Below are 54,320 nucleotides of genomic sequence, written 5' to 3'. Positions count from 1 at the left end.
TCATAGCGCGATCCATTTGCGCCGAGACGGGCCAAACAGCGCGTGCATCGTCTTGGCGGTCACGAGGACGGTGAAATCGAGAACGAGCTTTTGTTCGGGGCCGACGGCGCGCAGATCGAGCTCACGGCAGCGGGAGATCATGTCATCGAGCACGGCATCGAGCGTGAGCTGGTTCTCGCCCGTCCACCGCGCGACCAGTTGCCTGATCTGGGCGCGGTGGCGCCTGATCAGGGCCGAAGCCGGCTTTGAGCGGTGATGCCGTGGATCGGCTGAAAACAGCCTGGAGAGGTCGCGGTCGTAGGTCTTCGGCGGCGTGAAGGCGTAGAACTCCTGCTTCTTCTTGTAATGGTCTTCGAGCGTCTGGCTGAGCCGGCCCAGCGTATCGACACGCTCTCGGGTCGTGATCAGCGGCCGCTTTCCCGCGATCTCGCTCATCAGCTCGTCGACATATTCGAGTTTCTTCAGTGCGGGCCAGCCGGCGTAACGCGTCCGCCAGTTCGAGCGCGGCCGCAGCCACACCGCAAAGGTCTCGGCGAAATCTTCATCCGGATGGCTCTGCGCGTACCACAGCCGGAGATGCTGGACGTAGCGCCTGCTGGCAGGATTGGGCCGGTAGTAGCGCGGGTAGTGTTTCGACGACGGGCCGAACAGCTGCTGCCAGCGCCGGCGGCGCTGTAGCTGATAGCCGTGCTGCATGGCATGGCCGGCCTCGTGACGGAGGATGGCCATGCACTCGCGCCAAGTCCCGCCCTCGACGTCGAACATCATCTTCTTCTCGAGCTTCATCAGACGGGGATGGGCGAGATAGAAGGGGATGGCGATGCCCGGCACATCGCCCGGACTGAACCATTCGCTCGAGATCCATGTGTGCGGCCGCAGCCGGATGCCCCGCTCTTCGAGCTCCTCATGGAGCGTGCTGACGCAGTCCTCGAGCCAGGTGCCTTTGACCGTAACCCTCAGGCTGGAGAGGCGCTGCTTGAGCAACTCGTCATCCGACAGCTTCTCCCAGGCAAATTTCCGGCGCGGCATCAGGAATCCAGGGGGCAGAGATGGTTTGGTATCCGGATGATGTCATGGGCGGCAGCCGGCAACAACCCGTGGGGTCTGTGAGGCGTGCTGCGGCGCGTCAGGGCACAAGATCGTAGGGTGGGCAAAGCGGCTTGTCCGCCGTAGCTCGAAGAGCGAAGGCGGAAGCGTGCCCACCTTCTTCGTGGCAATAAAAAAGGTGGGCATGGCGCTCCGCGCCTTTGCCCACCCTACGAGATCTTCCGGGATCGAAAAAACTAGTCGAACAGGCTCGACACCGACTCTTCCGCCGCGGTGCGCGCGATGGCGTCCGAGATCAGGCTGGCGATCGGAAGCGTGCGGATGTTCGGAGCCTTGGTCACCGCGTCCGTCGGCAGGATCGAGTCGGTGATCACGAGCTCCTTCAGCTTCGAGCCCGCGATGCGGGCGGCCGCGCCGCCGGAGAGCACGCCGTGGGTGATGTAGGCGTAGACGTCCTTGGCGCCCTTGGCGATCAGCGCGTCGGCCGCGTTCACCAGCGTGCCGCCGGAGTCCACGATGTCGTCGATCAGGATGCAGGTGTAGCCGGCGACGTCGCCGATCACGTTCATGACCTCGGACTCGCCCGCCCTCTCGCGGCGCTTGTCGACGATCGCGAGCGGGGTGTTGATGCGCTTGGCAAGGCCACGTGCACGCGCCACGCCGCCGACGTCGGGCGAGATCACCATCGTCTTGGAGAGGTCGAACTTGTCCTTGATGTCGCGCACCATCAGCGGCGCCGCGTAGAGATTGTCGGTCGGGATGTCAAAGAAGCCCTGGATCTGGCCGGCATGCAGGTCGAGCGTCATGACGCGGTCGACGCCGGCCTGCGTGATCAGGTTGGCGACGAGCTTGGCCGAGATCGGCGTGCGCGAACCCGATTTGCGGTCCTGCCGGGCGTAGCCGAAATAGGGCAGCACCGCGGTGATGCGGCGTGCCGAGGAGCGGCGCAGCGCATCGGTGATGATCAGCAGTTCCATCAGATGGTCGTTGGCGGGGAACGAGGTCGACTGGATGACGAAAGCATCCGAGCCGCGGACGTTCTCCTGGATCTCGACGAAGATCTCCATGTCGGCGAAGCGCCGTACCACCGCCTTGGTCAGCGGCAGGTCGAGGCCTTGCGCGATGGCCTGCGCGAGAGCCGGGTTTGAGTTGCCGGCGACAAGCTTGATGGAGCCGTTCTTGGCCGACATGGACGCTTCCTCCCGCGCTTTGCTGGATACGACGTTCAACATCAGAGAATACCCACTGGAAGCACGGTTACGACGGGCGAGGAAATATCAGGCCGGGGCCTGCAATGGCAACCCGGGATGCTACGTTTTCCCTCCGAAATCCTGAGTCGGGCCAACGGTTTGGCCGCAACTTGGGGCCGTGGTTTAGCGGGGGTTATCGCTCGGCATAGCCGAGCGCCGAGGCCGGCATCTCGGCCGCCGGAGCCTCCGGGATCACGCTGGCCACCGCCGGTCCCCGCAAGCCGGGAACAGTGCCCGGCGCGTCCGGCGTGCCGTTGATCATGTTGGAAAGTCCGCTGAATCCGGCCTGGGCGATCTTCCGCAGCACGAGGTCGTCGGCGGCGCCCCAGGGATCGCGGCCCCCCTTGGCGGCGGTCAGTTCCTCGCCGGAGAGGCGCAGAGCCCTCTGCTGGTTGGCGTCGTAGACGTCCCAGACCCAGGCGATCACGGTCTTGCCGCGCACGATTTGGGCGGAGAGGTAACTGCGCACGCGATAGGCAGCCGTCCCCTCGCGGGAGACGACGGATAGGCTGCGCAGCTTGGATTCGCTGTCGAGCACGCCGACCATGCGGTCGAACACCTGCGGGGGCGGCCCGTCGATCGATTCGAAGGCCACCGTCGCCCCGGAGCCGGCACTCGGCGCCATCGCATAGGAGTTGGCGGCACCGCCGCCGCCGGCGCAACCGGCAAGCGCGGTCGCTACCGCCAGCAGCATGACCGCCAGCACGCGCGAACCCGCGCGGCCCAGGATGAATGACGCGTCCCTCATTATGGAGGGCAGCGATATCGTTAAAACGCATTAACGTCTAGGGCGGGAATGCTACATCGGCCCTCTGAAGCGCATCGCGGCCGGGGCCGGTGGGCGACCCGGCCGCGCTGTGCATGCTCGTTCAGGCTGCCAGATGATGTCGCATCGCAGCCTGGATCCACACCCATTCCCGGTTTGGGCTGGCGTCCGGAGACTGCCCTCTCATGATGGCTACCAGTTCCCAATAGCGGTTCGCGCGAGCATCGTGCCGGACATATTTCGTGCGCATCCAGCTACGGAAGCCGGCGTCGGGCTTCTGGTTCATCAGGCGAGCCGAGATCTCCAGCCAATCCCGCGCCAGCTCATTGGCTTGCGCGGATGACGATTCAAGCCCCTGTTCGATGGCTTGCTTCGCCCTGAGCACGATGGCGTCGTTTGCTTCCTGACAGGCCTTCATATCGATGACCTCGCGATCCCAGACATCACCGGCGTTGGCTCGCATATTGGCGATGAAGGAGGGATCGCTCAGGAGCGTTGCAAGCTCGATCCATGCGTCGCATTGCTCAGGCGTTGGCGCGTCGGGCAGTTCCGGGACGGTCGCTTCCACCATCTGGCGGACCCATTCCTGATCGATGTTGATGCCGTCGGACACTCTTTCAAAAAAGCGCTCAACCACGTTGCGTCGTTCCACGCGGGACAGTTGCGTCATGCTCCAAAATCTCCTCAGATCGGCTTCGGTGAGTTGCGGTGAACGCAACGCAGCCCGCAGCGCGGCGGCGACACGGCGCTGAGCGGCGATCTCCGCCTCCAGCACTTCGAGCCGCAGCTTCAGAGCCTCGGCAAGCGATAGCTCCTGGCAGAGGACCTCCCGGATCGCATCCAGGCCAAGGCCGGCATCACGGAGACAGCGGATGAGCTCCAGTCGGACGAGTTCGCTATCCGTGAAGACGCGGTAGCCGCTCGCAGTTCGGTCTGCCGGCGGCAACAATCCCTCGTCCGAATAAAAGCGAAGCTTGCGGACCGAGATGCCGCAGAGCCGTGCCGCTTCGCCGATGCTGTAGGTGCGTTGCTTCATTCCGCTTTTCTGCGGTTTCCAGCAGGTGGAGAGTCAAGGCCGTTTTGAAGCAGGAACGAAGCGACGGCCAGCTTACCCCTCGAGCGCGATCGCGTGGATGTGGCGGCCGTAATCCGGCTCCTTGCGATGCACCGAGCGGCGATAGCTGAAGAAGCGCTCGTCGGCGTAAGTATCCAGGCCAAGATCGTCGATCATCAGGATGCCGGCGGCTTCGAGCCGCTTCCGGATGAAGCCGGCGAGGTCGAACATCGCGTGTCCGGCGCGCACCGACGGGATGAAGAACATGGCGTTGTCCGCGTCCGCTTCGATGAAGCGCGCCACGAACTCGTTGCCGACCTCGTAGCTGTCCTGGCGGATCAAGGGGCCGATCGCGGCGATGATGCCGCTGCGCGTGGCGCCGAGCTTCTCCATCGCCGAGATCGTCTGTTCCAGCACGCCGGTCAGCGCGCCCTTCCAGCCGGCATGGGCGCCGCCGATCACGCGCGCGTTGGGGTCGACGAACAGCACCGGCCCGCAATCGGCGGTGGAGACGCCGAGCGCGATGCCGGGTGTTTTCGTGACCAGCGCATCGCCCTTCGGCCGCGGTCCGCTCGGCCACGGCGCTTCGGCAACGAGGACATCGGGCGAATGGATCTGGTGCAGGCTGATGAAGCGCTCCGGGGCGACGCCGACATGCTCGGCCATGCGGCGGCGGTTCTCCGCGACATGCGCCGGATCGTCGTTGGAGCCGAGCCCGCCATTGAGCGCCGAATAAATCCCGCCCGAGACACCGCCCTCGCGGGTGAAGAAGGCGTGGCGCAGGCCGGGCACGGCCGACAGCAGCGACGAAGCAAGCGTCATGAGGCGCCTCCGGCCCGTTCGAGATCGCTGAGGCCGGCGATGCCGGTCAGCCGCGGCTCGGAGATGCCGAGCACCTTGAACATCGAGCCCATGCCGCTGCGCCCGGTATCGGTCAGGCGCTTGAGCGCCACCGAAATGTCGGTGGCGACGTCAGGCGTCGCCTTCTGCATCAGGGCGGCCGCGCGGGTATCGATGCCGACGCGCTTGAGGAAATCGCCCTGCGTCACCGGGCCGTGCACCCGGGCGCCGACATCCTCGGCCGCGCGCGCCAGCGCCTGGAAGTCGACATGGGCGGTGACGTCGGCCTGGCCCGGCGCCTTCAGGGGATCGGTGAAGGTGTGGCGCGCGATCGCCTGGAAGGTGTCGCCGGCATCGCTGCGCAGATGGCCGTAGTCGATGATCAGCGCCGCGCCGTCCTGGTCGCGCACGCGCGTGGCGAGCTTCATGATCTCGCCGTCGGGCCGCCATTCGAACACGGCGCCGACGGGAGCGGCGCGCACCAGAGGCGGCAGCAGTACGTCGAAGCGCGGCGTCGGGTCGGCGGCGGCGCCGAATTGAAGCTTGCCGTTGGGATCGATCTCGATCACGCGCTCGTGCCAGCCGTTCTCGCGCTTCACCATCTGGTGGATCGGCAGCACGTCGAAATATTCGTTGGCGAGGATGATGCTCGGACCTTCCGGCACGTCGTCGATGCTGTCGTGCCAGGCGATGTTGCGCACGCCTGCCAGCGTCGCACTCTGCCGCTCGCGCAGCACGGGATTGACCTCGACCATGTGGACGTGAAGCGCCTGGTAGAGCGGCGGCAGCACGCGCAACGCCCGCAGCGCATCCGCCATCATGGTGCCGCGGCCGGGGCCGAGCTCGATCAGCCGCAGGAATTGCGGCGAGCCCATCTGCTTCCACACCGAGGCGGTCCACAGCCCCAGGAGCTCGCCGAACATCTGGCTGACCTCGGGCGCGGTGGTGAAGTCGCCTTCGCGCCCGAGCGGATCGCGCGAGACGTAATACCCATAGCGCGGATGCATCAGGCACAGTTCCATGTACCGCCAGACCGGCATGGGCCCTGAGGATTTGATCAGCGCCCTGATCTCGTTGAGTAGCGGCTGTTCGGTCACGGTCTGTCTTCTCGAAAGGAATTAACTGATGGCCTCGGCGGGCTTCGGCGCGCCGCGCCTGATAGCCCATACAATAAGCATGAGGCCCACAATAAGCATCGGGATCGACAACAGCATGCCCATGGTTAATCCGCCCCAGAGGAAGCCGAGCTGGACGTCCGGCTCGCGAAAATGCTCGCCGGCGATGCGGGTCAGGCCATAGATCAGGATGAAGGCGCCGAGGATCATGCCGGGCCGCTTCAGGGCGCCGAAACGGATCATCACCGCGAGCACGGTGAACAGCAGGATGCCCTCCATGCCGGCCTCATAGAGCTGGCTCGGATGGCGCGGCAGCTGCGTCGGATCGTTGGGGAAGATCATCGCCCAGGGCAGGCTGGGGTCGGTGGCGCGGCCCCACAATTCGCCATTGATGAAATTGGCAATGCGCCCGAGCAGCAGCCCGACCGGGGCGACTGCCGTGGTGATGTCGCCGAGCGACAGGATCGAGATGCGGTTGCGATAGGCAAACCACATCACCGCGACGACGCAGCCGAGGAAGCCGCCATGGAAGGACATGCCGCCCTCCCACAATTTGAAGATCGCGGCGGGGTGATCGATGAAGAAGGGCAGATTGTAGAACAGCACGTAGCCGGTGCGGCCGCCGAGGATGATGCCGAGCGTGACCCACAGGATGAAGTCGTCGATCTGCACCAGCGACATCGGCGCGGGGCCGCTCCACAGCCGCTCCTTCTTCAGCAGCGAGCGCGCATAGAGCCAGCCGAACACGATGCCGCAGATATAGGCCAGCGCATACCAGCGGATCGCGAACGGACCGATCTCGATCGCGATCGGCTTGAAGGCGGGAAAGTCGATGAGCAGAAAGGGCATCAGTCCTTCTAGACTTAAACGAGATTGCGGCGATAGAGCGCCAGCAGACGCTCCCAATGCCGTTCGGCGGCGTCGCGGTCGTAGACCGGGCGCTTGGGGAAGGCGAAGCCGTGATGCGTGCCGGGATAGATCTCGACCTCGGCTTTCGCTCCGCTCATGCCCTGCTTGACCTTCGCGATGACCTCGGCGGGCGCGTAGATGTCGGTCTCGGCGCAGGCGAAATAGAGCTCGGCCTTGGTCTTGCCGGCGGCGAGATGCGGGCTGTTGGCTTCGTCGGTCGCCAGATGCGTTCCGTAGATCGAGGCGGCGGCCTTGACGCGGTCGGCAAAGTGCGTGGCCGCGTTGACGGCGTAACGGCCGCTCATGCAATAGCCGACGGTGCCGACGATTTTCGTATTGGCGGCGGCCTGGCCCTCGGCATAGGTGAGCAGGGCCCTGGTGTCCTCCATGATCATGGGAATGTTGAGCGAGGCCATGAGCTGGAACATGCGCTTGCGCTCGGGTGCATTCGGATCGGCCGGCAGCGCGCCGAGCTCCATCACGCCGGAGCGGTAATAGAGGTTCGGCAGCATCACGTAATAGCCCGAGGTGGCGAGGCGGCGCGCCATGTCGCGCAGCTCCTCGCGGATCGCCGGCGCATCCATGTAGAACAGGATGACCGGAAACGGCCCGCCGCGTTCGGGATGGGTGATGAAGGTTGCGGTGTGGCCGTCCTTGGTGGGAATCGCGATCTGCTGATCGATCATCTCGTGCGCCTTCTGATTCTTGTTATGCAGGGACGTTGAATACGATTGCAAGGAAACCGGGGCGTGACAAGGATACCGCCGATCGGCTCTTGAACCGTTTCGCCCGGATTGCCATTGTCTTTCCGCGCGTTCGCGCAAAGTTTATCTGAGGCGGCCAGGAGACCGACATGACCCAGACCAACAACCGGTTTTTCGACGAGATCGGCCGCCTGATGAACGACGCCGCCGGTGCCGCCCAGGGCGTCAAGCGCGAGTTCGACACCGTGATGCGCACCCAGGCCGAGAAATTCCTGCGCGACATGGACCTGGTCAAGCGCGAGGAGTTCGAGGCGGTCAAGGACATGGCCCGCCTCGCCCGCGAGGAGAACGAGGCCCTGAAGGCACGGATTACAGCGCTGGAGGCGAAGCTGGGCGGGTAGGGCCGGCGTAAGGCGCTCTTCCCCCTCCAAGGGAGGGTGGGAACCCTGCCGGGCGGGCCCATTCTCCTTGTCATTTCCGCGTCTTCCGGGTAAAAGCCCGCCACGTCCGCGGCCCCCGCACCCCTGGAGGCTTGCTGCGGCGTACACCATGGGCCGCCTTGCGGCCCATTAACTTTTGCAAAAACAAGGACTTAACGTTATGGCGACCGTCAAGGAATTGAAGGCGACCGCACGTCCGAAGAGCGGCAAGGGGGCCGCCCGGGCAGAGCGTCGCGCCGGGAGAGTGCCCGGAGTGATCTACGGCAACAACCAGCCCCCGGTGACGATCTCGATTGAAGATCGCGAACTGCGCCAGCGCATCCTTGCCGGCCGGTTCCTGACCACGCTGGTCGACATCGACCTCGAGGGCAAGAAGCACCGCGTGATTCCGCGCGACTACCACCTCGATCCGGTCAAGGATTTCCCGATCCATGTCGACTTCATGCGGCTCGGCGAAGGCGCCACCATCCGCATCAGCGTTCCCTTGCACGTGGTGAAGGCGGAAGCGTCCCCGGGCGTGAAGCGCGGCGGCACCGTCAACATCGTCGCCCACGCGATCGAGCTCGAATGCGGTGTCGAGAGCATCCCGCAGTACATCGAGGCCGATGTCGGCACGCTTGAAATCGGTCACTCGCTCCATCTGTCGGACGTCAAGCTGCCGGCCGGCGTGAAGGCGCTGACCCGCGAGGACGCGACCCTCGTCACCATCGTGCCGCCGTCCGGCTACGCCGAAGAGCAGAAGGCCGCGGCTGCGGCTGCAGCTCCGGGCGCTGCTGCGGCTGCTCCGGCGGCTGGCGCTGCGGCTCCGGCTGCGGGTGCTGCTGCTCCGGCTGCGGCTGCCAAGGCTCCCGCCGGCGGCGACAAGAAGAAGTAATCTCTCAAAGAGCTGGGCGCGCGGTCCTTGATCGCGCGCCGAGCGAGGGGCGCGCCGCGTCATGCGACTCTTTGTTGGGCTCGGCAATCCCGGCGCGAAATACGCACGTAACCGGCACAATATCGGCTTCATGGCCGTCGACGAGATCGCGCGGCGTCATGGTTTCTCACCATGGCGCCGCAGGTTTCAGGGCGAGACCTCGGAAGGTGCGCTCGGCACCGAGCGGATCATCCTGCTCAAGCCGACGACCTACATGAATGACTCCGGCCGCAGCGTTCAGGAGGCGGCAAGCTTCTTCAAGATCGCGCCCGGCGACGTCACCGTGTTCCACGACGAGCTCGAACTGCCGCCGGGCAAGGTGCGGGTGAAGATCGGCGGCGGCATCGCCGGCCATAACGGCCTGCGCTCGATCTCCGCGCACATCGGCAACGACTATCGCCGGGTCCGGCTCGGCATCGGTCATCCCGGCGTCAAGGAACTGGTGCACGGCCACGTGCTGTCGGACTTCGCCAAGGCCGACAACGACTGGGTGGCGACGTTGTGCGAGGCGGTGGCCGAGCACGCGGCACTGGTTGCCAAAGGCACGGACGCGACCTTCGCCAACAGGGTGCATCTCGCCATGCAGGCGAAGGGCTTTTTGACCAAGGACGAGAACGGCAAGGAATAGGGCGCCGTTTTCTCCGTCAAGCCCGGCCATGACGAATACGGATAGAGGACGACCATGGGATTTAAATGCGGGATCGTCGGGTTGCCGAATGTCGGCAAGTCGACCTTGTTCAATGCGCTGACCGAGACGGCGGCGGCACAGGCCGCGAACTATCCGTTCTGCACCATCGAGCCGAATGTCGGCGAAGTCGCCGTGCCCGATCCGCGGCTCGACAAACTCTCGGCCATCGCCAAATCGGCGCAGATCATCCCGACCCGGCTGACCTTCGTCGACATCGCCGGCCTCGTGCGCGGCGCCTCCAAGGGTGAAGGCCTCGGCAACCAGTTCCTCGCCAACATCCGCGAGGTCGACGCCATCGCGCATGTCGTGCGCTGCTTCGAGGATTCCGACATCACGCATGTCGAGGGCAAGATCGCCCCGCTCGCCGACATCGAGACCATCGAAACCGAGCTGATGCTCGCCGACCTCGACAGCCTCGAGAAGCGCGTCGACAACCTTACGAAGAAAGCCAAGGGCAACGACAAGGACGCCAAGGAGCAGCTCGACCTCGTCAACCGCACGCTGGTGCTGCTGCGCGAGGGCAAGCCCGCCCGCCTCGTCGAGCGCAAGGCGGAGGAGGAGCGCGCCTTCGGGATGCTCGGCCTGCTGTCGTCCAAGCCCGTGCTCTACGTCTGCAACGTCGAGGAAGGCTCGGCCGCCACGGGCAATTCGTTCTCCAAGGCGGTGGAGGAGCAGGCGGCCAAGGAAGGCGCCGTTGCCGTCGTCATCTCCGCCAAGATCGAATCCGAGATCGCCACCATTTCGCGCGAGGAGCGCGCCGACTTCCTGGAGACGCTGGGGCTCGAAGAAGCCGGCCTCGATCGCCTGATCCGCGCCGGCTACACCCTGCTCGACCTCATCACCTATTTCACGGTGGGCCCGAAGGAAGCGCGCGCCTGGACCATCTATCGCGGCACCAAGGCCCCGGGCGCGGCCGGCGTGATCCACACCGACTTCGAAAAAGGCTTCATCCGCGCCGAGACGATTGCGTACGAGGACTATGTCGCGCTGAACGGCGAGGCCGGCGCCCGCGATGCCGGCAAGCTGCGTCTCGAAGGCAAGGAATACGTTGTCGCCGACGGCGACGTGATGCATTTTAGGTTCAATACGTAAGACGCGAAAGAGCACTCTCGTAGGGTAGGCAAAGGCGCGTCGCGCCCACCATCTATCCAATATGGCGACAGAAGACGTGGGCACGCTTCCCTTTGCCCACCCTACGGCACCTACGACCGCGTCCCGCCGCCCTGGTCTCTTATCGCGCCGAGATGCTCGTTGATGCGGAAGATGATCAGGATCAGCTCCGCGGCGATGCGCGAGAACACGATGCCGACGACGATGCTCGCGATCGACGACAGCAGCACCAGGAAGCCGCCGAACGGGCTGATCGCCATCGTCGCGAGACCGGAGAAGATTCCGGAGAGGCCGAACAGGCAGATCAACGCGATCACCAGCCAGTAGAAGGTCTTGATGATCGTCGGCGTGATGAAGCGGTCCCATTGAAACAGGTCGCTGAATGAAAACATTGCTCCCCCCAAGACAAATCGAGCCTTCAAATCGGGCCTTGCACGTGGAGCCTGGCCCTCGTCTGACCCGACTCAAGACCAACGCCGGCGCCTCGAATGTAGCACGAGCCATGCGGGCCGGCGGGTTGAGATTGCCACAAAGTGCGGCCACAATCTGTCATTCCCTCGAAGCTTTCCCAAGATGACCCTGACCTTCGAAGATTTCCCGCCCGGCCGGTTCGGAACATTCGGCCCGCGCCATGTCACCCGCGACGAGATTTTGGCTTTTGCCGCCGAGTTCGATCCGCAGCCGATGCACCTCGATGAGGAGGCCGCGGCCAAGAGCATGCTGCGCGGCCTGTCCGGCTCGGGCTGGCACCTCTGCTCGCTGATGATGCGGATGATGGCCGATGGCTTCATCACACGCGCCGCTTCGCTCGGCTCGCCCGGCGTCGACGAGGTGCGCTGGCTGTCCCCCTTGCGGCCCGGCGACGATCTCATGCTCGACGTCGACGTGCTGGAGGCGCGCACCTCGAAGAGCCGCCCCGAGCTCGGCATCGTCAAGTTCAAATGCACCGTGCGCAACGCCAGGGGCGAAGCGCTGTGCGAGATGACCTCGCCGATCCTGATCAAGCGCCGCGAGGGAGCAGTCTGATGCCCTTCTTCGAGGAGATCGAGATCGGCCACCGCCGCGAGATCGGCGCCTATACGTTCACCGCGGAGTCCATCAAGACTTTCGCCGCAAAGTTCGATCCGCAGCGCTTCCATCTCGACGAGGAGGAAGGCAAGAACTCGCTGTTCGGCGGTCTTGCGGCCTCGGGCTGGCATGTCGGCTCGGCCTGCATGAGCCTGCTTGTCGCGGATGGCCAGCGTCTGGCGCGTGAGGCCGCTTCGCGCGGCGAGGAGGTCGCGGTGTGGGGGCCGTCGCCGGGCTTTCGCGACCTGCGCTGGATCAGGCCGGTGCTCGCCGGCGACACCGTCGCCTACGTCAACGAAGTCATCGACAAGCGCAGCTCCGCCTCGCGCCCCGGCTGGGGCATTGTGACGGCCCGCACCACCGGCACCAACCAGCGCGACGAGGAGGTCTATTCCATCACCGCCAGCGCCTTCGTGCCGATGCGGAAAAGCGGTTAGACCTGTTCCAAGATGAACGGTCCAAATGTGTGCGCGAGTGTTGCCCCCGCGCTATGGACGCGATTCCGGGCGGCTGCCATAAGCCTGCTCAACGTGATGACCCGCGAAGCAGTTGGCGGAACCATCGAGTTGCTAACCAATTATGAACCTGTCGCTGTCTAATTGAAACGAATTGGGCAGAGAACAGGGGACGAGGACCATGGCAGACCGCGGCGCACTCAAGCTGGTGGGATTTATCTTTGCGACCGCGACGCTGGCAGTGATGCTGGTCGCCGGCATGGTGGTGAAGGGCTACGCCGATGGCGCCTACACCCTGGAAGCCTCGGCGATCGACGCGAGCCGTTAAGGGCTTGTTAACTCTTCGGGGCCGGACGCCCGGCCTCCGCCGTCAGCGGCTATAGACGAACGCCAGCACCGCGATCGCCACCGCCAGCAATCCGACGAAGCGCAGCATGATCGTGCCGAACTGGTTCGGCGCGGGCCGCAGCGGGATAGGGTCCGTGTTGTCGGGCCGAATGCTTTCCATCTGAAATGTCCCCAGGCCCGGCCTCAAGGCTGCGGGCGCTTGGCATTGGTCGGCGCTGGGGCGCGGTGGGTTCAAAGGGGATGTTGTCGCCCGCGCGGCGCTCACCAAACCCCCGTTGTCATGCCCCGCCTAGTGCGCAATTGCGCACGGGGGGCGGGGCAACCGGTACGCCGCGGCTTCTCGGCTCAATCACTGTCGTCTCTGGAATACTGGATCGACCGCTTTCGCGGGCGATGACACCTGTACAGGAGAGACGGAGTACCGCTTCACGCCCACGAATCAAAACCGCCGCGCCCCTTTGCGGAACGCGGCGGCCGGTAGATGCGAGACGTGAGTGATCAGCTGTTGCGCAGGCCGTCGGCGGCGCGCTTCCACTGCGCGACGTTGTCGGCGATCATGCGGGTCGACTTCATCGCGGCCTGGCTGAGCTGGGCATAGCCGGAGATCTCGCGCTGGACGCGCTGGCCTTCGGCATGGAGCAGGTCGCGCAGGCTCTCGAGCTCGGAGATCAGGTTCTCGATTTCGGCGAGCGAGGTGCCGGCGACGCGCTGGATCAGCGAGTTGACGTTGGTGACGGTGGCTTCCGCGCTCGGATCGAGCGGCGGCGTGTCGGTGGTTCCCGATGCCGGCCGGCGCAGATAGGCGATATCGTTGCGAACGAAGTCGCGGATGCCGGCTTCGACTTCCGTCACTGCGGCGAGGTTGGTGTCGACCGTCTCGGTCTCGGTGGATTCGGTCTTTTCCGGACGCATGGCGTTCATCGTTATTCCCCTGTTCGCGTTGAGCGCAGCGCGAGGGTCCCCCGCACGACGAGTTCGGTCACCCGACTAGGGCGTCGGATTTTGACCGCAACTTGGCCGAGATACGGCAAGGGCGGACGATTCGGGGGCTTTGCCGTGGCGTATGGTTACGAGAGTCTGAATGGCTGGGAAAACGAACCTATCCCGGGATGTCGGGAGAGGGTAGGCGCGGGACTTGCTACCAGCTCTTCTTGAAGCCCGCCGTCAGGCTCTTGTTGATCGCGCCCTGCGAGGTCTCGCCGACCGAGCCGGAGACGGTGACGTTGTCGAACAGCTTTTGCTCGGCGCCGACCTTGCGCAGCCATTTGTCGTCGGTGGTCGAAAGCGACTGGCCGGCGGTGATGCTGGTGCCGGTGTCGGTGAGGGTGACCTTGGCGGTCTGATCGGTCTCGTAGTTGCGCGTGACGTGCCCACCGATGCCGGGCACCGCAGTGGTGCCCTGCTGGTTGACGCTGTAGCCGTTCTGGAGCGTCAGCGACGTGTCGCTCGAGAGCGGCACCGACTTGGTCAGCGATGCTCCGATCTTGCTCTGCTCGGCGCCGGGATCGACGCGGGCTTCCACCGCGGTCTTGTCCCAGATCGAGCCCGCGCCCGGCGCGGTCGCCGCCGCCCAGGCGCTGCCGGATGATTGCGGCAGGCTGCCGCCATTGGTGGCCTTCTGCGCCAGCAGCTCGGACATCGTCCGCGGCTCGCTCGTCACCGTCATGTCGGCGCCGATGCGGGCGTCCCAGAACGAGGAGACCGACTGCTTCACGGCCACCGCCGAGGAGCCGTTGGCGTTTGCGTTCGACGACCAGTTCAGGCCGTCCTTGGCGGCGGCCTGGGCGCGCTTCTTGGCGGCCATGACGTCGTTGCCGGTGCCGGCGTCGACCGCGAGCTGGCTCCAGTCGAGCTTGTCGACGTCGATGCCCTTTAAAATGTCGGGGTCGTTGACGTCGGGGGTTGCGGCGGTCTCTGTGGCTTCGGTCTCGGCCTCGTCGTCAGGCGCAGCCGCCGAGAAGGGCGGGATGATCTGCGCCGAGACCGTCAGAACCGAGCCAAAAATGAATGCGGCCGCCAGCACCGGCAGCCTCGTCCAGCCAAAACCTGTCGAGAATTCCATCGTCCTGCCCGCCAGCCCAGCGCATGCTTGCCGCCACTATAATGCGGCCTTCGGTGATGACCATGCGCCATTCCGTCCGCTCAACACATGGTGATCTATCGTTGCGAAATTGTGGCGGCTCGCCTTGGCCAGAGCATGATCCGGACCCGAAGGGCCGCGCCAGCGCAAAGTGTGCAGCGGTTTTCCCTCGCGACAAACGCGGAACGCGTTTGCGCGGAGATCATGCTCAAACCACTGGAATTGCGAACCAACGGGCCGCGCGAAGGGCGCGCGCCCGATGACGAGCTTCGCCACGACGGCATCCGGCGGGGCTGGAGGCCAGGACGCGGGTCGGGCGAGCATCAATCATCGGTCCCGGCAAGCGGGGCCCGTTGGCGTCCCCCTCAGCCGACGCGGGTCATCTTCGGCAGATGAATGGCGCGGCCGAGTGCCTGTTCAACCAGATCGAAGGTGTCGACCAGCACGCGCATGCTGATCAGCTTGCCCGCCCTGAACTGGGCGAACTGTGCGACCCGCAAGCTGATAGGCTTGTCGGAATCCAGCGCGGTCAGCGAATATCGCAGCATCGAGGCCGCGGAATCCACGCCGAGCATGATGCTCTCGCGGTCGAAGCGGCGGACGCGGAAATTGTCGGCGAGCTGGCGGATGACGTCGAGCACGGCATCCCGGCCCTGGCGCGCGCCGAGGAACGGAAACATGTCGATCGGGCCATAGATCGCCCACTCGACGTCCTCGTCGATCAGGGACTCGACGTCACTGAAATCCCGGTCGTTCACCGCGCGGTGCAACGCGCGCGAGAAACGCCAGAGGCTGTGCTCTGTCATTTGGGGACGTCCTGAAGCTGGCTTGCAGAAAAAACGGAAAACAGCCCCATGCACCGAAAATGTGCCGGAGACCCGCTTAACTCATTCGTATACAAATAAAATAGGTCATTTCGGCCAAAACGCAATTCACGTTTTCGCAATGCACAATTGATGCGGGTTTGTGAGATTTACAACAGACCCCCGTAATCTTCCGGTCTCTGCTTCACCTCTGCCCATCAGATCGGGGCGAGGGAGAAGGGTCATCCCCCGTCCGCCAGCGCGCCCACGATCAGCGGCCCGATCTCCCGCTCCAGCACCTGCTGCACCAGATCGTAGGAATCGATGATCTCGCGGATCTGCGCCACCAGTCCGCCGCGGAAGCTGTAGAACACCGCCATGTCGAACTGCACGATGCGATCGTTGCTGCGCTTCTTGAAGTAGGCGTGCATGTATGTCGCGACCTCGTCGCCCTCGGCGAGGATGTGCGGCGCCTTGTAGCGGATTTCGGAATAGCGCGACCACACCGTCTGCCACAGCTCGCGCAGCTCCTGCTTGCCGTGGCGGGGCACCATGTGCGGCAGCACGTCGATCGGCGCGTGGGTGAGAAAGTCGACGTCGTCGGTGCAGCACGCCAGCGCGGCCTCGATATCGCCGCGTGCAAAGCTGTCCAGCAGATGCAGCACGCGTTGCCTGTTCAGCGATTCAACCGTCATGCCGCTCCCGCCCTCGTGGGGTGTCGATTGCAAACACCAATGCGCGCTCTGCGGGTCCATCAGTCCGCAAAGACAAAGGTGTTCGGATCATATGACGCGCCGACACAAGGCCGGGTTCATGAACTGCAATCACAGATTGCATTTGTGGTCGCCTGCTCGAATTCAAGCGGATTTCCTGACCCGTGATGACGCCGCATGCAAATCGGCGGGCGCGTCCCGCCACGCACGGCGCATGGGAACCCGCGCCCGTCGGCGCTCGTTGAGACACGGAAACCGATCCGGAGACATCGATCATGAAATCCCCGCTTCTCACCGTCGCCGCAGCACTGCTGATGCTGGGCGCGACCTCGGGCGCCAACGCCAAGGGCTGCATCAAGGGCGCGGTCGTCGGCGGCGTCGCCGGCCACTATGCCGGCCATCACGGCGTCCTGGGCGCCGCCGCCGGCTGCCTCTACGGCAGGCATCACGCCAAGGAGCAGGAAAAGCAGCAGCAACAGCAGGGCCAGATGAACGGGCAGGGCAAGCTGTAGAGGGACGGGAACCCCTTCTGTCCCCCGGATGGTAAGTTCCAGCTGCAAACGCTGGGGTTGAGTCGGGCGAGGGGACGATGGACGTCGGGAAGTTCTTGTGGGGCGTCGTCCTCGCAATCCTGTTCCTGTATTTCCTCGTTCGTTTTGTGATCAGCGCCTTCCGTACGCGAGGCGTCAAATACAATTGGCTCGGCGTCCTGCTGTCGTTCACGACGGTCGGATTGGCGATTTACCTCATCTTCTTCCGTCAGCTCTGAGGTCGTTGATTGGCCCGCTGCCGCGGCAGACGGGACCCTCAACAGGGCGTGACCCATCTCACATCGCCCCGTCGCCGCCGCAGCTACCGTCGTCCGCATGTCATCAGCGAGACGTGCCATGGCCGCCACGGTCGCCGCGAGAAAGTCCCACCTCCACAACGCGACCGAAGGCCTCGCGCTGACCGCGACGCTCCAGAGCTTCCCGACCTTCGCCGTCGCCGCCTTCCTGCTCAAGCTCTGCGGCAACCACGACCTCGTCGGCGACCCCGGCGTCGCCATCTTCGTCGCAGTCGCTTCGCTGATGCACGCGCTGTTAACCCTCGGCCCGAGCTTCCCCGCAATCTTCAAGGCCGTCTACGAACCAAAGTTCTTCGAAGCCCATCTGTCGCTCATCGACAAGATCACCGCATGGCGCACCCAGCCGGTCGCCTCGCTCCAGTTCGTGACCATCGTGCTGCTGCTGTCGGTGATGGCGGTGGTGACGGCGAGCGTGGGGTGAGAATCAACGCATTACACGAAGTAGTTCTTAGATAGGTGGGTTGGAGAGCAGTTTGGTTGTCTCTTCCAGATCCAGGCGACACTCTTGGACTAATCTGTAACGCATAACATGCCGAGTGCCCTTGTCGATCTGAGCTATCATCTGCCCGACCGCGCCCTTGATGACAGATATTTGCTCGGGCACTAAGCGGTCTAAGTTTTGCTCCACATACTCCTTGTAAAATCGAGCGACTTTAAACGGGTAATAGGCATTGGGTTCAGTCCGCGTCTGCTTCATCAGTAATCCGTGTGCCTCAGTGAACGCTCTAAAGAAATCCTCGTATGACCGGTCATGAGTTCTGCTGACGAGTAGATAGCGGGCGTAGTGGTTGTCTATCTGGAACGGATTATATCCGTTTCGGGATTTTGCATGGCTGTATGCCGTTCGGAAGAGTGTCTCCGCGCTACGAAATTCCGAGTGCTCAAGGCGTGCAATGGCATATTGAAGCCAGAATTGAGGGTTGCGCGACATTGATGGTAACGTCTTAAGCGAGTCATAGAAGCCAATGTAATGCCTCGAGTCTCTGGTTCGCGCGAAAATCCGATCGACGAAGCTGAATTTCATTAGTTCTTTTTGAACGTCACTGAAAAAATCGTTCTGCGATTTCGCTACTTCGCATGTGCGAATGGCCTTGATCAAAAAGCGCAGAGAGGTGTCGTAGTCGAAAATCTCCCTCAGAATGAATTGAGCCAGAATGGCTGACTTCACTCGAACTTTTCCAGACGAAAATTCCAGATACTCTCGGGCGACGGTATCTTTCTTTAGTCGAGAAGCCTTTAAGAAGTCGACGCCTGACAGCTGCGAGACAATGAATAGATCGGGGTCGAAGTTAGCTACGTCTAAAAATAGTATTAGTGCGATACCGATCATAATATCTTCGTCGGTGGTGGAATAGAAAGATGATCGGATCTTCTCCTTAAAACTGGGTGTGTCGAGCAGGTGGATCAAGAATGAACGAAGCTCATTTCCGCACTTCCTTAGAATGAAGTCATTCTTTATTTCTTGCGACTTCGCGCTGAGGTCACCCCAAAGCCCATTCTCTGTTGCCAGTTGAGTAAGCTCTTGGCGTTCAGTGCCAGTAAGCACATTGATCGCGTGTTCGAAAAACTCTCCATCAAAAATCTCTTCCACCTCGTTGTTTCGGAGGTCAAAGATGCTGCTTCTGGCGGTAGCAATAACGATCGCATTGGGGGCGGCGAAGCATATTTTTCTGACGGTGTCGCTGTTACGGTAGATGTCCTCTACGATGATGACGTCGGGCTTTTGAGCTTCGGCAATCAGATGGATGTCCGGGTCGACGATGTCGAAGCTCTGCTTCAATTCGAGAACCGTGAATTGTTCCAGCGCAAGCCGAAGCTTCAAAAGATGAAGTAAGGTTGTTTTGCCGTTGCCGAGATCCGAGTGGATAAGAAATCTCTTCGCCCCGCTCTTAATCTTCGTCAGAATGTCATCTATTGCGGTCCGGTTGATAAGATATTTGGGTCCTGTTGCTGCGGCTGGAATGAGTTCATCGCGTACCTCGCCTCGGATAAGGAGAGAGAGGACGTCGTCGCCTTTGATCTGGTCAGTGTTCGAAGGCTTTGCATAAAGCTGGAAAGCGGTGAATGGTCGCAACTGTGCAGGAGGTGGTTTGTGCTCGATGCACGCTCCCGCGAAGGCGTCAAGTCCGATAGGAAATACCGTGCCGAATTGACCTAGTTCCCGTTGCATCACCGGATCCAAGTCGCTCGCGTCGACAAAGAACGTCTTTTCCTTGAGCATTGGATCTTCGTAGACGATGCGAGCAACGTCGATATCGTACATACTATAGCCAATGAAGAATACGGAGTTGGCTAGTGTGAGGTCATTTCGAAATGTAGTTAGCCAGCCAGTATTAAGGAAGGTATCAGTTAGATAAGACGCTCTCGTGAGCTTTATCTCCTGCAAAAAGCTGTCCAGAGAAACAGATGGGAGCCGACCATTGAGGTGAACGCACTGGGTGATGCGCCGATCATGATCTGCCTTGTCTCGCAGCGTTGCTGGGGCAATCTTCTTGCCAACGCTCTTCGCGCACAGGTCCAAAACATTGTCGTAGTTTGTCGTGTAAATGCGGCGCCAAGGCAACGTCAAAACGAGTTCTTGGCTTCCTGAAACGGATGTGGCTGTTAGCTTCGTCTGGAGAAGCTGAAGCAAGCCATGCTCGCCAAATCGCTCAACATATTCACGCGAAAGAATATCGAGGGGGTAATTGGAAGTAATTCCCGTGGCCGATTTTAGCAGCGCTAGAAGTGTTCCACCTGTAGGAAGGGAGTCATTGTCTCCATTCCTAGCGTAAGCAGAGAATCCAGAACCGACGAACAAAATAGAGTATCCACCGTATATCCGATCGAGAGCGTTGCTTAATTCTAGGCCGTGTACCCATAAACCCGGCGGTGTGATGCGACTAAAGCAATGTCTGCTTTGCCCCTATAGCGACCGACTTCGGGCGGCAGCGCAATATGTCGCTATGGGCCAACAGGCGACTGAGGCGGCACTTACTCGGCTGGTGGGATCGCGTTGAGAAGCTGAGAAATGGCAGTGACAAGCTGCGCGGGCGCGAACGGCTTCGCCAACATGATGCTGTGAGGTACGCCCTTTGATGCCCAATCGTCTGCTTCGATGCCGCTCATGTAAACGACGGGAAAGTGGGGGGCGATCTCTCTGATGTGTCGCGCGACCTCCCACCCGTCGATCTCACCGGGCTTCAGATTGATGTCCGTGACGAGCGCCCGGTATTTGCCCTCGGCCACATCAAGTAGCTCAATGGCCTTTTCGCCGGACGGAGTTGCTACAGTCTCGAACCCGCCCTCGCTCAGGCAGTCTTCGACAAGGTCCTGAACAAGCTGGTCGTCTTCAACGACCAGGATAAAAAGCTGTTGGTTTTCCACTCGGGGACCTCAGTGCGCCGCAATAGGAGCGCAAGGGTACACGCGGGGAACAGACTATCGTTCCGGGGAAAGTGAGCAATATTGCTCACAATGAAACTGGGGCCACTTGGGGTTAAAACCCATCTTGAGAGAACAGACGGGAAAGTGGAACAAAGCCCGGACGCGACTGCCTCTCTGGGCCTCGCAGTTTCCCATGGTCTGCTTGAGGCCCCCTATTCGGCAGCCTATTCGGAACAATGCTGTCTGGAAGCACTTGGCGCAGTAGAGGTTGCCGATGCCCCGCTACTTTTTTGATGTTGAGGATGGCCACAGGCTTTTTGATTCATCGGGCTTTGTTTGCGACGACGATATCGCTGCAATCATCAGGGCGACGGTGCTGGCCATCGGCGTTTCACTTGATAAGCCCGAAGATGATCCTAAGCGTCGCATCGCCATAATCAGCGATGACGGACGTGAGATCGGCACCGTGCCCGTGTATTCAAGGCCCTCATACGAAAACCCGGCCCAATAAGGTGCAGCCGCTACGTCGGCGCTTGCAGTTGACCGTGAAGCCAGCCGGTTGTTCGCGGGGATTTCATCGGATCAACCAGATCGGCCACAAGCTGGTGGACGTCCTTGCACGCGGGGCACTCAAACGTCCGGATATCGAAGCCAAAGCGGCCGGGCGTAATCCGAGCCAGCACCGCTTCTGTTCGGCACGCTGGACATAGCGTTCGGGGATGGCGGAACATGTTGCACGCCTTGATCAGGCGGGAGCGTTACAGAACTCTCAGTCACCGGTAGTTGCCGTGGTGGGCGGTGATGGGACCCACTGTGGAACCGCCGCTGGGCTCGGCGCTGGTCAGTAGTGCTCACATGCCAAAAGAAATTAACGTGTCGTTAGTGAGTTAGGTCGCCGCTAGATATCTACAGGCCGACTTCTTCAACACAATCGCCCAGAAGTGGACAGCCTGAGATCATCATTGGCGGGCGTCCCTGAGACGACGCCAAACCCCGTCAGCCATCGTCCGGGGCCAGCGTTCATTCCTGCAAGCACCCGGTCGCGCAAGACTGTGGGGCAACGTTCGCCGCGCTGGGCCAGCTCGATGACTCTCGTGGCGATGGTCTCGCGAGCCCGCGTGTCGCCGTTGATATGAAGGTAATGGCAGACTTCCTCACAAGCCAGGGACATCGCCTCAATATCGTTCGGCTCGAACACGCCCGCTGATAAGAACGGAAGGATGACACCCATAATTCAGCTCCTCTGTTACTGGGACGCCTCTTGGTTCGGCATCTCCATAACGAACGAGTCTGCGCACATTTGGAGCCGAAATCTGAGCTTTAGTGCTCACCTGGCCGCCGGGGACACGTGCCACTACACTGCCACCGACATCCGGGCCGGGTTTTCCTGATGTTCGGTTTGCCCTAGAATGTAAGCCAGTTGATAATTAAAGGCGGGAAGCGTGGCCAAGGCAACGAAGAAGCAGCCCTTCGACGTCCAGGAGTTCCTCCACACCGTGGCCTCGGGGAGGACCGTTTCAAACTATCGGAAGAATCGGAAGGTCTTCTCTCAGGGAGACCCCGGTGATGCGGTCTTCTACATTCAGGAGGGCAAGGTCAAGGTCTGCGTCGTCTCCGAGCAGGGCAAGGAGGCGGTCGTCGCGCTCCACGGAAATGGGGACTTCTTCGGTGAGAGCTGCCTAAATGGGCATCCGCTGCGGGTGGCGACGGTCGTAACGGTGACGGAGTGCGTCATCATGCGGCTCGAAAAGGCAGCTATCGTGCGTGTGCTCCATGACGAGCCGAAATTCTCTGAGATGTTCATGGCTCACCTGTTGTCTAGGAACGCCCGAGTCGAGGAGGACTTGGTCGACCAACTTTTTAATTCCAGTGAGAAGCGTCTGGCGAGGGTGCTCCTCTTGATGGCGAACTTCGGCAAGGAGAGTAAGCCCGAGCCGGTCATAGCGAAGATAAGCCAGGAGACACTCGCGGAGATGGTCGGGACCACCAGGTCGCGCGTCAGCATGTTCATGAACAAGTTCCGCAAGCTTGGGTTCATCAAATACAACGGATCACTGGAGGTCCATAATTCCCTGCTGAACGTGGTCTTGCATGACAGTCCTCACCTAAGAAAGCGTGCCGAAAAGGAAAAATGAATTGAACCTGCTCGGACGTTGCCCCTCTGGTCTAGCTGCCGCACCAGCGTGGGGTCATCTAGCCGGCTTGTGAACCTGACAGCCTCACGACCGCTCTGGGTCATTTTCGACGCATTTGGCAGGGATTGAGGACTGGTTGATGTCCGCTCCTGTCCGTAAGCGCCGTACCAAGAGCGGGCCAGGAGAGTTGCGTTTGGCCGGACTGCCGTGATTCAAGCTCCCGAACTGGGGACTCGAATCATGCGCTACGAACTCGCCGACCATGAATGGACCGCCATCAAGCCGATGCTGCCGAACAAGCCGCGTGGCGTTCCTCGGGTGAACGACAGACGGGTCCTGAATGGCATCTTCTGGGTCCTCCGATCAGGAGCACCCTGGCGTGATCTGCCGACGGCGTTTGGCCCATACACCACTTGCTACAACCGTTTCGTTAGGTGGCGGCGGGCAGGTGTTTGGGGCCGCATCATAGAAGCGCTTGCCACTGCCCATGATGCCGCTGTCCAAATGATCGACACCTCCATTGTCCGCGTGCATCAGCATGGAGCCTGCATCACAAGGAACCAGCGCCAATCGATGGGAAGGTCCCGCGGCGGCTTGACGAGCAAAATCCATGCGGTGGTCGATGGCAATGGTCTGCCGGTACGGCTGGCGCTGAGCCCGGGTGAGGCCCATGACGTTCGACTCGCCGGAAAACTGCTGTCTCGTCTGAAATCCGGGTCGATGCTGCTTGCTGACCGTGGCTATGATGCGGACTGGATCAGGGAGCTTGCCATGAAGAAGGGCGCGTGGGCCAACATCCCGCCGAAAAGCAATCGAAGCGATCCGATCTGCTTCAGCCCCTATCTCTATCGTGCTCGCAACCAGGTCGAGCGGTTCTTCAACAGGATCAAACAATGTCGTCGGGTGGCGACGCGCTACGATAGGCTCGCTGCCAACTACCTCGCATTCGTTCAACTCGCGTCAATCAGACTATGGCTGCGCCTTAATGAGTCCGCGTCCTAAACCCATTGCACAATCTCTGGTAGCCGAAAAGGATTAGCTACCACTGTTTCCACAGGTGGAAAACCAATACTTGCGTAGCATCGCCACCTGCACTTCGGTCTACCTCTTCTTCCACCCACCCCGTCGCCCCGGCTGCCCACCGGTCGACTTCGGCGCCGGCCCAAACTCCGGCCCCGATTGCCTTGAGTCCGTCGGCTGGATGATGCGGCTCGTGCTGCCGAACGGCTTTGACGGCAGGCTCGGGTTCTCGCGGTAGGGCAACGACTCCGGCCCGTGCATCTCGTCGAGATGCGGCTTATGGACCTTCGAGCCGCTGCCGCCACCGCTGGCTTTCAGCGCGGAGCTCACGGTCTTTTTCTTCATCGCGCTGACGGGCAGGTTGGCGGCATCGCCGTACTTCTTGGTGCCGGCATAGGCACCGGCCTTGCCCTGCACCGTGCGCTGCTTGGCGGTGGGATCGTCGACGACCGCGAGCTCGGTGGCGCGCAGGCGCTTGACTTCGTCGCGGAGGCGGGCGGCTTCCTCGAAGTTCAGATCGGCTGCGGCCTCGCGCATGCGGGTTTCGAGATCGGCGAGCACGGCTTCGAAATTGTGGCCGATCGAGATGACGTCGTCGGTCATGTCGTGGCCGCCGACCTCGACCAGCACGTGGTCGCGCTCGTAGACGGAGTTGAGGATGTCGCCGATCTGCTTCTTCACGCTCTCCGGCGTGATGCCGTTGGCGGTGTTGTACTCGACCTGTTTTTCGCGGCGCCGGTTGGTTTCCGCGATGGCGCGCTCCATCGAGCCCGTCATCTGGTCGGCATAGAGGATCACCTTGCCGTCGACGTTGCGCGCGGCGCGGCCGATGGTCTGGATCAGCGAGGTCTCGCTGCGCAGAAAACCTTCCTTGTCGGCGTCCAAAATCGCGACCAGTGCGCATTCGGGAATGTCGAGGCCTTCGCGCAAGAGGTTGATGCCGACCAGCGCGTCGAACGCGCCGAGGCGGAGATCCCGGATGATCTCGATGCGCTCGATGGTGTCGATATCGGAGTGCATGTAGCGAACCCGAATGCCCTGCTCATGCAGATATTCGGTGAGGTCCTCCGCCATGCGCTTGGTCAGCACGGTGATCAGCGAGCGATAGCCGGCCTGGGCGGTGGCGCGGACCTCGCCGACGAGATCGTCGACCTGGGTGCGGGCGGGGCGGATATGAACGGGAGGATCAATGAGCCCCGTCGGGCGGATCACCTGCTCGACGAACACGCCGCCGCTCTCGTTCAGCTCCCAGCCACCTGGCGTCGCCGACACCGCAACCGTCTGTGGCCGCATCATGTCCCATTCCTCGAAGCGGAGCGGGCGGTTGTCCATGCAGGAGGGCAGACGAAAACCGTATTCGGCCAGCGTCGCCTTGCGGCGGAAGTCGCCGCGGAACATGCCGCCGATCTGTGGCACGGTGACGTGGCTCTCGTCGGCGAACACCAGCGCGTTGTCGGGGACGTATTCGAACAGCGTCGGCGGCGGCTCGCCGGGCAGGCGCCCGGTGAGATAGCGCGAATAGTTCTCGATGCCGGCGCAGCTTCCCGTCGCCTCCATCATCTCGAGATCGAAGGTGGTGCGCTGCTCCAGCCGCTGCGCTTCCAAGAGGCGACCCTGGTCGTGCAGTTGGTCGAGCCGCTGCTTCAGCTCCGATTTGATCGACTTGATCGCCTGCACCAGCGTCGGGCGCGGCGTCACGTAGTGCGAGTTCGCATACATCTTGATGAATTCGAGCTCGTCCTGCTTGTGGCCGGTGAGCGGATCGAACTCCTCGATGGTCTCGATGGTGTCGCCGAACAGGTTCACGCGCCAGGCCCGGTCCTCATAGTGCGCCGGGAAGATGTCGATGACATCGCCTCTGACCCGGAAAGTGCCGCGGGTAAAATCGGCCTGGGTGCGCTTGTACTGGAGGGCGACGAGGTCGGCGATGAGCTGGCGCTGGTCGATGCGCTCGCCCTTCTTCAGCGCGAAGGTCATCGCGGTGTAGGTCTCGACCGAGCCGATACCGTAGATGCAGGACACCGACGCCACGATGATGACGTCGTCGCGTTCGAGCAACGCGCGCGTCGCCGAGTGGCGCATGCGGTCGATCTGCTCGTTGATCGAAGAATCCTTTTCGATGTAGGTGTCGGTGCGCGGGACGTAGGCTTCCGGCTGGTAGTAGTCGTAATAGCTGACGAAATATTCGACCGCGTTGTCGGGAAAGAAGCTCTTGAACTCGCCGTAGAGCTGGGCGGCGAGCGTCTTGTTCGGCGCCAGGATGATGGCGGGCCGCTGCGTCGCCTCGATCACCTTGGCCATGGTGTAGGTCTTGCCGGAGCCGGTGACGCCGAGCAGCACTTGGCTGCGGTCGTTACGCTGGATGCCTTCGACGAGTTCGGCGATCGCGGTCGGCTGGTCGCCGCGCGGCTGGTAGGGGGATTTGATCTCGAAGCGCACGCCGCCTTCGGACTTCTCCGGACGCGGCGGCCGGTGCGGGGTCCACACCTTGGTGGAGCCATCGTCCTTGCGGAATTCCGGCCGGCCCTCGCGGATCAGCGATTCCAGCGCGTCGGCGGTCGCCTTGACGCCGAGCGCCTCCATCTTGGTGCGCGGCGGCCGGGCCAGCGCCTCGGCATCGTCCTCTTCGGTGGGAAGTCCGAGCTGTCGCGCCAATTCCGGATCGAGCGTCGGGATCGTGGCGGCGGTGCCGTAATTGGCCTGCGGCGCCTCGTCGAAACCGCCGCTCTCCGAAGCGCGCGCCCCCGCTGGCTGCGGATTGGGCCGCAGCGGCATCGGCCGCGTCGTATCCTGCGGAAACTCCTTCGGCGTCGAGGCGCGTGCGCGATGGGCGGCAGCCTCGCCCCCGGCGCGGCGGTCGCGCGAATTGTCCGGCGGCGGCTGCAGTCCGGTGCCCGATCCCAGCCCGGCATCGCCGCGATTGATCGCGGGATTGAGCAACTCGGCCAGCGCCGGCCCGATCGGTTGCACGTCAGGCCGATGCGCCTTGGAGTTCGGGGCCTTGGATTTGGGGGATTTCGGGGGAGCAGGTTTCTTCGCCATGCTCCGAATATGGGACGAGTCAGCCCTTCAGAAAAGAGCGAAGGTACGTCCGTGCTCAGGCTGCTGACAGCAGGTTGGCAGCAGCCTCTTTAAGCCGCCGGCGGCGGGGCCTCGTCGTCGTTGGTCGCGCGGCGCGGCTCGAGGATGTCGAGATGGATCCCGCCGCAATCGGTGCAGCGCATGGTCCAGTACTCACAGCCGGCGCGGCCGCCAATCACGCGAAGCACCGCGAGTTCGCCGTCGCATTCGGGACATTTCGACAGCACATTGCGAGCGTAGATCCTCGGCCGCGGCGTGTCTTCGAATTCGATGACTGACATGACCGGTTCCCCCTTTATGCTGCGCCGTCCCCTGGTTCGCTTGGAGTCCCGCGCCTATTCGTCGTCGTGGTCGTCGGCCCGCCGGCGGAAGCGGTCGATGTGGTGCTTGGCGTCGGCGATCGCCGCGCTCTGGTCGGGCCAGGCGAAACCGACTTCCATGGCCGGAAACAGCACGCCATCGATGGCGAGGGGGCTGAGATCGGCGCGGCGGATGCGGGCATGCCAAAGGCCCTTGCCGGCCTCGAAGGATTCGATGTCAAAACCGTCGTAGAGGGTCGTCATTGTAGTCCCCAAATGTTCCGTAAGTGTCTTGTTGGAGGGGCAAGGGGACCACGTTTGGCGCGTTCAGTATGTGAAGCCATTCACAAGCGGCCGGCTTTTTTGCCCAGGGCCTCGTGGAACGGGCGTCAGTTCCGTGGCGCGGCGCGGCCGATCCGCCTCGCGGGGCGTGCGGCGGGCTCCGAGGCCGCGCGCATGATCCAGCGCCGGAACGCGGCGAAGTCGCGCTGCTCGGTCTGAAAACTCCGATACAGCAGGTACCAGCGCATGCCCTTGGGAACCGAGAGATCGAACGGCGCGACCAGCCGGCCAGCGGCGAGATCGTCGTCGATATAGGGCCGGATGCCCATGGCGATGCCGAGCCCGTCGGCGGCGGCCTGCAGCGCCTGGCCGTAGAACTGGAATTCCGGTCCGCGCGCGTTGATGCGGGTGAGGTTCGCGGCCTTGAGCCAGATCGGCCAATCCTCCGGCGAATGCGTGACGCGGATCAGGCCCGGCCCTTTGAGGTCGGCGGGCCGCTTCAGGCCGGTGGCGAGGCGAGGCACGCAGACCGGCGTGAGGTCGCCGGCGAATAGCGGCTCGGCGACCAGGCCGGGCCAGTCGCCGGTGCCGAGCTTGATGCCGCAGCTCCAGTCCTCGCCGAATGGGACCTCGGCGCCGCCGGTGGTGAAGCGCACCTCGATGTCGGGCTCCTCGCTGCGAAATTCCGACAGGCGCGGGATCAGCCAGCGCATCGCAAAGGTGTGGCCGACACCGATGGTGAGCACGCGGACGCTGGAGGGCGCCGTCACCTGCGCGGTGAGGCTTGCCAGCGCGTCGAAGATCGGCGTCAGCCCGCTTTGATAGGCGCGGCCTGCCTGCGTCAGCACGAGCTTGTTGGCCTTGCGCTCGAACAGCGCGACGCCGAGACGTTCCTCCAGCAGATGCACCATGCGGCTGACGGCCGCCGCCGACACGCTGAGCTCGAGCCCGGCCGCGGCGAAGCTGCCGGTCCGCGCCGCCGCCTCGAATGCCTTGATGCCGTTGAGAAACAGCAGCCGCCGCAAATGACCGACCCTCAGGAAAGCTGATGCAAGGCCAAGATAACTCAGTTTGCGCGAGTGGGGCAAGCGAGGCACAAGAATGAGAGTCATTCCAAGTTGTGTTTGGGGCCGCCGCCGCGTTCTTCGCCTCTCCCCGCGAGCGGGGCGAGGGAGTGATGCAGCCTTCGTCCCTTACGCGCTTGCAGGAGAATCTCTCGTGACGCCCATCATGATCGCTGCCCTCGGATTGCTGATGGTCGCCACCGCGTTCCTGTCGGGACTGTTCGGCATGGCGGGCGGGCTGATCCTGATCGGCGTGCTGCTGGCCCTGATGCCGCTGCCGACCGCAATGGTGCTGCATGCGATCACGCAGATGGCCTCGAACGGCTGGCGCGCGTTTTTGTGGCGGGCGCATATCCGCTGGCGGCCGGTCGCGAACTACATGGTCGGCGCGGCCGTCGCGCTCGCGGCCTGGTCGCTCACCCGCTATGTGCCGGACAAGCCGATGGCGCTGCTGCTGCTCGGCGTCACCCCGTTCATGGCGCGGCTGCTGCCGTCGAACATCAAGCCGGATCCCGACCGTCTCTGGCAGGGCACGGTCTATGGCACGATCTGCATGGGCTTGATGCTGATGACCGGCGTGTCCGGCCCGTTGCTCGACACCTTCTTCCTCGGCGGCGATTTCGGCCGGCGCGAGAAGGTGGCGACGAAGGCGATGTGCCAGCTCGTCAGCCATTTCACCAAGCTCGTCTATTTCGGCGGCATCATCGACCAGGCCGCGAGCCTCGATCCCGTGCTCGCCGGCGTCGCGATTCTCGCCTCGATGCTCGGCACCACGCTGGCGCGGCGCATCCTCGAAGCCATGACCGACCAGCAATTCGTGATCTGGTCGAACAAGCTGATCACCACCATCGCCTGCTACTATATGGCCTATGGCGGCTGGCTCCTGGTTCGCACGCCGGTGCTGGCGGCCTTCGACAAGGGAGGTTTGCAATGAGCGAGATTGCCGATCCGCTGGTGCTGGACTTCGTCGAATGGGTCGCACGCGAGCCGCGCCCCTATGCCGAGGTGATCGCGACCTGGAAGACCTCGTGCCCACGCCTCACCATCTGGGAAGACGCCGCCGAGCGGGGCTACGTCACCCGCGAAACCCTGCCTGGCATCGGGCTGATCATCGCGGTGACGACGGACGGCGAGAAGTTGCTGCGCACGAACGGGCGGTAGTTTCTTCGCCTCTCCCCGCGCCCTCACGGTCGTCATCCGCGAAGGCGGATGATCCGGTATACACCAGCCGTCATGTGTCTCACGACCTCCGCAGTGTACTGGATGCCCCGCCTGTGCGGGGCATAGTGCGCATCTCTCACCACATCGTCATTGCGAGCGCCGGCGAAGCAATCCAGAATGTCTCCGCGGCGGTAGTCTGGATTGCTCCGCCGCGCTCGCAATGATGGAACACCAGCCATGTCGCTCAAGCTCTTCGAACTCGTCGGTACCGATGCCGCGCGCCCGTTCAGCCCGTATTGCTGGCGCACACGGATGGCGCTGGCGCACAAGGGCCTGTCGGCGGAATCGCTGCCCTGGCGCTTCACCGAGAAGAGCGCGATTTCGCCGCACGGCTCGGAGAAGGTCCCGGTGCTCCTGCATCATGAAAAGCCCGTGATCGATTCCTGGGCGATCGCGAACTATCTCGAGGACAATTTTCCAGACCAGCCGTCTCTGTTCGGCGGGGAAGGCGGCCGCGCGATGGCGCGCATGCTCAATGCCTGGGGCGACATCGCCATCGTCGGCGGCATCTTCCCGCTGATCATCGCCGACATCCCGAACAACCTCGCGGAGGTCGATGCCACCTATTTCCGCCAGTCGCGCGAGGCGCGCTTTGGCGGCAAAACGCTGGAGGACGTGATGGCGAGCCGCGACACCGGCGTGGTCGCGTTCCGCAAATCGCTCGAGGTGATGCGGCAGACCCTGAAGAGGCAGCCCTTCATCGGCGGCAGCGCGCCGAACTATGCCGACTACATCGTGTTCGGCGGTTTCCAGTGGGCGCGCGTGACGAGCCCGTTCAGGCTGCTGGAAGCGGATGACCCCGTCTACGCGTGGCGCGAGAAGCTGCTCGACGCGTTCGACGGCATGGCGCGGAAGTCGCCGGGTCATCCAGTCTAGCTTCGTAGCCCGGATGGAGCGCAGCGCAATCCGGGGCCGGCGCCTGCGGAACGAATCCCGGATTACGCTTGCGCTCCATCCGGGCTACGCGCCTCCGCTGCCAGTTTCCGCAAACACTCCCGGCACAGACAATCCTCGCCCTTGACCGGCATCGGCAGCCGCGCCGTTTCCTCGGCGCACCAGCAATTTCCCGAGAGATCGCAGCCGAACTCGGTGCCGCAACGGGAGCAGGCGAGACGGCGCGGTTCCGGCAAGGGAAATTCGAAGGGAAATTCTTTCGGATTTGTCATGATTTGCCCAAAGGCTTCGCCGTCATTTTCATGCCGGGTTCATCTCCCGCTACGGTATATTAGGCGCTGCACTCAGACTCGGAAAGCGGTTGGCAACGCGCGAAGGACACATCGATGGCCCGCGATTCGCAAGCTGCCCTCGTCGCGCTGAACCGTTTCGGTTTCGGAGCGCGCGGTGGGGCGTCCGGCGATCTCATCAACGCGGCGTCCGATCCGCGCGGCTTCGTGAAGGCGGAACTCGCGCGCCCCAACGGCGTGCTGTTGGAGGCGCCGGGGCTGCAATCGACGCCGCAACTCGGGCAGGCCGTGTTCGCCTATCAGGATCAGGTCAAGCAGGCGCGCGAGGCCGCGAAGGCCGCTGCGCCCGCTGAAGGAGCGCAGCAGGCACCGGCTGATCAGAAGCCGGGGCTGCGCCGCAATCTCTCGCTGAACGCGGTCGCGACCGAGATCGCCGGCCAGATGGCCGAGACCAAGCCCGCCGATAATGCGGCGAAGCCGGATACGATGCAGCCCAACGCTGCCGCGCTCCCTGCCGCCAAGCCCGCGCCGCAGCCGCTCAACGTGATCCAGAAAACCTTTCGCGCCGAGGCGTTGGCGCGCTTGCAACGCGCGACGCTGGTCGAGTGCGGCTTCACCGAGCGGCTCGTGGTGTTCTGGTCCAACCATTTCTGCATCTCCGCGAGCAAGGGCGAGCTGGCGCGGATATGGGCAGGCGCGTTCGAGCGCGAGGCGATCCGGCCGCATGTGCTCGGGCGCTTCGCCGACATGCTGAGGGCGGTCGAGCAGCATCCGGCGATGCTGTTCTTCCTCGACAACCAGCAATCGCTCGGGCCGGACTCGCGCGCCGGGCAAAACCGCAAGCGCGGGCTGAACGAAAATCTCGCGCGCGAGATCATGGAGCTGCATACGCTCGGCGTCGGCGGCGGCTACACGCAGGACGACGTCACCTCGCTTGCGCGCATCATCACCGGCTGGACCTTTGCCGGACGGCAGGGGCAGCTGGGCACGCCCGGCTCCTTCGTGTTCAACGCCAATGCGCACCAGCCCGGGCCGCAGATGCTGCTCGGCAAGTCCTACGGGCCGACCGGCCTTGCGCAGGGCGAGGCCGCACTCGCCGACATCGCGCGGCATCCCTCGACCGCCAATTTCATCGCCACCAAATTCGTCCGCCATTTCGTTGCCGACGATCCGCCGCCGGCGCTCGTGGCGCGATTGCGCGACGTTTTCGTCAAGACCGACGGTGATCTCAAGGCGCTGGCGACGGCGCTCGTCGATTCCGACGAAGCGTGGAAGGCGCCATTGACCAAGATGCGCTCGCCCTACGACTTCGTGGTCGCGAGCGGCCGGCTGCTCGCGCGCGTGCCGGAGGATCCCGGCGGCTATCTCAATAATCTGAACCTGCTCGGCCAGCCGCTGTGGTCGCCGGCCGGGCCGAACGGTTTTCCGGATACCAGCGCGGCCTGGGCCGCACCCGAAGGCATCAAGCTCCGGCTCGACATCGCGGCGCAAATGGGCGCGCGGCTCGGCAACAACATCGATCCGCTCGACCTGCTGGAGTTCGCGGCTGCGGATGCGGCCTCGATCGAGACGCGCAAAACCATCGAGCGCGCGGAGTCGCGGCAGCAGGCGCTGGCACTGCTGTTGATGTCGCCGGAAATGCAGAGGAGATGACGATGATCGACTGCGTCGAGAACCGGCTCCTCACCTCGCGCCGCGGCCTGCTGCTCGGCGGCGCGTCCTTCGCGGCCTGGGCCTATTTGCCGAAATTCGCCCGCGCGGCCGGCGGCCGCGATCCGCGATTGATCGTGGTGATCCTGCGCGGCGCGCTCGACGGGCTCTCGACCGTCGCGCCGCTCGGTGACCCCGATTATGCCGGCCTGCACGGCTCGATCGCGCTTGCCGCCGACGGCGCGCATCCGGCGATCATGCTCGATACTTTTTTCGCGCTGCATCCGGCGATGCCGGAATTCGCGCGCATGTATCGCGACATGCATGCCGCGGTGATCCATGCGGTGGCGACGCCCTATCGCGACCGCTCGCATTTCGATGGCCAGGACGTGCTCGAAAGCGGCTACGCCGGCCCCGGCCGCGTACAATCCGGCTGGCTCAATCGCGCGCTCGAAGCGCTGCCGCGCGGCGAGCGTGTGTCGAGCGGGCTCGCGGTCGGTCCGACCACGCCGCTGGTATTGCGCGGCAATGCGCCGACCGTCGGGTGGGCGCCGGTGGCGCTGCCGCAAGCCGACGATGACACCGCGATGCGGCTGGTCGATCTCTATCGCCACCGCGATCCCGCGCTGGCCTCCGCGCTGTCGCAGGGCCTCCAGTTGGAGAAGGCCGCGAGCGGCGACGACATGAAGCCGAAGCCCGGCAACCAGGTCGCGCAGATGCGCCAGGTCGCGCGCGGCGCCGCAAAACTGATGGCGGCCGATGACGGCCCACGCATCGCCGCGCTTGCTTTCGACGGCTGGGATACGCATGCCAATGAAGGCGGTCCGGTCGGGCGTCTGGCCTTCCTGCTCGGCGGCCTCGATGGCGCGCTTGCCGAGTTCGAAAGCGGCCTCGGCGAGCGCTGGCGCGACACCGCGATCGTCGTCGCCACCGAGTTCGGCCGCACCGCGCGCATCAACGGCACCGACGGCACCGATCACGGCACGGGAACGATCGCGCTGCTCGCCGGCGGCGCGGTGAAAGGCGGCCGCGTCATCTCCGACTGGCCCGGCCTCAAGCTCGCCAACCTCCACGAAGGCCGCGACCTCAAGCCGACCACGGACCTTCGCTCGGTCATCAAGGGCGTGCTGCAGGGACAGTTCGGCCTGTCCGATCGCGTGCTGGCGGAGACGGTGTTCCCGGACAGCGCCGCAGCGCGGCCGATGAAGGGATTGGTGGCGTAATAACAGCCACCGTCATTCCAGGCCCGCTCCTTGCGGTATGTCCCGGAATGACGACATGATGAGCCGAGCATCAGGAGATCACCCGCATGTACATCGCCATGAACCGCTTCCGCGTCACCAAGGGCTCTGAATCCGATTTCGAACAGGTCTGGCTGAAGCGCGACACGTTTCTCGACGGGGTGCCGGGCTTCGTCGAATTCCATCTGCTGCGCGGCCCCGAGCTCGAGGACCACACGCTCTATGCGTCGCACACGATCTGGGCGAACCACGCCGCGTTCGAGGCGTGGACCAAGTCGGAGGCGTTTCGCGCGGCGCATCAGCGCGCCGGCGATAACAAGCCGCTCTATCTCGGCCATCCCCAATTCGAAGGCTTCGAGGTGATGCAGACGGTGGGACGCGGCGCGAAGTAGCGCGCCGCGCTTTAAACATCAGCCCCGGGTGATCTTGTCGATTTCCGCAAGCTCATCCGCGCGGAGCTTCCACGCGATCGCCTTGACGTTCTGCTCGATCTGCTCGACGCGGGTGGCGCCCGCGATGACGCTCGAGACCTGCGGGCGGCCGGCGAGCCAGGAGAAAGCGAGCTCGAGCATCGAGTGTCCGCGCGCTTGCGCAAAGGCCTGCAGCTTCTCGACGATCGCCTCGTTGCGCGGGGTGACGTAGCGGTCGCGCAGTCGCGGAGTCTGGCCGAAGCGGGTGTCGCCGGGCGCGGCCTCGCCCTTCCTGTATTTGCCGGTCAGAAGTCCACTTGCGAGCGGGAAGAACGGCAACAGGCCAAGCTTGTATTCCGTTGCCGCCGGCAGCAGGTCCTTCTCGATGTCGCGCACCACCAGGGAGTATTCGTCCTGGCAGGAGACGAAGCGGCTGACATTCATCGCGCGTGCGACGTATTCCGCTTCCGCGATCCGCCACGCCGGAAAGTTGGAATTGCCGATGTAGCGGACCTTGCCCTGGCGGACGAGATCGTCGAGCGCGCGAAGACTCTCCTCGATCGGCGTCAGCGGGTCGTAATCGTGCTGCTGGTAGAGATCGATGTAATCGGTCTTCAGCCGCTTCAGGCTCGCGTCCACGGCCTCCATGATGTAGCGGCGCGAGGCGCCCTGCTTGGTTCCGTCCTCCGCCATCGGCTTGGAGTATTTCGTCGCCAGCACGATGTCCTTGCGGCGATCGCCCAGCACGGCGCCGAGCACATTTTCCGAGCCGCCCATGTTCGAATAGATGTCGGCGGTGTCGAACAGCGTGATGCCGAGATCGAGCGCGCGATGGATCACCTTGCGGGAGGCCTCGAGGTCGATGCGCTGGCCGAAATTGTTGCAGCCGAGTCCAACCGCGGACACGCGCAGGCCGGAGGCGCCGAGATTACGAATTTCCATGGGAGATCCTGTCAGGAGAGAGCAGAGATCCATTGTGACCGCGGTGCGCCGCAGCAGCAAGACGGGCGCAGCGATGCTGCCATGCGGACAAAAAAATGCGGCCCCTGTCAGACGCGGCGACTGACGGGGACCGCTTTGGGGCGCTTGATCGGTGACGGGGGGCCTGATCAGACGCAGGCGCAGCGTAGTCCCGCTATGTTACGCGCGGGTGACAGGCAGAGTTATCCACAGGGACGCTGAGGCCGCCGCGATCAGAAGATCTTGCGATAGACGATGAAGCCGGAGCGCTCGGCGACCTTGTCGTACAGGCTCTGCGCCGTGACGTTGGTCTCGTGCGTCTGCCAGTAGACCCGCGGGGACCCTGCGAGCTTTGCGCGCTCGTAGACGCCGTAGATCAGCGCCGAGGCGACGCCCTTGCCGCGCGAGGCCTCCAGCGTGAACAGGTCCTGCAGATAGCAGGACGGTTCGATCGCCGTGGTGCTGCGGTGAAACAGATAGTTCGTCATGCCGAGCAGCTTGCCGTCGCTCTCGGCGACCAGCCCATGCACCGGCTCATAGCCATCGAAGAAGCGCTGCCACGTCATCCGCGTGATTTCGGGCGCCAGCGCGGTCGGGCCCGAGCGGCCGTAGAAAGCGTTATAGCCATCCCACAACGGCAGCCATTGATCGTAGTCCTGTTTCGTGACGGAGCGAATGGTGAGCGACATGTGGGTTTCCGCGATCTCGGAGGACGCAAGGCGGTGAAGCGTCCTTCATACGTGATGATCGCACTGCCGATCAATCGCGCCGTCGCATCACTCCGCGACGCGCAAGTACCGCATCAGCCCGCGGCCCGCGGGATCGCGTAGTGAGCGGTAGTACTCGGCGCGCGCGGGCCGGTCGGTGTGGCGCACGAGGTCGGTCACGGGCGTGTAGCTCAGCATGCGCCCGCCATCGGGCAGGACGGCGCAGACGAAGCGCAGCACCTCGCCATTGCGCAAGGCGATGTTGATCGGCGTGGCGTCGCCGATCCGCACCATTTCCATCCGCTGCGCGATGAAGGTGCCGAGCTCGTCCTCGGGCAGCTCGAACGCGCCGGTGTCGCGGCCGTGATACATCAGCGCAATGAAGGGCGGCTTGCCGTCGGCCACTTCGTCCGGCAGCGCAAAATAGTCGCGAAATGCGCGGTTGATGAATTCGGCACGCGTCTCGGCGTCGAGCAGCACGATGCCGATATCGAACTGGTCGAGCGCGGCCGACAGCCGCGCGGCGGTGGCGTGGCTCTGGCGCTCGGCGGCGAATGTGCCGAGCAGCCGCTCGCGCATCAGGCCGGTGATTGCGGCCGTGCCGGCAGTCGTCACGGCGAGGAGGCCGAGCCGGACCAGATCCGCCGCCGCATAGCCCGGCAGAGCCCGATGGGCCAGAAAGAACAACGCCGCGCCGATCACCGCGACGGCAGCGCTGGTCATGGCGGAAGCGAGACCCGACAGCGAGCCGGCGAGCGCCACGATGCAGACGAACAGCGGCGCAGGCGAGGGAACATGGATATGGCGATCGAGCAGGATCGCCAGCAGCGCAATTGCCGCTGTCAGCGCCGGACCGGAGATCGCACGCCATCCGAACCGCATGGGCCAGTCTCGCTCCTCCCGAACGAGGTAAGGCCGCAACACTGGCCGATCGTTGCGTCCATGCGATGCGATTTCATGCGGTGCGCTTAAGGGGCACTTGCCGGCGAGGGCAAAGCTTTCGGATGATTTTAGGCCAAATGCGCGTGCCTGAGGCGCTGCTGCTGCGCCGGCGCATTCAGCGTCGACGTCCCCGGGCTCTTGCGCATGCCGGTGAAAATCAACAGCGATGCCGCGACCAGGATGGCCGCGGTCAGGGTGATTGCAACGACTACCACAGGCGATTTCATCGGTGTCCTGTCGCGATGCCGGTCGGCGCGGGCCGCGCGGCACCTTGAAGGCGGGTCCGGGATGAAACGGGGATCAGACCGGCAGGCCCATCGCCATGGTCGCCTTGGTCGACAGCACAGTCAGGGTGACGATCAGGCACAGCGAGAGCGCGGCGACGGCGAGCGAGGCCACGACCGCGTTGGTCAGCCGGGAAGACGAAACGGTAACGGTTGGGCCCTGAAAGCCTGCCGTGCCGGACGCCCGAATCATGGTCTAAATCCTTCAACGTGCGAGCGAATCACCCGCGACTCGAACAATTTCCCTGTTTCAACCGGCAATATTGGGGCGGCGATAGCGTCGAAAATGGCGAGAATGCGGCATGGGCTGCCCTTATACCCGCTATTCCCGCAGCCAGCGCGCCGTCAGGCGCCCGCTGCGATGCTGGCGGGGTCGTCGACATCGGTCGGCCGCCAGTCCATCGCCACGAAGCCGGGTGCAGCCTCCACGCGTTTCAGCCAGTCCCGGATCGCCGGGAAGGTCGAGAGGTCGAAGTCGCAGCGCTCGGCGAGGTGGGTATAGCCGTACAGCGCGATGTCGGCGACCGTGAGCTGGCGGGCGGCGAAATAGGAATTGGTCTTGAGATGGTTCTCCATCACCTGGAGCGCGCCATAGCCGCGCTCCATCCAGTCTTCCAGGGAGTGGGTCTGGAGATCGCGGCCGCCCTTGACCAGCGACAGCCAGAAATAGGCAGCGCCGATGTTCGGCTCGAGCGCGTGCTGCTCGAAGAACATCCATTGCAGCGCCTCGGCGCGGTCGATGCGGTTCTCGGGCGCAAGCGGCGTGCCGACCGCGACGTACCAGAGGATGGCGTTGGACTCGGCGAGATAGCGGTCGTCGCCGACCTCGAGCAGCGGCACCTGCCCCGACGGGTTCTTGGTCAGAAAGTCCGGCGTGCGACTCTCGCCGCGCAGAATGTCTACCTCGACCGCTTCGTAAGGCACGTTCAACAGGGCCAGCGCAAGGCGGACCTTGTAGCTGTTGCCGGAGCGTTGCATCGAATAGAGCTTGTACATTCTGGAGTTCGTTCCGAGGACGGGAAGGCGCGGTGTTCGTTGTCCCGCATCGCGGCTAAACAATGATGCCGTTGCGAATCCGCCGCAAGACCCGCGCCATAGAAAAACTCGAAAACCCTACCGCACCGCAATGCCGCGAAAGATCATTTTCGTGCGACGCTGCAAATCAGATCACGCTTGCGTTAGCGCGCGGCCGCACGTTCGTGCCTCGCGAGAACGGTTAGGACACAGAAGCTTCCGCCTCGTCATGGCCGGGCATAGCCGTCCGAAGGACGGCGTCGCTTCCGCTCGCCTATGTCCCGGCCATCCTCGCCTCGACACACGGCACAAAGAACGTGGATGCCCGGGACAAGCCCGGGCATGACGACAGTCAGATTTCATGGCGATCAACGCGCAAAATTGCTCCGAGGACAGGCCTTGCCGGATATGAGGGATTCCGGCGGGAAAGTTACGGAAAATTGCGGGAAAACGCGCCTAGAAGCGCTCCAGATCCGTAAACTTTTTCGAGATCGGGCCGAAGTTTCTTGCGGCGCAGCGGCACACGTTTTAGGGTGGCTCATTCCCACAATCGGAGTCGTGAGGCCAAAGGGTTCACGACGCTTGTCAGGAGATGACGATGTCCTTCCTTGCCGCTGCGCTCGACCGTGTGAAGCCGTCCGCGACCATCGCGGTCACGGATAAAGCACGTGCGCTGAAAGCGGCGGGCCGCAACGTCATCGGCCTCGGTGCCGGCGAGCCCGACTTCGACACGCCCGCCAACATCAAGCTGGCTGCGATCCATGCCATCGAAGCCGGCAAGACCAAGTACACCGCCGTCGACGGCATTCCCGAGCTGAAGGAAGCCATCATCGGCAAGTTTCAGCGCGAGAACGGCGTGGCTTACAAGCCGAACCAGATCATCGTCGGCACCGGCGGCAAGCAGGTGCTGTACAACGCGCTGATGGCGACCATCAATCCGGGCGACGAGGTGATCATCCCCGCGCCGTACTGGGTCAGCTATCCCGAGATGGTGGCGCTCGCCGGCGGCGAGCCGGTGCCGGTGGTCTGCACCGCCGCGACCGGCTTCAAGCTCCAGGCCGAGGCGCTCGAGCGTGCGATCACGCCGAAGACGAAATGGGTGATCCTGTGCTCGCCGTCGAACCCGACCGGCGCGGCCTACACCAGGACCGAGCTGAAGGCGCTCACCGATGTGCTGGTCCGGCATCCGCATGTGTGGGTGATGACCGACGACATGTACGAGCACCTCGTCTATGACGACTTCCAGTTCACCACGGTCGCGCAGGTCGAGCCGAAACTCTACGACCGCACGCTCACCGTGAACGGCGTGTCGAAGGCCTATTGCATGACCGGCTGGCGCATCGGCTACGCCGGCGGTCCGGCGCAGCTGATCAAGGCGATGTCGACGATCCAGTCGCAGTCGACCTCGAACCCGTCGTCGATTGCACAATGGGCCGCGGTGGAAGCGCTGAACGGTCCGCAGGACTTCATCCCCGCCAACAACAAGGTGTTCAAGGAGCGCCGCGACCTCGTGGTCTCCATGCTCAACCAGGCCAAGGGCATCGAGTGCCCGCGTCCGGAAGGCGCGTTCTACGTCTATCCCTCCTGCGCCGGCACCATCGGCAAGACCGCGCCGTCGGGCAAGGTGATCGACAATGACGAGACCTTCGTGACCGAGTTGCTCGAGACCGAAGGCGTCGCCGTCGTGCAGGGTTCGGCGTTCGGCCTCGGCCCGGCATTCCGCATCTCCTACGCGACCAAGACCTCGGACCTCGAAGATGCCTGCAAGCGCATCCAGCGCTTCTGCGGCAATCTCCGCTGAGCCTGTCGCAAATGCCGAACGAAAAGGCCCGCCTCCGGCGGGCCTTTTAATGTTTGCACGCTTATCGTCACGCGTGATCTGGCACCACCACGGCTGTTGTGGCATAGAACGTCGCGCCTCGCTTGCAGGTGCGCCTCTCTGCTCGCATCACATTCATCGCCGGAGACTTTCATGCGCCGTTCGTTCATCCTCGCCGGGCTCGCCGCGGCCAGCCTCGTTGCCTCCGTTGCAAACAGCCGTGCTCAGCAGCAGCGGATGGTTCGGGTCGGCGTGCTCGAATGCCGCGGCGGCGCCAGCGTCGGCTTCATCGTGGGATCGGTGACCAATCTCGGCTGCGTCCTGCGTGCCGACGGTTTGCCGGAGGATCGCTACGTCGCGACCATCCGCAAAGTGGGTCTCGACGTCGGCATCACCCAGGAGACCACGCTTGCTTGGGGCGTGTTCGCGCCGGTCGATCGGCTCGGCCCCGGCGATCTCTCCGGCAATTATGCCGGCGCGCAGGGCAGCGCCTCGGTCGGCGTCGGTGTCGGTGGCAACGCGCTGGTCGGTGGCTCGAACAATTCGATCGCGCTCCAGCCGCTCAGCGTGCAGGGCCAGGTCGGCCTCAACGTCGCCGCCGGCCTCGAGAGCCTGGAACTCCGTCCGGGTCGTTGACAATTTCGCGTGTGCAGATCGCGTCGGTCCGACGCGATTTCGGCAACGACGCACCGCAGCGATTTTTGATGCTTGCCAAATCTCGGGGACGGGCAGAGCATCGGCGTTTGCCGACCCAATCATGGGCCGAGCTCCACACCAAGGAGGCGGCGAATGGGACAAGACGTCAGAAGTCCCCGAGGTCCACGGTGCATCGCACTGGTGGGCCCATTCCAAAGCGGTAAAACCACACTTCTCGAAGCAATACTGGCGCGAACGGGCGCAATCCCCCGCGCCGGCAGCGTCGACGCCGGAACATCCGTCGGCGACGCCTCTGCGGAGGCCCGTCATCACAAGATGACCGTCGGCCTGACTGCCGCCACCACGAGTTTCATGGGCGACAGCTACACCTTCCTCGATTGTCCCGGTTCCGTTGAGTTCGCCCACGACATGCGCGCAGCGCTTCCCGCTGTCGACGCCGCGGTCGTGGTCTGCGAGGCCGACGAGAAGAAGCTGCCGCAGCTTCAGATCATCCTGCGCGAGCTGGAGGAGCTGAAGATCCCGCGTTTCCTGTTCCTCAACAAGATCGACCGCGCCAACAAGCGCATCCGCGAGACGCTGGCAACACTCCAGCCCGCCTCGCGCGTGCCGCTGGTGCTGCGCCAGATCCCGATCTGGAAGGGCGAGCTGATCGAGGGCTTCGTCGATCTCGCGCTGGAACGTGCGTTCATCTACCGCGAGCACAAGGCCTCCGAGGTGGTCGCGCTCGAAGGCGGAGATCTCGATCGCGAGAAGGAGGCCCGCTTCTCGATGCTGGAGAAGCTCGCCGATCACGACGACGCGCTGATGGAGCAACTGCTCGAGGACATCCAGCCGCCGCGCGATGCCGTGTTCGACGATCTCGCCCGCGAATTGCGCGAGGGGCAGATCTGCCCCGTGCTGCTGGGTGCCGCCGCGCGCGAAAACGGCGTGCTGCGCCTGATGAAGGCCCTGCGCCACGAGGCGCCCGGCATCGAGGAGACTGCAAAGCGTCTCGGTGTGCCGGCCGGCAAGGAGGCGCTCGGCTACGTCTTCAAGACGCTGCATTCGCAGCATGGTGGAAAGCTGTCGCTGACGCGATTGCTCGCCGGCCATCTCGACGACGGAGCCACGCTGCAATCCGCCTCCGGCGCGAGCGGCCGCATCTCCGGCATCCTCGCCGTCAACGGCGCCTACGATACCAAGCGTGCCGCGGCCGATGCCGGCGACACGGTCGCGCTCGCCAAGGTCGACCCGATCAAGACCGGCGACACGGTTTCGAGCGGCAAGTCCCCGCCGGCTGCGCTGTTCGCCCCGGAGCCGACGCCGCCGGTGCTCGCGATCTCGGTCGCCGCCACCGACCGCAAGGACGACGTCAAGCTCGGCCAGGCCCTTGCCCGGCTGCACGAGGAGGATCCTTCGCTCGGCATCGTGATGAACGCCCAGACCCACGACACCGTGCTGTGGGGCCAGGGCGAGATGCATCTGCGCGTGGCGAGCGAGCGGCTGCGCGACCGCTTCGGTGTCAAGATCACCTCGCATCCACCCGCGATCGGCTACCAGGAAACCATCCGCAAGCCGATCGTCCAGCGCGGCCGGCACAAGAAGCAGTCCGGTGGCCACGGGCAGTTCGGCGACGTCGTGCTCGACATCAAGCCGCTGCCGCGCGGCGAGGGGTTCAAGTTCGCCGAAAAGGTCGTGGGCGGCGCGGTGCCGCGCAACTATATCGGCGCGGTGGAAGAGGGCGTCGTCGACGGACTGACGCGCGGCCCGCTCGGTTTCCCCGTCACCGATGTGCAAGTGACGCTGACCGACGGCTCCTATCACAGCGTCGACTCCTCCGACCTTGCCTTCCGCACGGCGGCGCGGGTCGGACTCAATGAAGGCCTGCCGCAATGCCAGTCGGTTCTGCTGGAGCCGATTCACGTGGTCGAGATCGTCTGCCCGACCGACGCCACCGCCAAGATCAACGCGATCCTGTCGGCACGGCGCGGCCAGATCCTCGGCTTCGACACCCGTGACGGCTGGAGCGGATGGGACTGCGTCCGCGCCATGATGCCGGAGGCGGAGATCGGCGAGCTCATCGTCGAGCTGCGTTCGGCCACGGCCGGAGCCGGCAGCTTCACCCGTCAGTTCGACCACATGGCCGAGGTGACCGGCCGCGCCGCCGACCAGATCATCGCCGCGCATCAGCACGCGGCGTGATCCGTCTCGCGCGGTAAGGAGTGCACTGCTTTCGCCTCTCCTCGCCCTCGCGGGGAGAGGCGAAGTAAGGCTGCGCTCTCTCAATGCGTCATTGCGAGCGCAGCGAAGCAATCCAGAGTCTTTCCGCGGAGGGATTCTGGATTGCTTCGTCGCTTCGCTCCTCGCAATGACGGCGGAGATAGGCGGGCTCGTAAGCGCCCCTTGCGCTCACCTTATAATGATGTATTTTACATCATTGTGCATGCTCCAAATATCACTTATAAGCTCTGATACGTGAGGCCACGGTGATCACGTCGTTCCAGATGCGGGCAGCCCGCGCGCTGCTTGGCATTGACCAGAAAGCCCTGGCCGAGCTCGCCGGCGTTTCGCTGCCGACCATCCAGCGGATGGAGGCCAGCACCGGCAATGTGCGCGGCGTGGTCGAGACCTTGATCAAGGTGGTCGAGGCGTTCGACCGGGCCGGCGTCGAGCTGATCGGCGAGCAGGCCCGCAGCGACAGCGGCGGGCGGGGCGTTCGCCTGAAGGAGCCGGGACCGCCGCGCCGCGTGGGAGCATGATCGCGTTGATCGTGCTCGGGATGAGCTAGCGCATCGTCGCACGCGCGCGCTGCACGATGCACCGGAGCATTGTCGGCAGCGGAGCACTCTGCGGAAATGAGCATCACAGGCGAACACGCAGGCAAGCTGCATCAGCTGCGTCGACCGACCTTTGCCGAACTCTATCTCCCCAAGCTCGTCACCGTCTGGCGCGAAGGCTACGGCCTCGCGGATCTCCGCGCGGATGTGTTCGCGGGCCTGACGGTTGCAATCGTCGCGCTGCCGCTGTCGATGGCGATCGCAATCGCCTCGGGCGTGACGCCGGACCGCGGGCTCTACACCGCCGTCGTCGGCGGTTTCATCGTGTCGCTGCTCGGCGGCAGTCGCTTCCAGATCGGCGGGCCCGCCGGCGCCTTCATCGTACTGGTCGCGGTCACCGCGGAGCGGCACGGCGTCGACGGCGTCATCCTCGCCACCCTGATGGCGGGTATGGTCCTGGTCGCCGCGGGCCTGTTGCGGATCGGCACCTACATCAAGTTCATTCCCTACCCCGTCACGGTCGGCTTCACCGCGGGCATCGCCGTGATCATTTTCGCCAGCCAGCTCCGCGATCTCGGCGGGATCACGCTGGCCGGGAAAGAGCCCAGCGAATTCGTGCCGAAACTTGTTGCGCTCGCAGGGGGCTTGCACACGATCAATCCCTCTGCCGTCGCGGTCGCGATCGTCAGCATTGCCGTCATCGCGGCCTTGCGGCGCTGGCGGCCGTCCTGGCCCGGCATCCTGATCGCCGTCGTGCTCGCCGCGGTGGCGACTGCCGTGCTGTCGCTGCCGGTCGAAACCATCGGCAGCCGGTTCGGCGGCATTCCGCGCGAATTGCCGTCGCCGGCGCTGCCTGCGTTCTCGCTTGCGAAGGCGACGGCCGTGCTGCCGGATGCGATCTCGTTCGCGCTGCTGGCCGCGATCGAATCGCTGCTGTCGGCGGTGGTGGCGGACGGCATGACCGGTCGCCGTCACCGCTCCAATTGCGAGCTGGTGGCGCAAGGCGCGGCCAACATCGGTTCGGCGCTGTTCGGCGGCATCTGCGTCACCGGCCTGATCGCGCGCACCGCCACCAACATCCGCGCCGGCGCGCGCGGGCCGCTTGCGGGCATGCTGCACTCGATCTTCCTGCTGCTGTTCATGCTGATCGCAGCGCCGCTCGCGAGCTACATCCCGCTGGCCGCGCTCGCCGCCGTGCTCGTCGTCGTCGCCTGGACCATGGCGGAGAAGCACGAATTCGCGACGCTGCTGCGCTCGTCCTGGGGCGATGCCGTCGTGCTGCTCGCGACCTTCCTGCTCACCATCTTCCGCGACCTGACCGAAGGCATCCTGGTCGGCTTCGCGCTCGGCGCAGTGCTGTTCATCCACCGCATGGCGGAGATGACCGGCATCGAGGAGCGCTCCCCGCTGGTGGCCGCCGATCGTCCCGATGACGGCAATGGCGAGCGCGTGCCTTACGATCCCGCGCTCGCCATCGATCGCGACGTGCTGGTCTACCGCATCACCGGCGCGTTCTTCTTCGGTGCCGCCTCGGCAATCGGAAACGTGCTCGACGGCATCGCCGAGCAGCGCAAGGGTCTTGTGGTCGATTTCGCCGCGGTGCCGTTCCTGGATTCGACGGCCGCCAACGTGCTCGGCCGCGTCGCCGCCAAGGCGCACCGCCACGGCATCCGGCTGTTCATCACCGGGGCGTCGCCCCCGGTTCGCCGTGCACTGCTCACCCATGGCGTGACGCCGCCGCGTGCGCGCTATCGCGAGACCATCGCGCGTGCCGTCGCCGACATCAAGGCCGGCGCGGCGCGGCCCGTGGCCGATGACGCCGCCGCGATCTGACGGCAGCGCACTTCTCAAGCCGGCCGATTTGATCGACACTGCCGCGTCACGGCGGTGGTGCAGGGAATGCTGGATTCGCGTCGCAATATCGCGCTGGCCTGCGCGCTCAGCATGCTGGCGGGCTATGTCGACGGCATCGGCTTCCTGCATCTCGGCGGCCTGTTCGTCTCGTTCATGAGCGGCAACTCCACGCGTCTCGGCGTCAGCCTGGCGGAAGCGCAATGGTGGCACGCCGCCGGTGCCCTCGGCCTGATCGCGCTGTTCGTGGCCGGTGCTGCGGCCGGCAGCCTCGTCGTGCTCGGCGGCGGGGCCGAGCGGCAGCCCTGGCTGCTTCTCATTGAAACCGGGCTGCTTGCGGGTGCCGGACTTTGCCATGCCTACGGCCTGCCGAACCTCGCGATCGCGGCCATCGTGCTCGCGATGGGCCTGGAGAACGCCGTGTTCCAGATCGACGGCGGCGCGGGCCTCGGCCTCACCTATGTCACGGGCGCGCTGGTCAAGGTCGGCCAGTTCCTCGCGGTGAGCCTCACCGGCGGGCCGCGCTGGAATTGGGCGCCGAACCTGCTGTTGTGGGCGGCGCTCGTTGCGGGTTCGGCGGGCGGGGCGCTCGGCTATGCCCGGATCAACCTCGCCGCGATCTGGCTCGCCGCTGCCGCGGCGCTGGCTTTGGCTGCGATCGTGGCTGCGGCGATGCGACGGCCGCGCGCTTGACAGAGCCGGCGGGACGCGAAATGGATCGCCTCGAACACGACCCGAGGGAAAGATGACCGCGCCCAGGACTCCCGCAGCCTGTTTGATCGGATGGCCGGCTGCGCATTCGCGCTCGCCCCTGATCCATCGCTACTGGCTGCGCACGCTCGGGATCGAGGGTGGTTACGTCATCGAGGCGGTCCCGCCCGAGGATCTGCGCGACTTCGTGCTGCGGCTGTCGCTGCGCGGCTTCGTCGGCGCCAACGTCACCATCCCGCACAAGGAAGACGTGCTGGCGCTGTCCACGCCCGATGCGCGCGCCAGGGCCGTCGGCGCCGCGAACACGCTGTGGTTTGCCGACGGCGAGCTGCGCTCGACCAATACCGACGTCGAAGGCTTCATCGGCAATCTCGATGCCGAAGCGGCCGGTTGGGACGGGGCGGAAGAGGCATTGGTGCTCGGGGCTGGCGGTTCCTCGCGCGCGGTCGTGTTCGGCCTGCTCGAACGCGGCATCAAGCGCATCCACCTCGCCAACCGCACCATCGCGCGCGCCGAGACGCTGGCAAGGCAGTTCGGGCCGAACGTGCATCCGCTTCCCTGGGACGGCATCAACGACGTGCTGCCGCGCGCGAGACTTCTCGTCAACACGACCTCGCTCGGCATGCATGGCCAGCCTTCACTCGATGTCGACGTGGCGCGCCTGCCGGAGGGGGCGGTCGTCGCCGACCTCGTCTACGTTCCGCTGGTGACGCCGCTGCTGGCGGCTGCGAAGGCGCGCGGCCTGAACACCGCCGACGGTCTCGGCATGCTGCTGCACCAGGCGGTGCGCGGCTTCGCGCTGTGGTTCGGCCAAAGACCTGAGGTCACGGCCGAGCTGCGCGCGCTGGTCGAGGCCGATCTCACAAAGACTTGAAAGGGTAACGGCGAATAGCACCCCACCTCCGGAGTTCTATCCCCGTGGGGACAATCCGGAGACCTTCATGCCTGTTCAACGTGCAACTTTCACACGTCCGCTCATCGCCATTGCGATGGTGGCCGCTTCCACCCTCTATGCCGTCGCGCAGAGGGCGCCGGTGCCGACGCGCGTGCGCGGCACGATCGAGAGCGTCAATGGCGACACCATGCAGGTCAAGTCGCGCAGCGGCGAGGACGTCAAGCTTCGCATCGCCCCTGACGTGAACGTGTCGGGCGTTACCAAGATTTCACTCGCCGACATCAAGGTCGGCTCCTTCGTCGGCGCCACCACGGTGCCGGGTCCGGACGGCGGCCAGAACGCGGTCGAGGTCCACGTGTTTCCGGAGAGCATGCGCGGCACCGGCGAGGGCTCGCGGCCCTATGACCTCAAGCCGAACTCCACCATGACCAACGCCACGGTGTCGGAGAGCGTGGTCGGCAATGACGGCCATACGCTGCTGGTGAAGTACAAGGACGGCGAGAAGAAGGTGTTCGTCGCCGACAACACGCCGGTCGTGACCTTCGTGCCCGGTGACAAATCCGAGCTGAAGACCGGCGCGAAAGTAATCGCCTTCATGAAGCAGCTGCCGGACGGTTCGTTCGAAACCAACCGCGTCAGTGTCGGCCGCGACGGCCTGACACCGCCGATGTAATGGGGAATCGCAACATGTCGAAATCAAGCTGGATGCCACATCTGTTCGTGGCGGCGTTCGCCGTCACTTCGATGTTCTCCGCCTCGGCGCAGCAGGTGCCTACGGTCCGCATCCGCGGCACCATCGAGAGCGTCGACGGCAACGCGCTCGACATCAAGACGCGCGAAGGCAGCGACGTGAAGGTGCGAATGACCGACAACGTCGCGGTCTTCGCCGTGGTCAAGACCTCACTGTCGGAGATCAAGGACGGCTCCTATATCGGCGTCACCGGCATGCCCGAGCCCGACGGCACGCAGAAAGCGATCGCCGTGCACATCTTCCCGGAAAACCAGCGCGGCGCGGCCGAAGGTTTTCGTCCCTGGGATGCGCGCGCCAACTCGACCATGACCAATGCCACCGTGGCGCAGACGGTCAAAGGCACCGACGGCCAGAACATCACCGTCAAGTACAAGGACGGCGAGAAGAAGGTGGTGGTGCCGCCGGATACGCCGATCGTGACCTTCGTCGCCAGCGACAAATCCGAGATCAAGCCCGGCGCGAAGCTGATCATCTTCGGCGCGGCGAAGAAGGAGGACGGCTCGCTGGAAGCCAACCGGGTCAATGTCGGTCGCGACGGGATCACGCCGCCGATGTGAGGGACTGGCGCTGCAAAGGCGCACTTGCGACGTGCCCACCACTTTCCCGCGTTTCGCGAAATTGGTGGGCACGCTTCGCTTTGCCCACCCTACGGCGCCGCCGCTTTGCTCACACCGCAATGATGTGATCGTCGATTTCGTCGATGCTGTTGACGCCGCACAGGCCCATGGTCGTGAGCAGCTCTTTCTGGATGATGTCGATCGCCTTGGCGACGCCGGCCTGGCCGCCGGCACCGAGGCCATGGGCGTAGGCGCGGCCGATCATGCAGGACTTTGCGCCGAGCGCGAGCGCGCGCATCACGTCCTGGCCGGAGCGGACGCCGCCGTCGAACATGATCTCCATCTGCGAGCCGACCGCGTCGACGATCTCCGGGAGCGCCTCGATCGAGGACGGCGCGCCGTCGAGCTGCCGGCCGCCATGGTTGGAGACGACCAGCGCCTGGGCGCCCGTCTTCGCGGCGAGCTCGGCGTCCTCGACGTCGAGGATGCCCTTCAGGATCAGCTTGCCCGGCCAGATGCTGCGGATCCACTCGATGTCGTTCCAGTTCAGCGAGGTGTCGAACTGCGAGTTGATCCAGGTCGACAGCGATGTGATGTCGTCGCTGACCTTCAAATGACCGGCGAGATTGCCGAAGGTGCGGCGCTTGCCCTGCAGCACGCCCGACACCCAGGCCGGCTTGGTGGCGAAATCGATCAGCTTCGACAGCGACCATTCCGGCGGCACCGTCATGCCGTTCTTGATGTCCTGGTGGCGCTGGCCGATCACCTGGAGATCGACGGTCAGCACGAGCGCGCTGCATTTCGCCGCCATCGCCCGCTGGATCAATTCCTTGATGAAGCCGCGGTCCTTCATCACGTAGAGCTGGAACCAGAACGGCTTCTCGACATTGGCGGCGATGTCCTCGATCGAGCAGATCGACATCGTCGACTGCGTGAACGGGATGCCGGCGGCCTGCGCGGCGCGGCAGGCGTGAATCTCGCCGTCGCCATGCTGCATGCCCAGGAGGCCGACAGGCGCCAAGATCAACGGCATGGTCGAGGACTCGCCGAGGATCATGGTCGAGGTGTCGCGCCTGGAGACGTCGACCAGGACGCGCTGGCGGAACTTGATCGCCTGCATGTCCTCGCGGTTGGCGCGCAGCGTTTCCTCGGCATAGGAGCCGCGGTCGCAATAGTCGAAGAACGCCTTCGGCACGCGGCGCTGATGCAGCGTGCGCAGGTCGTCGATACAGGTGATGTGCTTCATGAACGTTTCCCCGGCCCGTCTTGCATCAGAAGTCTTGCATCGGAAGATCGAGGGGTCATCTAGCATGGTTGGATGCACAGCCAAATCGTTTGGGAGGAGGGCGCCATGAGCAAACCGCACGGCCAGCCGACACCGGAAGAGATCAAGGAGAAGCAGGATCTCGACGACGCGCTGGCGGAGGGCCTGGAAGAGACCTTCCCGGGGTCCGATCCCGTCAACGTCACCCAGCCGGCGCCGAGCCGCCAGGACAGCCATGTGAAGCGCTCCGACTAGGGGCGGGTTCCGCCCCGTTTCGCCCTGTCGGCCGGAAATATAGTGCTAACAATAAGTTACCGGGGCGCCTTGGGCCCTGTCCCGTAATGATTAATCACATTTTTTGAAGCCAAGTTAGCCGCGAAGGCATTATAACGTCTCAGCAAATCAGGGATGCGGGTCCCTTTCGGGCATCCCGTAGTTGTAGAGGGGTTCCTGGTTGTTGCGTGGGGGACGATATGAGCCGCAAATATTTCGGGACGGACGGGATTCGGGGCCGCGCCAACGGACTGATCACGCCGGAGCTCGCGCTCAAGGTCGGCCAGGCCGCAGGCCTTGCGTTTCAGCGCGGTGACCATCGCCACCGGGTCGTGATCGGCAAGGACACGCGTCTGTCCGGCTACATGATCGAATATGCGATGGTCGCGGGCTTCACTTCGGTCGGCATGGACGTGCTGCTGGTCGGTCCGATGCCGACGCCGGCGGTGGCGATGCTGACCAAGTCGATGCGCGCCGATCTCGGCGTGATGATCTCGGCCTCGCACAACCTGTTCGAGGACAACGGCATCAAGCTGTTCGGCCCGCAGGGCTTCAAGCTGTCCGACGACGTCGAGAAGCAGATCGAGCAGCTGCTCGACGAATCCCTCGACAAGCGGCTCGCACAGAGCGCGAGCCTCGGCCGCGCCCGCCGTATCGACGGCGTGCACGACCGCTACATCGAATTCGCGAAGCGCACGCTGCCGCGCGATCTCTCGCTCGACGGCCTGCGCGTCGTGGTCGATTGCGCCAACGGCGCCGCCTACAAGGTGGTGCCGGAAGCGCTGTGGGAATTGGGCGCCGACGTCGTGCCGATCGGCGTCGAGCCCGACGGTTTCAACATCAACAAGGAATGCGGCTCGACCTCGCCGGAAACGCTGTCGAAGAAGGTGCGCGAGATGCGCGCCGACATCGGTATCGCGCTCGACGGCGACGCCGATCGCGTCATCCTGGTCGACGAGCGCGGCCACACCGTCGACGGCGACCAGCTGCTCGCGGTGATCGCGCAGAGCTGGAAGGAAGACGGCCGGCTGTCGCGGCCGGGCATCGTCGCCACCGTGATGTCCAATCTCGGCCTCGAACGCTTCCTCAAGGGGCATGGGCTCGATCTCGTGCGCACGCCGGTCGGCGACCGCTACGTGCTCGAGCAGATGCTGAACGGCGGCTACAATCTCGGCGGCGAGCAGTCCGGCCACATCATCCTGTCCGACTATGCCACCACCGGCGACGGCTTCGTTGCGGCGCTCCAGGTGCTGGCCGTGGTGCAGAGGCTGCGCCGGCCGGTGTCGGAGGTCTGCCACCGTTTCGACCCGCTGCCGCAGATCCTGAAGAACGTCCGCTACAAGAGCGGCAAGCCGCTCGAGGATTCCGACGTCAAATCGGCGATCTCCGACGGCGAGAAGCGGCTCAACGGCCACGGTCGCCTTCTGATCCGCTCGTCCGGCACCGAGCCCGTGATCCGCGTCATGGGCGAGGGCGAGGACCGCCTGCTGGTCGAGGACGTTGTCGACACCATCGTCTCCGCGCTCGGACAGGCCGCGGCCTGAGGTCTTCCTTACCCTCCCCTGAGGGGGAGGGTCGATCGCGCGAAGCGCGAGCGGGGTGGGGTGATCTCTCCACGCGGGCACTGTTCGACGCGGAGAGACTGTCACCCCACCCCGTCTCACATTTTCGCTGCGTTCAATGTGAGCCGACCCACGGGCGAGCTACGCTCGTCCCGGACCTCTCCAGGGGAGGGTAAGCGACGAGAGCACCCGTGCATTCCAGCCATTTGCAATTGGCGGTGGTTCCACCTTTGCTTGCATCGTAATGAGCGAGTGCGGCGGTTCGCCGCGCCGGGATGCTCCATTGAACAAGCCTGTCGTCGTCTCCGAGGAAACGCTGACCGAGCCGGTCGTCGTCAGCGACGTGGCGCCCGCCGCCCGGGCTGCCGCGGGGCCGGCCTATGTCGTGCTCGCCGGCATCAGCTTCTCGCACTTCCTCAACGACACCATGCAGTCGCTGATCGCCTCGGTGTATCCGATCCTGAAGGACACCTACGCGCTCGACTTCGCGCAGATCGGCATGATCACGCTGGCCTTCCAGTTCACGGCCTCGCTGCTCCAGCCGGTGGTCGGGCATTACACCGACAAGAAGGCGCAGCCCTATTCGCTCGCGATCGGCATGGCCTCGACCTTCTTCGGCCTGCTGCTGCTCAGCGCCGCACACCAATATCTCGTCATCCTCGTCGCCGCCGCGCTGGTCGGCCTCGGCTCGGCGGTGTTTCACCCGGAGTCGGCGCGCATCGCGCGGCTCGCCTCCGGCGGCCGCTATGGGTTCGCGCAATCGGTATTCCAGCTCGGCGGCAGCTTCGGCACGTCGATGGGGCCGGTGCTGGCGGCGCTGATCGTGGTGCCGTTCGGGCAGGGCAGCATCGCCTGGTTCTCCTCGATCGCGTTCCTCGCGATCCTCATCCTCTGGCGCATCGGCCGCTGGTACGAGCCGCAGATCAAGGCGAAGAAGACGGCGACGGTTCAGGCCCATCCCGACGCGCCGAGCTCGCGCCGTGTCGCGGTCGCGCTTGCCGTGCTGGTGGCGCTGTTGTTCTCGAAGCAGCTCTACGTCTCGAGCCTGTCGAGCTACTACATCTTCTACCTGATCGATCGCTTCGCCGTGTCGACGCAGGCGGCGCAGATCTATCTCTTCATCTTCCTTGCCGCGAATGCGGTCGGCGCGTTCTTCGGCGGTCCGCTGGGCGATCGCTTCGGCCGCAAGATCGTGATCTGGATCTCGATCCTCGGGGCGCTGCCGTTCACGCTGGCGCTGCCCTATGCCGGGCTCTATGCGAGCGCGGTGCTGTCGGTGATCATCGGCCTGATCATCTCCTCGACGACGTCGTCGATCATCGTGTTCGCGCAGGAGCTGGTGCCGCACCGCTTCGGCATGATCTCGGGCGTGTTCTTCGGCGTCGCTTTCGGCATCGGCGGTCTGGGCGCCGCCGTGCTCGGCAAGCTCGCCGATCACACCTCGATCGAGTTCGTCTACCAGGTCTGTGCCTGGCTGCCGGCGATCGGCCTGCTTGCGGTGTTCCTGCCCAAGCTGCCGCAGCACCTGCGTTAACAAATCCTGTCTCGCTGCATTGCGGCTTCATCAATCGTTAGCAATTGGGGCGCCGGGGCGCCGCATTTTTGCAACGCTTCCGCTGCATGCGCGCGAGTGGTGAGAAAAAATCAACCTTAAAAATTAGGGTTAAGTGGCGCTTAAACATTTGGTGCCATCGTCCGCCCGTGAGTTTCCAGAACGTGGGGCGCCAACATTTTGCCTCACCGGCCATAAGGACGAAGCCAATGCGTAGCGTTAAGTCTCTCCTTGCCGCGGGTGCGGCGACCCTGATCTCGTCGATGGCGTTCGCCGCCGATATGCCGATCGCCGCTCCGCCTCCGATGTACGCGCCGCCGGCTCCGCCCGCCGACTTCGGCGGCTGGTATCTCCGCGGCGACATCGGCATGACCAACCAGAGCGCCAAGCGGATCGACAGCGCGACCGCGCAGACGTTCCCGACCCAGACCGTGGGCCTCGGCTTCGATAGCTCGCCGCTGTTCGACCTCGGCGTCGGCTATCGCTTCAACAACTGGTTCCGCGCCGACGTGATCGGCCAGTATCGCGGCAGGGCCAATCTGCACGGTGCGGACAACGTCATCGCACCCGGCTTCGTCGGGTCCGACAGCTACTCCGGCAGCAAGTCGGAGTGGGTCGTCATGGCGAATGCCTATGTCGATCTCGGCACCTGGTGGTGCATCACCCCGTTCATCGGTGCTGGTGTCGGCGGCTCCTACAACAAGCTCAGTGGATTCCGTGACGACGGCATTCAGATCGCTGGCGGCGTGCCCTCCAGCAGCGCAACCTACTTTGCCGACAACGGTAAGTGGAACTTCGCCTGGGCCGCCCACGCCGGTCTAGCCTACAAGGTCAGCCCCGGCTTCACTGTCGAACTCGCCTACAGCTACATGGATCTCGGCGACGCCAATCCCGGCAACTTCCGCGCCTACGACAACAGCATCTCGGGTCCGTCGACGATCAAGATCAAGGACATCACCTCGCATGACGTGAAGCTCGGCGTGCGTTGGGATCTGAGCAGCCCGCCGGCCTACATGCCGCCGCTCGTCACCAAGGGCTGATCGTCAGCTCCATCGCTTAACGTCTCTTAACGGCGCGGGATCATCCCGCGCCGTTTTGCTTTGCATATTTTTCATGGCCAGTGGCGACGAAAACATCAGACGCAACCATTGGTTAAGGTTAACAGGCGATGATCATCGCAACAGTTCGAGTCCGATGGAGCGTTGTGATGCGTAGGCTGATGTTGGCGGCGGCGATGTTGGGGACGGTGTCTGCCGCGCATGCGGCCGACATGCCGGATCTGCCCGTGCTGCGCGGCGGCTTCACCGACGGCCTGTCGAAGACGACGCGCAACTGGGACGGCTTCTATGCCGGCGGCAGCTTCGGCTACTCCTCGGCGTCAACCGACTTCAGCCAAAGCGTCGTCGGCCTCACCAATTTCATCTTCCGCGACAGCGTGCTGCAAGGGCCGACATCGTCGTGGTCGCTCCTCAACAAGACCACGACGCAAGGCGCGAATTTCGGCGGCTTCGTCGGCCGCAACTGGCAATGGTACGATGCCGTTCTCGGTCTCGAGGGCACCTACACCTATTTCAACAAGATTGCCTCGCAGTCGTCCGGCTCCAATTCGCTCGACATCGTCAACCCGCCTGGTGACGTCCCGCCCACCGGCGTGACCAACCA

63 protein-coding genes (2 of these 63 only partly in view) are annotated in these 54,320 nt (G+C 64.1%); 33 read left to right on the top strand and 30 right to left on the bottom strand.

The window, feature by feature from the left end:
- A protein-coding gene (locus tag AB7008_RS43750) for a D-alanine--D-alanine ligase family protein (RefSeq protein WP_014492001.1) crosses the window boundary here: on the bottom strand, positions 1-4 show its 5' portion. The gene continues 1,031 nt to the left of window position 1, outside the view; 4 of the gene's 1,035 nt are visible here — the first part of the coding sequence; the start codon lies at positions 2-4; its stop codon lies off the left edge, out of view.
- Positions 1-1,029: a putative zinc-binding metallopeptidase gene (locus tag AB7008_RS43745; protein ID WP_028157991.1), complete on the bottom strand. Its 1,029-nt coding sequence runs from the start codon at positions 1,027-1,029 to the stop codon at positions 1-3. The genes AB7008_RS43750 and AB7008_RS43745 overlap by 4 nt, the downstream gene beginning before the upstream one ends.
- A 254-nt stretch (positions 1,030-1,283) precedes the next feature.
- Positions 1,284-2,237, bottom strand: a complete 954-nt coding sequence (locus AB7008_RS43740) for a ribose-phosphate pyrophosphokinase (protein WP_014492003.1) — start codon at positions 2,235-2,237, stop codon at positions 1,284-1,286.
- 193 nt (positions 2,238-2,430) lie between these two features.
- Positions 2,431-3,045, bottom strand: a complete 615-nt coding sequence (locus AB7008_RS43735) for a hypothetical protein (protein WP_028157992.1) — start codon at positions 3,043-3,045, stop codon at positions 2,431-2,433.
- A gap of 121 nt (positions 3,046-3,166) precedes the next feature.
- A complete protein-coding gene (locus tag AB7008_RS43730; RefSeq protein WP_441260880.1) occupies positions 3,167-4,099 on the bottom strand; it encodes a MerR family transcriptional regulator in 933 nt (310 codons plus the stop codon).
- Between the two features lie 72 nt (positions 4,100-4,171).
- Positions 4,172-4,939, bottom strand: a complete 768-nt coding sequence (pgeF, locus tag AB7008_RS43725; protein ID WP_028157994.1) for a peptidoglycan editing factor PgeF — start codon at positions 4,937-4,939, stop codon at positions 4,172-4,174.
- Complete coding sequence (locus AB7008_RS43720) at positions 4,936-6,054, bottom strand: class I SAM-dependent methyltransferase (RefSeq protein WP_028157995.1); 1,119 nt, start codon at positions 6,052-6,054, stop codon at positions 4,936-4,938. The genes pgeF and AB7008_RS43720 overlap by 4 nt, the downstream gene beginning before the upstream one ends.
- A 21-nt stretch (positions 6,055-6,075) precedes the next feature.
- Positions 6,076-6,921 carry a prolipoprotein diacylglyceryl transferase gene (lgt, locus tag AB7008_RS43715; protein ID WP_248880068.1) on the bottom strand — a complete coding sequence of 282 codons (846 nt, stop codon included), beginning with the start codon at positions 6,919-6,921 and terminating at the stop codon, positions 6,076-6,078.
- 14 nt (positions 6,922-6,935) lie between these two features.
- Positions 6,936-7,667: a dienelactone hydrolase family protein gene (locus AB7008_RS43710; RefSeq protein ID WP_441260879.1), complete on the bottom strand. Its 732-nt coding sequence runs from the start codon at positions 7,665-7,667 to the stop codon at positions 6,936-6,938.
- Positions 7,668-7,834: 167 nt separating this feature from the next.
- Between AB7008_RS43710 and AB7008_RS43705 the strand changes: the two genes are divergently transcribed.
- The 4 genes from AB7008_RS43705 to ychF all read left to right on the top strand — a co-directional run bounded on the left by AB7008_RS43705 (position 7,835) and on the right by ychF (position 10,818).
- The gene (locus tag AB7008_RS43705; RefSeq protein WP_011090176.1) at positions 7,835-8,086 is read left to right on the top strand and encodes an accessory factor UbiK family protein; all 252 of its coding nucleotides are present in this window, start codon (positions 7,835-7,837) and stop codon (positions 8,084-8,086) included.
- Between the two features lie 199 nt (positions 8,087-8,285).
- Positions 8,286-8,999: a 50S ribosomal protein L25/general stress protein Ctc gene (locus tag AB7008_RS43700; protein WP_028157999.1), complete on the top strand. Its 714-nt coding sequence runs from the start codon at positions 8,286-8,288 to the stop codon at positions 8,997-8,999.
- Positions 9,000-9,060: 61 nt separating this feature from the next.
- A complete protein-coding gene (gene pth, locus AB7008_RS43695; RefSeq protein ID WP_014492012.1) occupies positions 9,061-9,666 on the top strand; it encodes an aminoacyl-tRNA hydrolase in 606 nt (201 codons plus the stop codon).
- A gap of 54 nt (positions 9,667-9,720) precedes the next feature.
- On the top strand, positions 9,721-10,818 hold the full coding sequence (gene ychF, locus AB7008_RS43690) for a redox-regulated ATPase YchF (protein ID WP_028151572.1): 1,098 nt from the start codon (positions 9,721-9,723) through the stop codon (positions 10,816-10,818).
- Between the two features lie 110 nt (positions 10,819-10,928).
- Here ychF and AB7008_RS43685 read toward each other — a convergent pair whose 3' ends face one another.
- Complete coding sequence (locus tag AB7008_RS43685; RefSeq protein ID WP_441260878.1) at positions 10,929-11,228, bottom strand: DUF4282 domain-containing protein; 300 nt, start codon at positions 11,226-11,228, stop codon at positions 10,929-10,931.
- Positions 11,229-11,409: 181 nt separating this feature from the next.
- Here AB7008_RS43685 and AB7008_RS43680 point away from each other — a divergent pair, with 181 nt between their 5' ends.
- The 3 genes from AB7008_RS43680 to AB7008_RS43670 all read left to right on the top strand — a co-directional run bounded on the left by AB7008_RS43680 (position 11,410) and on the right by AB7008_RS43670 (position 12,687).
- On the top strand, positions 11,410-11,862 hold the full coding sequence (locus AB7008_RS43680; protein ID WP_028151574.1) for a MaoC family dehydratase: 453 nt from the start codon (positions 11,410-11,412) through the stop codon (positions 11,860-11,862).
- Positions 11,862-12,341, top strand: coding sequence for a MaoC family dehydratase (locus AB7008_RS43675; RefSeq protein ID WP_441260877.1), 480 nt, complete (start codon positions 11,862-11,864; stop codon positions 12,339-12,341). Before AB7008_RS43680 ends, AB7008_RS43675 begins: the two co-directional genes overlap by 1 nt.
- Before the next feature lie 199 nt (positions 12,342-12,540).
- Positions 12,541-12,687 (top strand): hypothetical protein, encoded by a 147-nt coding sequence (locus AB7008_RS43670; protein ID WP_014492017.1) that lies wholly within the window; start codon positions 12,541-12,543, stop codon positions 12,685-12,687.
- A gap of 42 nt (positions 12,688-12,729) precedes the next feature.
- Here AB7008_RS43670 and AB7008_RS43665 read toward each other — a convergent pair whose 3' ends face one another.
- The 5 genes from AB7008_RS43665 to AB7008_RS43645 form a co-directional block, all read right to left on the bottom strand.
- Complete coding sequence (locus AB7008_RS43665; protein ID WP_014492018.1) at positions 12,730-12,867, bottom strand: hypothetical protein; 138 nt, start codon at positions 12,865-12,867, stop codon at positions 12,730-12,732.
- Between the two features lie 338 nt (positions 12,868-13,205).
- Complete coding sequence (locus AB7008_RS43660) at positions 13,206-13,628, bottom strand: hypothetical protein (protein ID WP_014492019.1); 423 nt, start codon at positions 13,626-13,628, stop codon at positions 13,206-13,208.
- Positions 13,629-13,845: 217 nt separating this feature from the next.
- Positions 13,846-14,769 carry a hypothetical protein gene (locus tag AB7008_RS43655; RefSeq protein ID WP_441260876.1) on the bottom strand — a complete coding sequence of 308 codons (924 nt, stop codon included), beginning with the start codon at positions 14,767-14,769 and terminating at the stop codon, positions 13,846-13,848.
- 383 nt (positions 14,770-15,152) lie between these two features.
- Positions 15,153-15,593: a nuclear transport factor 2 family protein gene (locus tag AB7008_RS43650; RefSeq protein ID WP_441260875.1), complete on the bottom strand. Its 441-nt coding sequence runs from the start codon at positions 15,591-15,593 to the stop codon at positions 15,153-15,155.
- 239 nt (positions 15,594-15,832) lie between these two features.
- Complete coding sequence (locus AB7008_RS43645) at positions 15,833-16,285, bottom strand: nuclear transport factor 2 family protein (protein WP_441260874.1); 453 nt, start codon at positions 16,283-16,285, stop codon at positions 15,833-15,835.
- Between the two features lie 293 nt (positions 16,286-16,578).
- Between AB7008_RS43645 and AB7008_RS43640 the strand changes: the two genes are divergently transcribed.
- The 3 genes from AB7008_RS43640 to AB7008_RS43630 all read left to right on the top strand — a co-directional run bounded on the left by AB7008_RS43640 (position 16,579) and on the right by AB7008_RS43630 (position 17,571).
- Positions 16,579-16,815: a hypothetical protein gene (locus AB7008_RS43640; protein ID WP_441260873.1), complete on the top strand. Its 237-nt coding sequence runs from the start codon at positions 16,579-16,581 to the stop codon at positions 16,813-16,815.
- Between the two features lie 77 nt (positions 16,816-16,892).
- A complete protein-coding gene (locus AB7008_RS43635) occupies positions 16,893-17,072 on the top strand; it encodes a hypothetical protein (protein ID WP_441260872.1) in 180 nt (59 codons plus the stop codon).
- Between the two features lie 118 nt (positions 17,073-17,190).
- Complete coding sequence (locus AB7008_RS43630; protein ID WP_441260871.1) at positions 17,191-17,571, top strand: hypothetical protein; 381 nt, start codon at positions 17,191-17,193, stop codon at positions 17,569-17,571.
- A 27-nt stretch (positions 17,572-17,598) separates the two neighbouring features.
- Here AB7008_RS43630 and AB7008_RS43625 read toward each other — a convergent pair whose 3' ends face one another.
- The gene (locus AB7008_RS43625) at positions 17,599-19,950 is read right to left on the bottom strand and encodes an SIR2 family protein (RefSeq protein WP_441260870.1); all 2,352 of its coding nucleotides are present in this window, start codon (positions 19,948-19,950) and stop codon (positions 17,599-17,601) included.
- 173 nt (positions 19,951-20,123) lie between these two features.
- Positions 20,124-20,516 carry a response regulator transcription factor gene (locus AB7008_RS43620; RefSeq protein ID WP_441260616.1) on the bottom strand — a complete coding sequence of 131 codons (393 nt, stop codon included), beginning with the start codon at positions 20,514-20,516 and terminating at the stop codon, positions 20,124-20,126.
- 274 nt (positions 20,517-20,790) lie between these two features.
- Between AB7008_RS43620 and AB7008_RS43615 the strand changes: the two genes are divergently transcribed.
- Complete coding sequence (locus AB7008_RS43615) at positions 20,791-21,027, top strand: DUF6894 family protein (protein WP_304501676.1); 237 nt, start codon at positions 20,791-20,793, stop codon at positions 21,025-21,027.
- 411 nt (positions 21,028-21,438) lie between these two features.
- Here AB7008_RS43615 and AB7008_RS43610 read toward each other — a convergent pair whose 3' ends face one another.
- Positions 21,439-21,747 (bottom strand): hypothetical protein, encoded by a 309-nt coding sequence (locus AB7008_RS43610; protein WP_211380957.1) that lies wholly within the window; start codon positions 21,745-21,747, stop codon positions 21,439-21,441.
- A gap of 211 nt (positions 21,748-21,958) precedes the next feature.
- Here AB7008_RS43610 and AB7008_RS43605 point away from each other — a divergent pair, with 211 nt between their 5' ends.
- Positions 21,959-22,651 (top strand): Crp/Fnr family transcriptional regulator, encoded by a 693-nt coding sequence (locus AB7008_RS43605; RefSeq protein WP_038944727.1) that lies wholly within the window; start codon positions 21,959-21,961, stop codon positions 22,649-22,651.
- A gap of 240 nt (positions 22,652-22,891) precedes the next feature.
- Complete coding sequence (locus AB7008_RS43600) at positions 22,892-23,653, top strand: IS5 family transposase (protein WP_211380958.1); 762 nt, start codon at positions 22,892-22,894, stop codon at positions 23,651-23,653.
- A gap of 99 nt (positions 23,654-23,752) precedes the next feature.
- Here AB7008_RS43600 and uvrB read toward each other — a convergent pair whose 3' ends face one another.
- The 4 genes from uvrB to AB7008_RS43580 all read right to left on the bottom strand — a co-directional run bounded on the left by uvrB (position 23,753) and on the right by AB7008_RS43580 (position 28,358).
- Positions 23,753-26,713, bottom strand: a complete 2,961-nt coding sequence (gene uvrB / locus AB7008_RS43595; RefSeq protein WP_441260869.1) for an excinuclease ABC subunit UvrB — start codon at positions 26,711-26,713, stop codon at positions 23,753-23,755.
- Positions 26,714-26,802: 89 nt separating this feature from the next.
- Entirely contained in the window at positions 26,803-27,033 is a 231-nt protein-coding gene (locus AB7008_RS43590) for a Lar family restriction alleviation protein (RefSeq protein WP_248880059.1), read from the bottom strand.
- A 54-nt stretch (positions 27,034-27,087) separates the two neighbouring features.
- Complete coding sequence (locus AB7008_RS43585; protein WP_028158006.1) at positions 27,088-27,315, bottom strand: hypothetical protein; 228 nt, start codon at positions 27,313-27,315, stop codon at positions 27,088-27,090.
- 125 nt (positions 27,316-27,440) lie between these two features.
- Entirely contained in the window at positions 27,441-28,358 is a 918-nt protein-coding gene (locus tag AB7008_RS43580; RefSeq protein ID WP_028151584.1) for a LysR substrate-binding domain-containing protein, read from the bottom strand.
- 193 nt (positions 28,359-28,551) lie between these two features.
- Between AB7008_RS43580 and AB7008_RS43575 the strand changes: the two genes are divergently transcribed.
- The 3 genes from AB7008_RS43575 (at position 28,552) to AB7008_RS43565 (ending at position 30,494) form a co-directional block, all read left to right on the top strand.
- The gene (locus AB7008_RS43575) at positions 28,552-29,331 is read left to right on the top strand and encodes a TSUP family transporter (RefSeq protein WP_441260868.1); all 780 of its coding nucleotides are present in this window, start codon (positions 28,552-28,554) and stop codon (positions 29,329-29,331) included.
- Entirely contained in the window at positions 29,328-29,558 is a 231-nt protein-coding gene (locus AB7008_RS43570) for a hypothetical protein (protein WP_248880057.1), read from the top strand. The genes AB7008_RS43575 and AB7008_RS43570 overlap by 4 nt, the downstream gene beginning before the upstream one ends.
- A gap of 237 nt (positions 29,559-29,795) precedes the next feature.
- Positions 29,796-30,494: a glutathione S-transferase family protein gene (locus AB7008_RS43565; protein WP_441260867.1), complete on the top strand. Its 699-nt coding sequence runs from the start codon at positions 29,796-29,798 to the stop codon at positions 30,492-30,494.
- A gap of 62 nt (positions 30,495-30,556) precedes the next feature.
- Here AB7008_RS43565 and AB7008_RS43560 read toward each other — a convergent pair whose 3' ends face one another.
- Positions 30,557-30,784: a cysteine-rich CWC family protein gene (locus AB7008_RS43560; protein WP_080669567.1), complete on the bottom strand. Its 228-nt coding sequence runs from the start codon at positions 30,782-30,784 to the stop codon at positions 30,557-30,559.
- A gap of 114 nt (positions 30,785-30,898) precedes the next feature.
- Between AB7008_RS43560 and AB7008_RS43555 the strand changes: the two genes are divergently transcribed.
- The 3 genes from AB7008_RS43555 to AB7008_RS43545 all read left to right on the top strand — a co-directional run bounded on the left by AB7008_RS43555 (position 30,899) and on the right by AB7008_RS43545 (position 34,085).
- Entirely contained in the window at positions 30,899-32,455 is a 1,557-nt protein-coding gene (locus AB7008_RS43555; RefSeq protein ID WP_248880054.1) for a DUF1800 domain-containing protein, read from the top strand.
- A gap of 2 nt (positions 32,456-32,457) precedes the next feature.
- Positions 32,458-33,675: a DUF1501 domain-containing protein gene (locus AB7008_RS43550; protein WP_441260866.1), complete on the top strand. Its 1,218-nt coding sequence runs from the start codon at positions 32,458-32,460 to the stop codon at positions 33,673-33,675.
- An 86-nt stretch (positions 33,676-33,761) separates the two neighbouring features.
- Complete coding sequence (locus AB7008_RS43545; protein ID WP_304491528.1) at positions 33,762-34,085, top strand: antibiotic biosynthesis monooxygenase family protein; 324 nt, start codon at positions 33,762-33,764, stop codon at positions 34,083-34,085.
- 18 nt (positions 34,086-34,103) lie between these two features.
- Here AB7008_RS43545 and AB7008_RS43540 read toward each other — a convergent pair whose 3' ends face one another.
- The 6 genes from AB7008_RS43540 to AB7008_RS43515 all read right to left on the bottom strand — a co-directional run bounded on the left by AB7008_RS43540 (position 34,104) and on the right by AB7008_RS43515 (position 37,992).
- A complete protein-coding gene (locus AB7008_RS43540; RefSeq protein WP_441260865.1) occupies positions 34,104-35,045 on the bottom strand; it encodes an aldo/keto reductase in 942 nt (313 codons plus the stop codon).
- A 251-nt stretch (positions 35,046-35,296) separates the two neighbouring features.
- A complete protein-coding gene (locus tag AB7008_RS43535) occupies positions 35,297-35,752 on the bottom strand; it encodes a GNAT family N-acetyltransferase (protein WP_014492036.1) in 456 nt (151 codons plus the stop codon).
- Positions 35,753-35,839: 87 nt separating this feature from the next.
- The gene (locus AB7008_RS43530; protein ID WP_441260864.1) at positions 35,840-36,652 is read right to left on the bottom strand and encodes a PAS-domain containing protein; all 813 of its coding nucleotides are present in this window, start codon (positions 36,650-36,652) and stop codon (positions 35,840-35,842) included.
- A gap of 128 nt (positions 36,653-36,780) precedes the next feature.
- The gene (locus AB7008_RS43525) at positions 36,781-36,927 is read right to left on the bottom strand and encodes a hypothetical protein (protein ID WP_200889981.1); all 147 of its coding nucleotides are present in this window, start codon (positions 36,925-36,927) and stop codon (positions 36,781-36,783) included.
- Between the two features lie 85 nt (positions 36,928-37,012).
- Positions 37,013-37,189: a hypothetical protein gene (locus AB7008_RS43520; protein ID WP_196236552.1), complete on the bottom strand. Its 177-nt coding sequence runs from the start codon at positions 37,187-37,189 to the stop codon at positions 37,013-37,015.
- Between the two features lie 152 nt (positions 37,190-37,341).
- On the bottom strand, positions 37,342-37,992 hold the full coding sequence (locus tag AB7008_RS43515) for a glutathione S-transferase family protein (RefSeq protein WP_014492040.1): 651 nt from the start codon (positions 37,990-37,992) through the stop codon (positions 37,342-37,344).
- Positions 37,993-38,608: 616 nt separating this feature from the next.
- Between AB7008_RS43515 and AB7008_RS43510 the strand changes: the two genes are divergently transcribed.
- The 9 genes from AB7008_RS43510 to AB7008_RS43470 all read left to right on the top strand — a co-directional run bounded on the left by AB7008_RS43510 (position 38,609) and on the right by AB7008_RS43470 (position 48,007).
- The gene (locus AB7008_RS43510; RefSeq protein WP_039157959.1) at positions 38,609-39,811 is read left to right on the top strand and encodes a pyridoxal phosphate-dependent aminotransferase; all 1,203 of its coding nucleotides are present in this window, start codon (positions 38,609-38,611) and stop codon (positions 39,809-39,811) included.
- A 171-nt stretch (positions 39,812-39,982) separates the two neighbouring features.
- A complete protein-coding gene (locus AB7008_RS43505) occupies positions 39,983-40,465 on the top strand; it encodes a DUF992 domain-containing protein (RefSeq protein ID WP_441260863.1) in 483 nt (160 codons plus the stop codon).
- 153 nt (positions 40,466-40,618) lie between these two features.
- The gene (locus AB7008_RS43500) at positions 40,619-42,667 is read left to right on the top strand and encodes an elongation factor G (RefSeq protein ID WP_441260862.1); all 2,049 of its coding nucleotides are present in this window, start codon (positions 40,619-40,621) and stop codon (positions 42,665-42,667) included.
- A gap of 284 nt (positions 42,668-42,951) precedes the next feature.
- Positions 42,952-43,224, top strand: coding sequence for a helix-turn-helix domain-containing protein (locus AB7008_RS43495; protein ID WP_014492044.1), 273 nt, complete (start codon positions 42,952-42,954; stop codon positions 43,222-43,224).
- Between the two features lie 96 nt (positions 43,225-43,320).
- Positions 43,321-45,075: a SulP family inorganic anion transporter gene (locus tag AB7008_RS43490; RefSeq protein WP_441260861.1), complete on the top strand. Its 1,755-nt coding sequence runs from the start codon at positions 43,321-43,323 to the stop codon at positions 45,073-45,075.
- Positions 45,076-45,141: 66 nt separating this feature from the next.
- A complete protein-coding gene (locus AB7008_RS43485) occupies positions 45,142-45,786 on the top strand; it encodes a YoaK family protein (RefSeq protein ID WP_028158018.1) in 645 nt (214 codons plus the stop codon).
- Between the two features lie 52 nt (positions 45,787-45,838).
- A complete protein-coding gene (locus tag AB7008_RS43480) occupies positions 45,839-46,678 on the top strand; it encodes a shikimate dehydrogenase (RefSeq protein ID WP_041954008.1) in 840 nt (279 codons plus the stop codon).
- A 67-nt stretch (positions 46,679-46,745) separates the two neighbouring features.
- Positions 46,746-47,372 carry a hypothetical protein gene (locus tag AB7008_RS43475; RefSeq protein ID WP_304491522.1) on the top strand — a complete coding sequence of 209 codons (627 nt, stop codon included), beginning with the start codon at positions 46,746-46,748 and terminating at the stop codon, positions 47,370-47,372.
- Positions 47,373-47,386: 14 nt separating this feature from the next.
- Positions 47,387-48,007 carry a hypothetical protein gene (locus tag AB7008_RS43470; protein WP_441260860.1) on the top strand — a complete coding sequence of 207 codons (621 nt, stop codon included), beginning with the start codon at positions 47,387-47,389 and terminating at the stop codon, positions 48,005-48,007.
- 109 nt (positions 48,008-48,116) lie between these two features.
- Here the strand turns inward: AB7008_RS43470 and AB7008_RS43465 are convergent, their stop codons facing one another.
- On the bottom strand, positions 48,117-49,253 hold the full coding sequence (locus AB7008_RS43465) for an alpha-hydroxy acid oxidase (protein WP_441260859.1): 1,137 nt from the start codon (positions 49,251-49,253) through the stop codon (positions 48,117-48,119).
- Between the two features lie 105 nt (positions 49,254-49,358).
- Between AB7008_RS43465 and AB7008_RS43460 the strand changes: the two genes are divergently transcribed.
- The 5 genes from AB7008_RS43460 to AB7008_RS43440 form a co-directional block, all read left to right on the top strand.
- Entirely contained in the window at positions 49,359-49,526 is a 168-nt protein-coding gene (locus AB7008_RS43460; RefSeq protein WP_196236553.1) for a hypothetical protein, read from the top strand.
- Positions 49,527-49,744: 218 nt separating this feature from the next.
- Positions 49,745-51,088: a phosphoglucosamine mutase gene (gene glmM, locus AB7008_RS43455; protein WP_248880044.1), complete on the top strand. Its 1,344-nt coding sequence runs from the start codon at positions 49,745-49,747 to the stop codon at positions 51,086-51,088.
- A 301-nt stretch (positions 51,089-51,389) separates the two neighbouring features.
- A complete protein-coding gene (locus tag AB7008_RS43450) occupies positions 51,390-52,640 on the top strand; it encodes an MFS transporter (protein WP_028158023.1) in 1,251 nt (416 codons plus the stop codon).
- 227 nt (positions 52,641-52,867) lie between these two features.
- Positions 52,868-53,698: an outer membrane protein gene (locus AB7008_RS43445; RefSeq protein WP_441260858.1), complete on the top strand. Its 831-nt coding sequence runs from the start codon at positions 52,868-52,870 to the stop codon at positions 53,696-53,698.
- 167 nt (positions 53,699-53,865) lie between these two features.
- Positions 53,866-54,320, top strand: partial view of an outer membrane protein gene (locus tag AB7008_RS43440; protein ID WP_028158025.1) — the 5' portion only. The gene runs 433 nt beyond the window's last position; 455 of the gene's 888 nt are visible here — the first part of the coding sequence; it begins with the start codon at positions 53,866-53,868; the stop codon falls past the right edge of the window.

It is taken from the genome of Bradyrhizobium sp. 521_C7_N1_3 (genome assembly GCF_052075975.1).
Taxonomy (GTDB): Bacteria; Pseudomonadota; Alphaproteobacteria; order Rhizobiales; family Xanthobacteraceae; genus Bradyrhizobium; species Bradyrhizobium japonicum.
Note: the sequence above shows the minus strand (reverse complement) of the source record. Positions and strands in the feature narration are given on the sequence as shown.

Coding starts and splice junctions, on each gene's coding strand:
- AB7008_RS43515 (WP_014492040.1), bottom strand. CDS start 37,992: ATGTACAAGCTCTATTCGATGCAACGCTCCGGCAACAGCTACAAGGTC.
- AB7008_RS43675 (WP_441260877.1), top strand. CDS start 11,862: ATGCCCTTCTTCGAGGAGATCGAGATCGGCCACCGCCGCGAGATCGGC.
- AB7008_RS43460 (WP_196236553.1), top strand. CDS start 49,359: ATGAGCAAACCGCACGGCCAGCCGACACCGGAAGAGATCAAGGAGAAG.
- AB7008_RS43590 (WP_248880059.1), bottom strand. CDS start 27,033: ATGTCAGTCATCGAATTCGAAGACACGCCGCGGCCGAGGATCTACGCT.
- AB7008_RS43490 (WP_441260861.1), top strand. CDS start 43,321: ATGAGCATCACAGGCGAACACGCAGGCAAGCTGCATCAGCTGCGTCGA.
- ychF (WP_028151572.1), top strand. CDS start 9,721: ATGGGATTTAAATGCGGGATCGTCGGGTTGCCGAATGTCGGCAAGTCG.
- pgeF (WP_028157994.1), bottom strand. CDS start 4,939: ATGACGCTTGCTTCGTCGCTGCTGTCGGCCGTGCCCGGCCTGCGCCAC.
- AB7008_RS43475 (WP_304491522.1), top strand. CDS start 46,746: ATGCCTGTTCAACGTGCAACTTTCACACGTCCGCTCATCGCCATTGCG.
- AB7008_RS43685 (WP_441260878.1), bottom strand. CDS start 11,228: ATGTTTTCATTCAGCGACCTGTTTCAATGGGACCGCTTCATCACGCCG.
- AB7008_RS43510 (WP_039157959.1), top strand. CDS start 38,609: ATGTCCTTCCTTGCCGCTGCGCTCGACCGTGTGAAGCCGTCCGCGACC.
- AB7008_RS43465 (WP_441260859.1), bottom strand. CDS start 49,253: ATGAAGCACATCACCTGTATCGACGACCTGCGCACGCTGCATCAGCGC.
- AB7008_RS43700 (WP_028157999.1), top strand. CDS start 8,286: ATGGCGACCGTCAAGGAATTGAAGGCGACCGCACGTCCGAAGAGCGGC.
- AB7008_RS43500 (WP_441260862.1), top strand. CDS start 40,619: ATGGGACAAGACGTCAGAAGTCCCCGAGGTCCACGGTGCATCGCACTG.
- AB7008_RS43610 (WP_211380957.1), bottom strand. CDS start 21,747: ATGGGTGTCATCCTTCCGTTCTTATCAGCGGGCGTGTTCGAGCCGAAC.
- AB7008_RS43585 (WP_028158006.1), bottom strand. CDS start 27,315: ATGACGACCCTCTACGACGGTTTTGACATCGAATCCTTCGAGGCCGGC.
- AB7008_RS43740 (WP_014492003.1), bottom strand. CDS start 2,237: ATGTCGGCCAAGAACGGCTCCATCAAGCTTGTCGCCGGCAACTCAAAC.
- AB7008_RS43445 (WP_441260858.1), top strand. CDS start 52,868: ATGCGTAGCGTTAAGTCTCTCCTTGCCGCGGGTGCGGCGACCCTGATC.
- AB7008_RS43530 (WP_441260864.1), bottom strand. CDS start 36,652: ATGCGGTTCGGATGGCGTGCGATCTCCGGTCCGGCGCTGACAGCGGCA.
- AB7008_RS43660 (WP_014492019.1), bottom strand. CDS start 13,628: ATGAACGCCATGCGTCCGGAAAAGACCGAATCCACCGAGACCGAGACG.
- AB7008_RS43485 (WP_028158018.1), top strand. CDS start 45,142: ATGCTGGATTCGCGTCGCAATATCGCGCTGGCCTGCGCGCTCAGCATG.
- AB7008_RS43535 (WP_014492036.1), bottom strand. CDS start 35,752: ATGTCGCTCACCATTCGCTCCGTCACGAAACAGGACTACGATCAATGG.
- AB7008_RS43645 (WP_441260874.1), bottom strand. CDS start 16,285: ATGACGGTTGAATCGCTGAACAGGCAACGCGTGCTGCATCTGCTGGAC.
- AB7008_RS43635 (WP_441260872.1), top strand. CDS start 16,893: ATGGACGTCGGGAAGTTCTTGTGGGGCGTCGTCCTCGCAATCCTGTTC.
- AB7008_RS43615 (WP_304501676.1), top strand. CDS start 20,791: ATGCCCCGCTACTTTTTTGATGTTGAGGATGGCCACAGGCTTTTTGAT.
- AB7008_RS43565 (WP_441260867.1), top strand. CDS start 29,796: ATGTCGCTCAAGCTCTTCGAACTCGTCGGTACCGATGCCGCGCGCCCG.
- AB7008_RS43650 (WP_441260875.1), bottom strand. CDS start 15,593: ATGACAGAGCACAGCCTCTGGCGTTTCTCGCGCGCGTTGCACCGCGCG.
- AB7008_RS43630 (WP_441260871.1), top strand. CDS start 17,191: ATGGCCGCCACGGTCGCCGCGAGAAAGTCCCACCTCCACAACGCGACC.
- AB7008_RS43560 (WP_080669567.1), bottom strand. CDS start 30,784: ATGACAAATCCGAAAGAATTTCCCTTCGAATTTCCCTTGCCGGAACCG.
- AB7008_RS43710 (WP_441260879.1), bottom strand. CDS start 7,667: ATGATCGATCAGCAGATCGCGATTCCCACCAAGGACGGCCACACCGCA.
- AB7008_RS43655 (WP_441260876.1), bottom strand. CDS start 14,769: ATGGAATTCTCGACAGGTTTTGGCTGGACGAGGCTGCCGGTGCTGGCG.
- AB7008_RS43480 (WP_041954008.1), top strand. CDS start 45,839: ATGACCGCGCCCAGGACTCCCGCAGCCTGTTTGATCGGATGGCCGGCT.
- glmM (WP_248880044.1), top strand. CDS start 49,745: ATGAGCCGCAAATATTTCGGGACGGACGGGATTCGGGGCCGCGCCAAC.
- uvrB (WP_441260869.1), bottom strand. CDS start 26,713: ATGGCGAAGAAACCTGCTCCCCCGAAATCCCCCAAATCCAAGGCCCCG.
- AB7008_RS43640 (WP_441260873.1), top strand. CDS start 16,579: ATGAAATCCCCGCTTCTCACCGTCGCCGCAGCACTGCTGATGCTGGGC.
- AB7008_RS43540 (WP_441260865.1), bottom strand. CDS start 35,045: ATGGAAATTCGTAATCTCGGCGCCTCCGGCCTGCGCGTGTCCGCGGTT.
- AB7008_RS43570 (WP_248880057.1), top strand. CDS start 29,328: ATGAGCGAGATTGCCGATCCGCTGGTGCTGGACTTCGTCGAATGGGTC.
- AB7008_RS43730 (WP_441260880.1), bottom strand. CDS start 4,099: ATGAAGCAACGCACCTACAGCATCGGCGAAGCGGCACGGCTCTGCGGC.
- AB7008_RS43670 (WP_014492017.1), top strand. CDS start 12,541: ATGGCAGACCGCGGCGCACTCAAGCTGGTGGGATTTATCTTTGCGACC.
- AB7008_RS43745 (WP_028157991.1), bottom strand. CDS start 1,029: ATGCCGCGCCGGAAATTTGCCTGGGAGAAGCTGTCGGATGACGAGTTG.
- AB7008_RS43555 (WP_248880054.1), top strand. CDS start 30,899: ATGGCCCGCGATTCGCAAGCTGCCCTCGTCGCGCTGAACCGTTTCGGT.
- AB7008_RS43735 (WP_028157992.1), bottom strand. CDS start 3,045: ATGAGGGACGCGTCATTCATCCTGGGCCGCGCGGGTTCGCGCGTGCTG.
- AB7008_RS43600 (WP_211380958.1), top strand. CDS start 22,892: ATGCGCTACGAACTCGCCGACCATGAATGGACCGCCATCAAGCCGATG.
- AB7008_RS43680 (WP_028151574.1), top strand. CDS start 11,410: ATGACCCTGACCTTCGAAGATTTCCCGCCCGGCCGGTTCGGAACATTC.
- lgt (WP_248880068.1), bottom strand. CDS start 6,921: ATGCCCTTTCTGCTCATCGACTTTCCCGCCTTCAAGCCGATCGCGATC.
- AB7008_RS43550 (WP_441260866.1), top strand. CDS start 32,458: ATGATCGACTGCGTCGAGAACCGGCTCCTCACCTCGCGCCGCGGCCTG.
- pth (WP_014492012.1), top strand. CDS start 9,061: ATGCGACTCTTTGTTGGGCTCGGCAATCCCGGCGCGAAATACGCACGT.
- AB7008_RS43545 (WP_304491528.1), top strand. CDS start 33,762: ATGTACATCGCCATGAACCGCTTCCGCGTCACCAAGGGCTCTGAATCC.
- AB7008_RS43520 (WP_196236552.1), bottom strand. CDS start 37,189: ATGATTCGGGCGTCCGGCACGGCAGGCTTTCAGGGCCCAACCGTTACC.
- AB7008_RS43505 (WP_441260863.1), top strand. CDS start 39,983: ATGCGCCGTTCGTTCATCCTCGCCGGGCTCGCCGCGGCCAGCCTCGTT.
- AB7008_RS43705 (WP_011090176.1), top strand. CDS start 7,835: ATGACCCAGACCAACAACCGGTTTTTCGACGAGATCGGCCGCCTGATG.
- AB7008_RS43665 (WP_014492018.1), bottom strand. CDS start 12,867: ATGGAAAGCATTCGGCCCGACAACACGGACCCTATCCCGCTGCGGCCC.
- AB7008_RS43470 (WP_441260860.1), top strand. CDS start 47,387: ATGTCGAAATCAAGCTGGATGCCACATCTGTTCGTGGCGGCGTTCGCC.